This window comes from Cohnella faecalis, from assembly GCF_003570905.1.
Taxonomy (GTDB): domain Bacteria; phylum Bacillota; class Bacilli; order Paenibacillales; family Paenibacillaceae; genus Cohnella; species Cohnella faecalis.
Genome location: NZ_QXJM01000032.1, coordinates 57,672 through 114,635 on the forward strand (window position 1 = coordinate 57,672; position 56,964 = coordinate 114,635).

At 54.2% G+C, this 56,964-nt stretch carries 54 protein-coding genes and 2 pseudogenes (1 of these 56 cut by a window edge); 14 read left to right on the forward strand and 42 right to left on the reverse strand.

The window, feature by feature from the left end; translation table 11 throughout:
• The 4 genes from D3H35_RS10260 to ilvB form a co-directional block, all read right to left on the reverse strand.
• Nucleotides 1–744, reverse strand: partial view of a 2-isopropylmalate synthase gene (locus D3H35_RS10260; RefSeq protein ID WP_119149017.1) — the start only. Its footprint begins 810 nt before the window's first position; 744 of the gene's 1,554 nt are visible here — the first part of the coding sequence; the start codon lies at nt 742–744; its stop codon lies off the left edge, out of view.
• 149 nt (nt 745–893) lie between these two features.
• Nucleotides 894–1,886: a ketol-acid reductoisomerase gene (gene ilvC, locus D3H35_RS10265; RefSeq protein WP_119149019.1), complete on the reverse strand. Its 993-nt coding sequence runs from the start codon at nt 1,884–1,886 to the stop codon at nt 894–896.
• 157 nt (nt 1,887–2,043) lie between these two features.
• Nucleotides 2,044–2,529: an acetolactate synthase small subunit gene (gene ilvN, locus D3H35_RS10270; RefSeq protein ID WP_119149021.1), complete on the reverse strand. Its 486-nt coding sequence runs from the start codon at nt 2,527–2,529 to the stop codon at nt 2,044–2,046.
• Nucleotides 2,526–4,271: a biosynthetic-type acetolactate synthase large subunit gene (gene ilvB / locus D3H35_RS10275; RefSeq protein WP_119149023.1), complete on the reverse strand. Its 1,746-nt coding sequence runs from the start codon at nt 4,269–4,271 to the stop codon at nt 2,526–2,528. The genes ilvN and ilvB overlap by 4 nt, the downstream gene beginning before the upstream one ends.
• Nucleotides 4,272–4,901: 630 nt before the next feature.
• Between ilvB and D3H35_RS10280 the strand changes: the two genes are divergently transcribed.
• Entirely contained in the window at nt 4,902–5,345 is a 444-nt protein-coding gene (locus tag D3H35_RS10280; protein ID WP_158594055.1) for a GNAT family N-acetyltransferase, read from the forward strand.
• Nucleotides 5,346–5,483: 138 nt separating this feature from the next.
• Here D3H35_RS10280 and D3H35_RS10285 read toward each other — a convergent pair whose 3' ends face one another.
• The 7 genes from D3H35_RS10285 to D3H35_RS10325 form a co-directional block, all read right to left on the reverse strand.
• On the reverse strand, nt 5,484–5,744 hold the full coding sequence (locus D3H35_RS10285; protein ID WP_119149026.1) for a 50S ribosomal protein L33: 261 nt from the start codon (nt 5,742–5,744) through the stop codon (nt 5,484–5,486).
• A gap of 307 nt (nt 5,745–6,051) precedes the next feature.
• The gene (gene rplT / locus D3H35_RS10290; RefSeq protein WP_119149028.1) at nt 6,052–6,411 is read right to left on the reverse strand and encodes a 50S ribosomal protein L20; all 360 of its coding nucleotides are present in this window, start codon (nt 6,409–6,411) and stop codon (nt 6,052–6,054) included.
• A gap of 35 nt (nt 6,412–6,446) precedes the next feature.
• A complete protein-coding gene (rpmI, locus tag D3H35_RS10295) occupies nt 6,447–6,647 on the reverse strand; it encodes a 50S ribosomal protein L35 (protein ID WP_119149030.1) in 201 nt (66 codons plus the stop codon).
• Nucleotides 6,648–6,663: 16 nt separating this feature from the next.
• Complete coding sequence (gene infC, locus D3H35_RS10300; RefSeq protein ID WP_119149032.1) at nt 6,664–7,158, reverse strand: translation initiation factor IF-3; 495 nt, start codon at nt 7,156–7,158, stop codon at nt 6,664–6,666.
• 1,707 nt (nt 7,159–8,865) lie between these two features.
• Nucleotides 8,866–10,104 carry a glycosyltransferase family 2 protein gene (locus D3H35_RS10315; RefSeq protein ID WP_119149038.1) on the reverse strand — a complete coding sequence of 413 codons (1,239 nt, stop codon included), beginning with the start codon at nt 10,102–10,104 and terminating at the stop codon, nt 8,866–8,868.
• Nucleotides 10,097–10,318: a hypothetical protein gene (locus D3H35_RS10320; protein ID WP_119149040.1), complete on the reverse strand. Its 222-nt coding sequence runs from the start codon at nt 10,316–10,318 to the stop codon at nt 10,097–10,099. Before D3H35_RS10320 ends, D3H35_RS10315 begins: the two co-directional genes overlap by 8 nt.
• Before the next feature lie 110 nt (nt 10,319–10,428).
• Nucleotides 10,429–11,604 (reverse strand): glycosyltransferase family 4 protein, encoded by a 1,176-nt coding sequence (locus D3H35_RS10325; protein WP_119149042.1) that lies wholly within the window; start codon nt 11,602–11,604, stop codon nt 10,429–10,431.
• 182 nt (nt 11,605–11,786) lie between these two features.
• Between D3H35_RS10325 and D3H35_RS10330 the strand changes: the two genes are divergently transcribed.
• Complete coding sequence (locus D3H35_RS10330) at nt 11,787–12,311, forward strand: phosphatase PAP2 family protein (RefSeq protein ID WP_119149044.1); 525 nt, start codon at nt 11,787–11,789, stop codon at nt 12,309–12,311.
• A gap of 69 nt (nt 12,312–12,380) precedes the next feature.
• On the opposite strand, the gene trmB is transcribed toward D3H35_RS10330, so the two are convergent.
• The 4 genes from trmB to D3H35_RS10350 all read right to left on the reverse strand — a co-directional run bounded on the left by trmB (nt 12,381) and on the right by D3H35_RS10350 (nt 16,861).
• Entirely contained in the window at nt 12,381–13,145 is a 765-nt protein-coding gene (trmB, locus tag D3H35_RS10335; protein ID WP_119149046.1) for a tRNA (guanosine(46)-N7)-methyltransferase TrmB, read from the reverse strand.
• Nucleotides 13,146–13,168: 23 nt separating this feature from the next.
• Entirely contained in the window at nt 13,169–13,801 is a 633-nt protein-coding gene (locus D3H35_RS10340; protein WP_119149141.1) for a phosphatase PAP2 family protein, read from the reverse strand.
• 160 nt (nt 13,802–13,961) lie between these two features.
• Nucleotides 13,962–15,065 carry a carboxypeptidase-like regulatory domain-containing protein gene (locus D3H35_RS10345; protein WP_119149048.1) on the reverse strand — a complete coding sequence of 368 codons (1,104 nt, stop codon included), beginning with the start codon at nt 15,063–15,065 and terminating at the stop codon, nt 13,962–13,964.
• A gap of 68 nt (nt 15,066–15,133) precedes the next feature.
• Complete coding sequence (locus D3H35_RS10350) at nt 15,134–16,861, reverse strand: pyrroloquinoline quinone-dependent dehydrogenase (RefSeq protein ID WP_119149050.1); 1,728 nt, start codon at nt 16,859–16,861, stop codon at nt 15,134–15,136.
• Between the two features lie 232 nt (nt 16,862–17,093).
• On the opposite strand from D3H35_RS10350, the gene D3H35_RS10355 reads away from it, so the two are divergent.
• Nucleotides 17,094–17,519: a cupredoxin domain-containing protein gene (locus D3H35_RS10355; RefSeq protein ID WP_119149052.1), complete on the forward strand. Its 426-nt coding sequence runs from the start codon at nt 17,094–17,096 to the stop codon at nt 17,517–17,519.
• 72 nt (nt 17,520–17,591) lie between these two features.
• Here the strand turns inward: D3H35_RS10355 and D3H35_RS10360 are convergent, their stop codons facing one another.
• On the reverse strand, nt 17,592–18,020 hold the full coding sequence (locus D3H35_RS10360) for a MarR family winged helix-turn-helix transcriptional regulator (protein WP_119149054.1): 429 nt from the start codon (nt 18,018–18,020) through the stop codon (nt 17,592–17,594).
• Nucleotides 18,021–18,229: 209 nt separating this feature from the next.
• Nucleotides 18,230–18,415, reverse strand: a complete 186-nt coding sequence (locus tag D3H35_RS10365) for a hypothetical protein (protein WP_119149056.1) — start codon at nt 18,413–18,415, stop codon at nt 18,230–18,232.
• Nucleotides 18,416–18,731: 316 nt separating this feature from the next.
• Between D3H35_RS10365 and D3H35_RS10370 the strand changes: the two genes are divergently transcribed.
• Nucleotides 18,732–20,474: a sensor histidine kinase gene (locus D3H35_RS10370; protein ID WP_119149058.1), complete on the forward strand. Its 1,743-nt coding sequence runs from the start codon at nt 18,732–18,734 to the stop codon at nt 20,472–20,474.
• Nucleotides 20,467–22,092 (forward strand): response regulator transcription factor, encoded by a 1,626-nt coding sequence (locus D3H35_RS10375; RefSeq protein WP_119149060.1) that lies wholly within the window; start codon nt 20,467–20,469, stop codon nt 22,090–22,092. The genes D3H35_RS10370 and D3H35_RS10375 overlap by 8 nt, the downstream gene beginning before the upstream one ends.
• Here D3H35_RS10375 and D3H35_RS10380 read toward each other — a convergent pair.
• From D3H35_RS10380 to D3H35_RS10395, 4 genes are all read right to left on the reverse strand, one after another.
• Nucleotides 22,079–26,857 (reverse strand): galactose-binding domain-containing protein, encoded by a 4,779-nt coding sequence (locus tag D3H35_RS10380; RefSeq protein ID WP_119149062.1) that lies wholly within the window; start codon nt 26,855–26,857, stop codon nt 22,079–22,081. The genes D3H35_RS10375 and D3H35_RS10380 overlap by 14 nt on opposite strands.
• Before the next feature lie 56 nt (nt 26,858–26,913).
• A complete protein-coding gene (locus D3H35_RS10385) occupies nt 26,914–27,801 on the reverse strand; it encodes a carbohydrate ABC transporter permease (RefSeq protein WP_158594056.1) in 888 nt (295 codons plus the stop codon).
• 16 nt (nt 27,802–27,817) lie between these two features.
• Nucleotides 27,818–28,753, reverse strand: a complete 936-nt coding sequence (locus D3H35_RS10390; RefSeq protein ID WP_119149066.1) for an ABC transporter permease — start codon at nt 28,751–28,753, stop codon at nt 27,818–27,820.
• 96 nt (nt 28,754–28,849) lie between these two features.
• Nucleotides 28,850–30,640, reverse strand: coding sequence for an extracellular solute-binding protein (locus tag D3H35_RS10395; RefSeq protein WP_158594057.1), 1,791 nt, complete (start codon nt 30,638–30,640; stop codon nt 28,850–28,852).
• Nucleotides 30,641–30,900: 260 nt separating this feature from the next.
• On the opposite strand from D3H35_RS10395, the gene D3H35_RS10400 reads away from it, so the two are divergent.
• From D3H35_RS10400 to D3H35_RS10425, 6 genes are all read left to right on the forward strand, one after another.
• Nucleotides 30,901–31,860, forward strand: a complete 960-nt coding sequence (locus D3H35_RS10400; RefSeq protein ID WP_119149070.1) for a TIGR01212 family radical SAM protein — start codon at nt 30,901–30,903, stop codon at nt 31,858–31,860.
• A gap of 2 nt (nt 31,861–31,862) precedes the next feature.
• On the forward strand, nt 31,863–32,441 hold the full coding sequence (locus D3H35_RS10405; RefSeq protein WP_119149072.1) for a tRNA (mnm(5)s(2)U34)-methyltransferase: 579 nt from the start codon (nt 31,863–31,865) through the stop codon (nt 32,439–32,441).
• Nucleotides 32,442–32,456: 15 nt separating this feature from the next.
• Entirely contained in the window at nt 32,457–32,852 is a 396-nt protein-coding gene (locus D3H35_RS10410) for a VOC family protein (RefSeq protein ID WP_119149074.1), read from the forward strand.
• Between the two features lie 7 nt (nt 32,853–32,859).
• Nucleotides 32,860–33,834, forward strand: a complete 975-nt coding sequence (locus D3H35_RS10415) for a type I phosphomannose isomerase catalytic subunit (RefSeq protein ID WP_119149076.1) — start codon at nt 32,860–32,862, stop codon at nt 33,832–33,834.
• Between the two features lie 109 nt (nt 33,835–33,943).
• Complete coding sequence (locus tag D3H35_RS10420; RefSeq protein ID WP_119149078.1) at nt 33,944–34,435, forward strand: hypothetical protein; 492 nt, start codon at nt 33,944–33,946, stop codon at nt 34,433–34,435.
• Nucleotides 34,436–34,456: 21 nt separating this feature from the next.
• Nucleotides 34,457–34,981 (forward strand): MogA/MoaB family molybdenum cofactor biosynthesis protein, encoded by a 525-nt coding sequence (locus D3H35_RS10425; protein WP_119149143.1) that lies wholly within the window; start codon nt 34,457–34,459, stop codon nt 34,979–34,981.
• Between the two features lie 361 nt (nt 34,982–35,342).
• On the opposite strand, the gene D3H35_RS10430 is transcribed toward D3H35_RS10425, so the two are convergent.
• From D3H35_RS10430 to D3H35_RS10460, 7 genes and pseudogenes are all read right to left on the reverse strand, one after another.
• Nucleotides 35,343–36,308, reverse strand: a complete 966-nt coding sequence (locus tag D3H35_RS10430; RefSeq protein WP_119149080.1) for an acetylxylan esterase — start codon at nt 36,306–36,308, stop codon at nt 35,343–35,345.
• Between the two features lie 173 nt (nt 36,309–36,481).
• Nucleotides 36,482–38,257, reverse strand: coding sequence for a B12-binding domain-containing radical SAM protein (locus D3H35_RS10435; protein WP_119149082.1), 1,776 nt, complete (start codon nt 38,255–38,257; stop codon nt 36,482–36,484).
• Nucleotides 38,258–38,454: 197 nt separating this feature from the next.
• On the reverse strand, nt 38,455–39,141 hold the full coding sequence (locus D3H35_RS10440) for a response regulator (RefSeq protein ID WP_119149084.1): 687 nt from the start codon (nt 39,139–39,141) through the stop codon (nt 38,455–38,457).
• Nucleotides 39,128–39,403, reverse strand: coding sequence for a sensor histidine kinase (locus D3H35_RS30700; protein WP_158594058.1), 276 nt, complete (start codon nt 39,401–39,403; stop codon nt 39,128–39,130). The genes D3H35_RS10440 and D3H35_RS30700 overlap by 14 nt, the downstream gene beginning before the upstream one ends.
• Nucleotides 39,388–41,184 (reverse strand): sensor histidine kinase, encoded by a 1,797-nt coding sequence (locus D3H35_RS10450; protein ID WP_119149088.1) that lies wholly within the window; start codon nt 41,182–41,184, stop codon nt 39,388–39,390. Before D3H35_RS10450 ends, D3H35_RS30700 begins: the two co-directional genes overlap by 16 nt.
• Nucleotides 41,185–41,244: 60 nt before the next feature.
• The gene (locus D3H35_RS10455; protein ID WP_119149090.1) at nt 41,245–41,796 is read right to left on the reverse strand and encodes a hypothetical protein; all 552 of its coding nucleotides are present in this window, start codon (nt 41,794–41,796) and stop codon (nt 41,245–41,247) included.
• A 126-nt stretch (nt 41,797–41,922) separates the two neighbouring features.
• A pseudogene (locus D3H35_RS10460) lies at nt 41,923–43,268 on the reverse strand (GH1 family beta-glucosidase).
• A 309-nt stretch (nt 43,269–43,577) separates the two neighbouring features.
• Between D3H35_RS10460 and D3H35_RS10465 the strand changes: the two are divergent.
• Complete coding sequence (locus D3H35_RS10465; protein WP_119149091.1) at nt 43,578–44,450, forward strand: hypothetical protein; 873 nt, start codon at nt 43,578–43,580, stop codon at nt 44,448–44,450.
• A 735-nt stretch (nt 44,451–45,185) separates the two neighbouring features.
• Here D3H35_RS10465 and D3H35_RS10475 read toward each other — a convergent pair.
• Entirely contained in the window at nt 45,186–46,202 is a 1,017-nt protein-coding gene (locus D3H35_RS10475; RefSeq protein WP_119149095.1) for a hypothetical protein, read from the reverse strand.
• Between the two features lie 217 nt (nt 46,203–46,419).
• Between D3H35_RS10475 and D3H35_RS10480 the strand changes: the two genes are divergently transcribed.
• The gene (locus D3H35_RS10480; RefSeq protein WP_119149097.1) at nt 46,420–47,226 is read left to right on the forward strand and encodes a Cof-type HAD-IIB family hydrolase; all 807 of its coding nucleotides are present in this window, start codon (nt 46,420–46,422) and stop codon (nt 47,224–47,226) included.
• Between the two features lie 494 nt (nt 47,227–47,720).
• Here D3H35_RS10480 and D3H35_RS10485 read toward each other — a convergent pair whose 3' ends face one another.
• The 3 genes from D3H35_RS10485 to D3H35_RS10495 all read right to left on the reverse strand — a co-directional run bounded on the left by D3H35_RS10485 (nt 47,721) and on the right by D3H35_RS10495 (nt 49,035).
• Nucleotides 47,721–48,113 carry a rhodanese-like domain-containing protein gene (locus D3H35_RS10485; protein WP_119149099.1) on the reverse strand — a complete coding sequence of 131 codons (393 nt, stop codon included), beginning with the start codon at nt 48,111–48,113 and terminating at the stop codon, nt 47,721–47,723.
• Nucleotides 48,114–48,176: 63 nt separating this feature from the next.
• Nucleotides 48,177–48,542: a helix-turn-helix domain-containing protein gene (locus D3H35_RS10490; protein ID WP_119149101.1), complete on the reverse strand. Its 366-nt coding sequence runs from the start codon at nt 48,540–48,542 to the stop codon at nt 48,177–48,179.
• 127 nt (nt 48,543–48,669) lie between these two features.
• Complete coding sequence (locus D3H35_RS10495; RefSeq protein WP_119149103.1) at nt 48,670–49,035, reverse strand: helix-turn-helix domain-containing protein; 366 nt, start codon at nt 49,033–49,035, stop codon at nt 48,670–48,672.
• Nucleotides 49,036–49,304: 269 nt separating this feature from the next.
• Between D3H35_RS10495 and D3H35_RS10500 the strand changes: the two genes are divergently transcribed.
• A complete protein-coding gene (locus D3H35_RS10500) occupies nt 49,305–49,502 on the forward strand; it encodes a hypothetical protein (protein WP_119149105.1) in 198 nt (65 codons plus the stop codon).
• Here the strand turns inward: D3H35_RS10500 and D3H35_RS10505 are convergent.
• The 10 genes and pseudogenes from D3H35_RS10505 to D3H35_RS10545 all read right to left on the reverse strand — a co-directional run bounded on the left by D3H35_RS10505 (nt 49,486) and on the right by D3H35_RS10545 (nt 56,960).
• Nucleotides 49,486–49,998 (reverse strand): YcxB family protein, encoded by a 513-nt coding sequence (locus tag D3H35_RS10505; RefSeq protein ID WP_158594059.1) that lies wholly within the window; start codon nt 49,996–49,998, stop codon nt 49,486–49,488. The genes D3H35_RS10500 and D3H35_RS10505 overlap by 17 nt on opposite strands.
• 36 nt (nt 49,999–50,034) lie before the next feature.
• Nucleotides 50,035–50,994: a GNAT family N-acetyltransferase gene (locus tag D3H35_RS10510; protein ID WP_147355807.1), complete on the reverse strand. Its 960-nt coding sequence runs from the start codon at nt 50,992–50,994 to the stop codon at nt 50,035–50,037.
• An 87-nt stretch (nt 50,995–51,081) separates the two neighbouring features.
• Nucleotides 51,082–51,465 (reverse strand): DUF2500 domain-containing protein, encoded by a 384-nt coding sequence (locus D3H35_RS10515; RefSeq protein ID WP_119149111.1) that lies wholly within the window; start codon nt 51,463–51,465, stop codon nt 51,082–51,084.
• 1 nt (nt 51,466) lies between these two features.
• Nucleotides 51,467–52,120 (reverse strand): HAD hydrolase-like protein, encoded by a 654-nt coding sequence (locus D3H35_RS10520; RefSeq protein WP_119149112.1) that lies wholly within the window; start codon nt 52,118–52,120, stop codon nt 51,467–51,469.
• A 40-nt stretch (nt 52,121–52,160) separates the two neighbouring features.
• Nucleotides 52,161–52,505, reverse strand: a complete 345-nt coding sequence (locus D3H35_RS32240; protein WP_233567857.1) for a hypothetical protein — start codon at nt 52,503–52,505, stop codon at nt 52,161–52,163.
• A complete protein-coding gene (locus tag D3H35_RS32245; RefSeq protein WP_233567858.1) occupies nt 52,502–52,870 on the reverse strand; it encodes a class I SAM-dependent methyltransferase in 369 nt (122 codons plus the stop codon). Before D3H35_RS32245 ends, D3H35_RS32240 begins: the two co-directional genes overlap by 4 nt.
• A gap of 96 nt (nt 52,871–52,966) precedes the next feature.
• Nucleotides 52,967–53,671 (reverse strand): signal peptidase I, encoded by a 705-nt coding sequence (gene lepB, locus D3H35_RS10530; RefSeq protein WP_119149114.1) that lies wholly within the window; start codon nt 53,669–53,671, stop codon nt 52,967–52,969.
• 31 nt (nt 53,672–53,702) lie between these two features.
• Nucleotides 53,703–54,458 carry a class I SAM-dependent DNA methyltransferase gene (locus D3H35_RS10535; protein ID WP_119149116.1) on the reverse strand — a complete coding sequence of 252 codons (756 nt, stop codon included), beginning with the start codon at nt 54,456–54,458 and terminating at the stop codon, nt 53,703–53,705.
• Between the two features lie 298 nt (nt 54,459–54,756).
• Nucleotides 54,757–55,848: a sulfate ABC transporter substrate-binding protein gene (locus tag D3H35_RS10540; RefSeq protein ID WP_119149118.1), complete on the reverse strand. Its 1,092-nt coding sequence runs from the start codon at nt 55,846–55,848 to the stop codon at nt 54,757–54,759.
• Nucleotides 55,849–55,896: 48 nt separating this feature from the next.
• A pseudogene (locus tag D3H35_RS10545) lies at nt 55,897–56,960 on the reverse strand (sulfate/molybdate ABC transporter ATP-binding protein).
• Nucleotides 56,961–56,964: the final 4 nt, after the last annotated feature.

The window sequence follows — 56,964 nt, forward strand, 5'->3', positions numbered from 1 at the left end:
CTCAAGCGCTAGAGCAACTTCCTCCAAAGCGGTATTGCCCGCTCGTTCGCCGATGCCGTTGATCGTTCCTTCGATCTGATCGGCGCCGTTCAGAATAGCCGCGAGGGCGTTCGCCGTCGCCATGCCGAGATCGTCGTGGCAGTGGGCGGAAAGCTGAATCGTCTCGATGCCCGGCACGTTTTCTTTTAACGTCTTGAAAATGTTGCCGTATTCATAAGGAGTCAAATAACCTACCGTATCCGGAATGTTGACGACCGTCGCTCCCGCTTTGATCGCGAGCTCCGTTACCTGGCATAGGAAATCGAGCTCGGTTCGGCCCGCATCCTCCGGTGAAAATTCGACTTTGTCGAAATATTGCTTCGCGTAACGGATCATCCGGTCAGCCGTCTCGAGCACCTGCTCCTTCTCCATGCGCAGCTTGTGCTTGCGATGGATCGGGGAGGTCGCGAGAAACAGATGGATACCCGGATCCTGAGCGCCTTTCACGGCTTCGCGTACGGCATCGATATCTTGCTCCCGCGAACGGGCGAGGCCGATGACGGTCGCGTTCTTAACCGCGCGGGCAACCGCGTTGACGGCGGCCAGATCGCCCGGAGAAGCTGCCGGGAAACCGGCTTCGATGCGGTCTACGCCGAGCTTTTCGAGCTGCAGGGCGATTTCCACTTTTTCTTGCGTGTTCAGATTGACGCCCGGCGATTGCTCGCCGTCGCGAAGTGTCGTGTCGAAAATATAAATTTTACGCATGGCTGGGCTTAACCCGCACCTCCTGAGACGAACGATGGCTTTCAAAATGGCTAACTTTGATTATAACATATTGCAGCGTCGATCCGAACGATAAATTAAACAAAACCCCGGCCTAGGCCGGGGTTCGTTGGACGCTGCGAGCAGCCGAATTACTTCTTGATCCAGTGCATCATGCTGCGAAGCTGAGCGCCGACGACTTCGATCGGATGCTCGGCTTCGTTGCGGCGGGTAGCCGTCAGGAACGCGCGGCCGGATTGGTTTTCGAGGATGAAGTCGCGAGCGAAACGTCCGGTTTGGATGTCTGTCAGCACCGCTTTCATCGCTTTTTTCGTTTCTTCCGTCACGATGCGAGGTCCGGTGACGTAGTCGCCGTACTCAGCCGTGTTGGAGATGGAAGAACGCATGGAAGCGAGGCCGCCTTCGTACATCATGTCGACGATCAGCTTCAGCTCGTGCAAGCACTCGAAGTAAGCCATCTCCGGAGCGTAGCCCGCTTCAACCAGCGTTTCGAAGCCGGCTTGTACGAGGGCGCTCGCGCCGCCGCACAATACGGCTTGCTCGCCGAACAGGTCGGTTTCGGTTTCTTCGCGGAACGAAGTTTCGATAACGCCCGCGCGCGTACAGCCGATGCCTTTGGCATAAGCCATACCGATTTCGAACGCTTTGCCAGTACCGTTCTGGTGAATGGCGATCAGTCCCGGTACGCCGAAGCCTTCAACGTACGTACGGCGAACCATGTGGCCCGGCGATTTAGGAGCGACGAGCAGAACGTCCGCGTCTTGAGGAGCGACGATTTGTCCGAAGTGGACGTTGAAGCCGTGGGAGAACATGAGAGCCGCGCCTTTTTTGAGGTTTGGCTCGATTTCGTTCTTATAGACGGACGCTTGCGTCTCGTCCGGCATCAGAATTTGAACGACGTCCGCTTTGCGGGTAGCGTCGGCGACGGACAATACTTCAAAGCCGTCGTTGCGCGCGGCGTCGGCGGATTTGCCGTTGCGAAGACCGATGATGACGGACAGGCCGCTGTCGCGCAGGTTTTGCGCTTGGGCGTGGCCTTGGCTGCCGTAACCGATAACGGCGATAGTTTTGCCTTTCAGGATGCCGAGGTCGGCGTCTTTCTCATGGAACAATTTGACTGCCATTGGAATGTGTTCCTCCTTAAAATAAATGCTTTCTCTTCTTATGGCGACCCTCGAAGCGGGCGTTCCAAAAGGGGAGAGGGGCAAGAGACGCTCCGCTTCCTCTTCTCGAACACCCGCTTCGACGAGAAGCTGATGCGGGTTAGATGCCAGGCGGCGCTTAGCGGCTGCCTCTGTTCATGGCCGTAACGCCGGTCCGCGAAAGCTCGCGAATGCCGTAAGGCTTAAGCAGCTCGACCATAGCGTCGATTTTGTCGGTGTCGCCGACGGCTTGTACGACAAGCGTCGTCGGACCGATATCGACGACTGCGGCGCGAAACGTCTCGACGATTCCCAGAATTTCCGGGCGCGAGGAAGGCTCGGCGTTTACTTTGATAAGCCCCAGCTCGCGGGCTACCATCGGACTGCCGCTGATATCGATTACTTTGATAACGTCGATCAGCTTATACAGCTGCTTCTGGACTTGCTCCAGCGTGTTGCCGTCTCCGGTGGTGACGATGACCATACGGGAGAGCCCCGGCTCCTCGGAAGCTCCTACCGTTATGCTCTCGATATTGAAGCCGCGGCGGCCGAACAGGCCGGACACCCGTTGCAGCACGCCTGGCTGGTCGTTGACAAGAATAGCTATCGTATGTTTGCGGCTCATTCGGCATCCCCCATAATCATCTGATCGATCGTGCTTCCTTGGGTAACCATCGGATACACGTTCTCATGTTTACGGACGACGAACTCGACGACGGCCGGACCCGGATGCGCGAGCGCCTGCTCCCAGGCGGAACGGGCTTCTTCCTTGTTCGAGGCGCGGAACGCCTTGACGCCGTAGGCTTCGGCAAGCTTCACGAAATCGGGGCTTCCCGACAGATCGATATGGCTGTAACGGTTGTCGTAAATAAGCTCTTGCCATTGGCGAACCATTCCGAGCACTTGGTTGTTCAGAATGGCTACTTTGACCGGAATGTTGTTGATCGCGCAAATCGCGAGCTCCTGGGCGCACATCTGCATGCCGCCGTCGCCGTTGATCGATACGACCGTCCGGCCGGGATTGCCCATTTGCGCGCCGATGGCGGAAGGGAACCCGAAGCCCATCGTGCCGAGACCGCCCGAAGTTACCCACGAACGCGGCTTGTTGAACGGATAATACTGGGCCGCCCACATTTGATGCTGGCCGACGTCCGTCGTCACGATCGCTTCGCCCTTCGTCGTCTCGTGAATCATCGATACGACCCATTGCGGCTTCAGCTCGGCGTCCGAGTCCAAGTACTTGAACGGCTTCTCAGCCTTCCATTCCTGGATCTGCGCCCGCCAGGCGTCCGCTTTACCCGCGTATTTCGCGACAGCGTTCGCTTGTTGAAGCACCGCTTTAACATCGCCGACGATCGGGATGTCCGTCGGCACGTTTTTGCCGATTTCGGCCGGGTCGATGTCGATGTGGACGATTTTCGCTTTCGGCGCGAAGCCGGCGAGCTTGCCCGTCACCCGGTCGTCGAATCGGGCTCCGATGTTGATGAGCAGATCGGCATTCTGAATGGTCGTATTCGCCGTCCAAGTACCGTGCATGCCCGGCATTCCCATATGCAGCTCGTGGCCGCTCGGGAATCCGCCGAGACCGAGAAGCGTCGTCGTCGTCGGAATGCCCGTTTTTGTAATGAACTCGTACAATTCCTCATGAGCTCCCGAGTAAACGACTCCGCCGCCTGCGAGAATAATCGGACGCTCGGCTTCCTCGATCGCCCGAACCATTTTATCCACTTGATGCTTGTTCGGGTTGACCGTCGGATTGTAGCCGCGAAGGCTAACGTCATTGCTCGGCTGGAACAAGCCTTTGAGAGCCGAAATATCCTTCGGAACGTCGATGAGAACCGGTCCTTTGCGGCCCGTATTCGCGATGTGGAACGCCTCGTGAATAATGCGAGGCAAATCCTCAACGTCGCGAATCAAATAGCTATGCTTCGTAATCGGCATCGTGATGCCGACAATGTCCGCTTCCTGGAAGGCGTCCGTACCGATAAGGCTCGTCGCCACGTTGCCCGTAATAACGACGAGCGGAACCGAATCCATATAAGCCGTCGCGATTCCCGTTACAAGGTTCGTTGCACCCGGGCCCGAAGTCGCGATGCAGACGCCGACTTTGCCGGTCGAACGGGCGTAGCCGTCGGCCGCGTGAATCGCGCCTTGCTCATGACGGGTCAGCAGATGGTTGAAGTCGTCAAATCCGTACATAGCGTCATAAATGTAAAGTACAGCGCCGCCCGGGTAGCCGAAGACGCAGTCGACACCTTCCAGCAGCAGGCTTCTAAGCAGCATCTCGGAGCCCGTAATGACTTCCGGCTTGCCCCATTTTTCAATCAGTTCTTCCTTGGATTTCAGCGTGGCACTGTTTGCGCTCATCCGACATCCTCCTTCCTTCGATTCAGACCCATGTAAAAGTAATCCCTGCAATCAAAAAAGCCTCTCGTCTCGAACATCGCATTGATGTTCGGGACGAAAGGCTATGCCTTCCGCGGTACCACCCGGATTTGTCGCGCACTTCGCAGTGACGACCTCATAAAGTACGGCCGGCGTCATCGAGCGCTCGATGCGGCGGACTTCATACCTTAGGCGCGATAACGTGCGCCACTCCGTTTCCCCCTACAGCGCCAATGAAAGGCGGTTCAGGCGAACAGCTCCGAGGAGACCTAGCGTACAGGGAATAAGGTATCGGTCTCAGCAATTCCGATACTCTCTGAGCTCAAGAGCCCTCTCGCTTCTTCCTCTTCACGGCTGTTGGATGTTCAGTCGATATAGTCAATATTATATGCTCCGGTCTGGCGATAGTCAATACGCGAACTTTGTGAACTTTTGCAAAATTCCATCGCGCTATAGCATCCCCCGCCGTCGCCCTTGCATACACCGAGTTCCTTCCGATTCACCCGTCAATTGCTACAATCCGGCAGCCGCTTCCCCGAATAAGATGAAGCATCATCCGAGCTGCCTCGTGCGGCAGCGTATGGTAGTCGGTTATAACGGGAGGAGCTGCCTTTGATTCGTTGGAAACAGCCCGGCGACGTAAAAGCCATCGTCCGTCTTGTCCGCACGCAGCTCGTCCCTTTGTCGCCTTGGCAGCACCCTCGCGACGGCAGGCTTCACGGCGAAATCGTCAAGCGGCTCCGGCAGGGCTCCACCTTGGTTGCAGCTCGAAGCCCGCGGAGTGTTCCGTTCGGCTTTTTGCACCTAATCGTCCAAGACCGCGTTCTATTCATCGACATGCTGGCCGTCGACGCTTCGCAGCAAGGGAGACACTGGGGCACGTATTTGCTGGCCAGAGCCGAAGAGCACGGAAGAAAAAAAGGCTGCGCAGACGCGCGCTTATTCGTCGACGACACTAACCAATCCGGACTTCGTTTTTATGAGCGGCGCGGCTACCGGGTCCTTAATCATCTCAAAGCCCTTTTGTGCTTCGAGCTGACGAAGCCGCTAATTTGACGATAACGGTTTATCGCGGCAGCTCGGCGCGTTCTTCGGGCTGTCGCGATAATTTTTTGTCGCTGCCGCCTCTCGCCGAAATTCAAAAAAATGTCCTGCGATCGCGACGCGCGCGGCCCGCAGGACATCTTCCTTACATTACCACCAACCGAATCCGTCGAAGCCGAAGCCTCCGCCGAAACCGAAGCCGAACGGCGTCGTACCGATTGCTAGCAAATCAAACAATACGAGCGGGATGATCGCTTTCGTTTGCACATTTTTACCTTTTGGCTGCTCCAGTACGAGCCGATTGCTCTGAACGCGCACAAGCTTGCCCGTTACGACCGAGCCGTCTTTTCGAACCGCATAAATTTGCCGACCAATAAGCTTGCGCGCCTCCGATGCGCTAACACGGGACATAGCGCCCCCTCCTCTCCAACTGCCGCCACTTTAAGCACGCTTATCAGGCAACAGGGCCTCAGGCCGATGCGATCGGACAGAGTCATCTTAGAGCGCTGTACGATCGGCATCCCTGTCGTTCACCATATGATGGAGATGAGCCCTTGGCTTGTACCTCCGTCCACTTGTCAAAAAATGGGGCCTCGGGCAGGCAGCGGGCTAACGACGCGCGACGCTTCTTGTCTCCAAAGGTCACTTAGGTAATGGATTCGTTTAAATAAAAAATGCCCCCGCAGTCAAATAGACTGCAGAGGCGCTTTAACGCGAACTACGCGTTGATTTTTTCTTTGGCTACGCCAGCAAGGGAGTTGAACGCGCTGATGTCGTTCACAGCCAGGTCGGCAAGCATTTTGCGGTTTACTTCGACGCCGGCCAATTTCAGGCCGTGCATCAGCTTGCTGTAGGACAAGCCGTTTTGGCGAGCTGCCGCGTTGATCCGCACGATCCAAAGCTTGCGGAAGTTCCGCTTCGTCTGACGACGGTCGCGGTACGCGTACATAAGGGATTTCATTACTTGCTCTTTTGCTTTCTTAAACAGGCGATGCTTCGCGCCCCAGTAACCTTTTGCGAGCTTCAACATTCTATTGCGACGGCGGCGCGTGACGAATCCGCCCTTGACTCTTGCCATGATTCATTACCTCCCGGAAAATGTCTGTATGTCGATTATTTCAAATTAGCGAGTTGTTGCTGCAGACGGCGAACGTCGCCTTTTGCCAGCAAGGCTGGAGCGCCCAGAACGCGCTTTTGGCGTCCGGATTTGTGGGACAAAAGATGGTTTTTGTACGCTTTGTTGCGTTTTACTTTGCCGGTACCGGTAACTTTGAAGCGGTCTTTCAAGCTGCTGTGCGTTTTCATCTTAGGCATCGAATGTTTCCTCCTGTCAGTGGCTCTTCGGAGCCAAGATCATAATCATGCTGCGGCCTTCCAATTTCGGCATGCGTTCGACGACGCAAATGTCGGCCACTTCTTTGGCGACGCGCTCCAAAATCTTCAAGCCGATATTGGAATGGGCGATCTCACGACCACGGAAGCGCACGGAACATTTGACCTTGTCGCCCTCACCCAGAAACTTCACGACGTTGCGAAATTTCGTCTGGTAGTCGTGTTCCTCGATATTCGAACGGAACCAAACTTCTTTCAGATCGACGATTTTCTGATTTTTCCGGGCTTCCTTCTCTTTCTTCTGCTGCTCGTAACGGAATTTGCCGTAATCCATAATGCGGCACACCGGCGGTTTCGCCTGTGGAGCCACATTGACTAGGTCAAGGTTCGCGTCGATTGCCATCTGCATCGCTTCGCGAAAAGGCTTAATTCCGATTTGTTCGCCGGCAGCTCCGACGAGACGTACTTCCTTCGCCCGGATTTCCTCATTGATTTGATGATCCTTGCTGATAATGTTCCACCTCCGTAATGGGATGTCGCTTCATTCGAGAGACAATAAAAAAATGCGTTCCCGTCGAAGGGCCCGCATCATGTCCTAACGTTCATCCGGCAAGCAGTCTGACTGCCTCTACCGTCTTAGGTCGGTCTACGCAAACCCGTCAGCGTAAGCCGATCAGGTGAGAAGCGGGCGCTTCTGCTTGTGCGTGCTATAAATCACACGTAATCATTCACTTGGACACTATATCATAGGGCATATCTAAAGTCAACGGCCATTTGCTTGGAGCTTTGGCACGCGGGTATTGGGCGGTTACTTGAGCTCGCAGTTGCGATGGAGCAGCGAACAGTGGTACGAGGTGCCGTACATTCGCTGAAAGTTTCGACGGAGCGACGAACAGTGGTACGAGGTACCGTAGATTTGCTGAAAGTCTCGATGGAGCGGCGAACAGTGGTACGAGGTACCGTACATTCGCTGAAAGTCTCTGTGGAGCGACGAATAGTGGTATGAGGTACCGTACATTCGCTGAAAGTCTCGACGGAGCGACGAATAGTGGTATGAGGTACCGTACATTCGCTGAAAGTCTCGGCGGAGCGACGAATAGTTGTACGAGGTACCATACATTCGCTAAAAGTCTCGGTGGAGCGACGAATAGTTGTATGAGGTACCGTACATTCGCTGAAAGTCTCGGCGGAGCGGCGAACAGTGGTATGAGGTACCGTAGATTTGCTGAAAGTCTCGACGGAGCGACGAATAGTGGTATGAGGTACCGTACATTCGCTGAAAGTCTCGAAGGAGCGGCGAACAGCGGTACGAGGTACCGTACATTCGCTAAAAGTCTCGGTGGTGCGGCGAACAGTGGTATGAGGTACCATACGTTCGCTGAAAGTCTCGGTGGAGCGACGAATAGTGGTATGAGGTACCGTACATTCGCTGAAAGTCTCGACGGAGCGACGAATAGTGGTATGAGGTACCGTACATTCGCTGAAAGTCTCGATGGAGCGGCGAACAGTGGTATGAGGTACCGTAGATTTGCTGAAAGTCTCGACGGAGCGACGAATAGTGGTATGAGGTAACATACATTCGCTAAAAGTCTCGGTGGAGCGACGAATAGTGGTTTGAGGTACCGTACATTCGCTGAAAGTCTCGACGGAGCGACGAATAGTGGTATGAGGTACCGTACATTCGCTAAAAGTCTCGGTGGAGCGGCGAATAGTGGTATGAGGTACCGTACATTCGCTGAAAGTCTCGAAGGAGCGGCGAACAGTGGTATGAGGTACCGTAGATTTGCTGAAAGTCTCGACGGAGCGACGAATAGTGGTATGAGGTACCGTACATTCGCTAAAAGTCTCGGTGGAGCGACGAATAGTGGTATGAGGTACCGTAGATTTGCTGAAAGCCTCGACGGAGCGACGAATAGTGGTATGAGGTACCGTACATTCGCTGAAAGTCTCGAAGGAGCGGAGAACAGCGGTACGAGGTACCGTACATTCGCTGAAAGTCTCGACGGAGCGACGAATAGACCAACTACGGTTGGCTATTTGACTCGCAGCTACGGCGAGACAGCATTTAGCCCAACCGCAGATGGTTACTCGGCTCGCAGCTGCGACGAGACAGCGTTAGCCCAACCGCAGCCGGTTAATTGGCGCGCAGTTGCGGCATCCGAAATAAAGAAATCCCCGGAGACCGGCTCCGGGGATCACCTTACATTTGTTTGCCTTGCACTTCTTCAAGCCGAATAACGCGGGTGTGCTGCGTATGGCTCCAAGTCTTGTTGTTCTGCGTGAAAAACGCGTGGAACGTGATCGGCCACCAAGAGAAGAAAAACACGGGAAACGTAACGAGACGCAGGTAAATTTTCCAGTTGACCTTCTCCAGCAGCATGGACAACGGAACCTGAGCGTAAATGTACAACGCTATCGGCACCGCGACCCAGTTCGGAGCGAGCGAATAAATCGAATCGAAGTGCGGCTGACCCGGCAGCAGCAAATCGAACCAGAGCGTCGCAGTGATCAGAAAACCGAGCAAGAAGTTGTATGCGTTGAAAATGTAGAAGGCGGCATCGATCTTAATCCAGCTGCGCTCCTTGATTCCTTGCCAGAGCGTTGGCAGCATATAGCGGCGAGTAATATCGAAGTGGCCTTGCATCCAGCGAAGGCGCTGGCGGGCGGAAGCGCGGAAAGTAATCGGCTTCTCGTCGTACACTCGCGCGTCGAAATTGAATTTCGGGTAAATATTCCGTTGGATGCAGCGGATCGTGAATTCCAGATCCTCGACCAGACTCGTTGCGCCCCAGCCCATTTCCTTGAGCAGCTTCGTCTCGAAGCACATGCCCGTGCCGCCGAGGAAGTTGGAAAGCCCCAGGTTGTAACGCGGAAGCTGCCACAGACGGTTGCAGAACCAGTAGTTCATGCCGTTGGAGGCGCTGACCCAGCTGTCGTGCGGGTTCTTCGTATCCAGGTAGCCTTGAACGACGCGGTATCCGTTGCACAGGTCTTCGTTCATGTAAGTCAGGAAGTCCGTCGCGACCAGATTGTCGGCGTCGAACATAACGATGCCGTCATATTGCTTCGGATGCTTCCAGAGCTCCTTGAGCATCCATTCGATCGCAAAGCCTTTGCCGCGCTGATTGGGATTGACCCGCTCGCAAGCGTAAACGCCGGGATAGCTGCGAACGATATCGGCCGTCCCGTCCGTGCAATTGTCGCAAATGACGAAAATATCGAACAGCTCGCGAGGATATTTCATTTTGAGCAGGTTTTCCACGAGCGCGCCGACGACCGCTTCTTCGTTATGCGCGGCGACTAGCACCGCGAACGATTTGGTCGGTTCGTGAGTGATGCGCTCCTTTTTGCGGTACCATCCGAAAAAAGACAAAATAATCTGGTAAGCGCCAATCAGAAAAAAGAACACCTGAATGACCAAAAGGAACTGGTTAAACATATTCGGTTGTACCCCTAGACCCCTGTTTTTCTTTTGTTTGTTTTTCTCTCTCTAGTTTTGTGTTTGTTGGCACGCCGGTGCATCCAAAAGCCCTGTCAAAGACACATCCTTGATTTTCATCGGTTTTCATTGTTTTGTCAAAACGGGTTTCTCGCCAAAAGAAGGACGGATGCCCGACATCCGGGGGTTTTGACCGTCCAATGGCACCGAGCACCCGGATTGCTCCTTCACAGGACGATTTTTCACCCGATACCAATCTTTTGGGGGCTGAAGGCCTATCCCGTCGACATAAACAACGCTTCCCGATGTTTCCCTGCCCTTTACTTACGATTTAACCGCGTCCAAGGTTGCGGAAACAGTCGCGCACGTCTCCTCCATACTTGCAAGCAACCCCGCAAATACTTCGTCCCAGGAGCGGCTTTTCGCTTCGTACATGCCCGCCGCCGATAATCTAGCCCTTAGGGAAGCGTCCTCGTACAACCGGACGAGAGCGTCCGCGAACGCCGCTGCATTGCCGGATTCGCAGAGCAAGCCGTTCTCGCCGTCCCTGATCGTATCGGGCACCGCTCCTCCGTCCGCGCCGATCACGGGCACGCCGCAAGCCATGGCCTCCAGCACCACATTGCCGAACGTCTCGGTCGGCGAAGGGAAGAGCAGCACGTCGGAGGCCGCCATCCACTTCTGCAGCCGCGATTGCGGCAGCGCTCCGAGAAAGCGAACCTCTAATCCAAGCTTGGCGGCCAACGCCTTCAAACCGTCCGACGACGGTCCGTCGCCCGCCATGACCAGCTGCGCGCTCGCGCCTGTCGAAGCGTTAAAGCGGGCCACCGCTTCCACGGCAATCTCCGGCTGCTTCTCGGGGGCCAGGCGTCCCGCATACAACACGAGAAATCGGTCGGCCGGCATCCACTCGTCTTTCAGCAGCCTTTCCCGGTCGACATCGGGCCCGAACAGCGTCGTGTCGATGCCTCGGCTCCAAATTTCGAGTCCATGCCACCCGTCGTTGCTGCATTCTTCCAGAACGGAACGCGAAGGCACGTAAATTTTGCGGCTAGGCCGATGAAACCAATTCAAATATCTCCAAGTCAGTCTTCCCATCCACTGTAAATTGTAAAACGGCAAATACCTGACGAAATGCGTATGATGCGACGCCACTAGCGGAATTCCCCTTTTTAACGCCAAATGCCGACCCGCTACGCCCGCGCCGAAAGGAGTCGCGACGTGGATGACGGTCGGCCGGAAATCGTTGAGCTTCTTCTCGATGCCCGTCGTCTGGGGGACGGCAATCCGAATCTCGGGATATAGGAACAAAGGCATACTGACGAGTCTCTCCGCCACGTCCGCCTCCTTCTCTTCCCTCCACGGCCGCGAAGGGGCGAACACCATGCAGGGCACGCCTTGCTTTCGCAAATACGCTACCCATCTTTCAAGCGTTTTGGCCACCCCGTTGACCTCCGGAAAATACGTATCCGTGAACAGCGCTACCCGGATTTCCGTCATGCTCATCGCCTCCCGCTAGTTTCCCTTCATCTTACAGGGGGGAGGTTATCGGCATGTCAAAGGGATGTCAATTCTAACGATTAACATCTGCTGCGATATCCGTTAATGCTGGCATGACAAAACCTCATTATGCTTGAATCAAAGAGATAAAGCGCCGTTCGCGGCCAAAAAGGAGATGGACCATGAGCCGAATCTATCGCATGCTCCTCGAAGTGGAACGCCCTTTTTTTCTGCACGTTAACTTGCGGTACCGCCATTATCTGCTTAACCGGCTTTTTCATATATTTTCCTTGCTCGGAGGAGCGACGTTCACCCTTGTCTTCTCGCTGGCCGTCGGCTGGTTCGCAGCCGAGCCATGGAGTACGGCGGGCTGGCAAGCGCTCGCTGCCGTCGCGCTCAGCCACATTCCGGTCGCTGTCGCCAAGCGCAGCGCGCCGCGTCTGCGGCCCTACCAAGAGTTCCCGCAAGCGAATACGAATCGCAAGCCGCTGAAGGATCCCTCGTTCCCTTCGGGGCACACGACGGCCGCATTCGCCATGCTCACGCCCTGGATGCTCGCCGAGCCGATGCTTATTCCCATACTGCTTCCGGTCGGAATCGGCGTTGCTCTCTCCCGCGTCTACTTCGGGCTCCATTACCCGAGCGACACGATCGCAGGAGCTCTCCTCGGCAGCGCTACAGCGCTTCTCGTATCCATATGGATTTAATCGGCCGAATAGAATGAAAAAAGCATCCCGTCGCTCGAAAGCCGAGCCGTTCGCGATGCTTTTTTCTTTTCAATTATTTTCTATATCCAACGTTTGTTCCCGCGCTTCGGCCCGGCGAGCTTGCTCGGCGAATTCCTCGGCGATACGCGCGCGGTGCTCGGCGACAATCCGATCGCCGATAGCGGCTTCGAGCCGATAAATAGGCATTCCTTGCCCGGAAAATTTCGTTTCGTACTCCGTCAGCACGAGATCGTGGCGAATGCCGTCGCGGTGCAGGTCGAGCGAAATATTTTTCATCTGAAGCCCGGTGTCGGAAAAGCTGTTGAGCGAAAACTCGAACAGGCTCAGCGAGTCCGTCTTGAAATGAATTTCTCCGTACTCGTCCAACGCTTCCTTATATTTAAGAAGAAACCTCGGGTGAGTAAGCCTGCGCTTCGCATGCTTCGACTTCGGCCAAGGATCGCTGAAATTCAAGTAGATGCGCGCAAGCTCTCCCGGCTCGAACATAAGCTCCAGCTGCTCCACGTTGCCTCTGACAAGCGCGAGATTCGGAACCTCCTCGCTCCCTTTTTCCCGCCACACCTTCCTGGCCTTCTCGCTTCCCCGGCGGATCAGTTCGTCGAATATGTCCATTCCTATGTAATTGATTTGCTCGTTAGTGCCGCTCATCGTGCTGATGAACTGGCCTTTGCCCATGCCAAGCTCGATGTGAATCGGATGGTCGTTCCCGAAATACTCGTGCCAGCGTCCCTTCAGCTTCTGCGGCTCCAGCACAACCAGATCCGGCTGGCGCTCCAGACTTTCCCGAATGTTCTTTCGTCCTCTAAGGCGCATTTTCCAATCTCCCCCTTATAATTTCAACGGCGCAAGTACCGTTTGAATGAAGCGATGCAAGCGAGCAGCAGCGTCCCGCTGGCCAAATATCCCCCGACGATATCGCTCGGATAGTGGACTCCCACGTAGATCCGGCTAATGCCGATGCACAAGATCAGCGCTGCGCCGAATATTAGCCACGTTACGCGAGCCGCCGCATTGGGCAAATGAACCCAAATCAAGTACGTCAACGCTCCGTACATCGCGAACGAAGCCATCGAATGACCGCTCGGAAACGAATAGCCGGCTTCTTCGATCAGCCGATGAAGATTCGGTCTTTCTCTCTCGAACGTATGCTTCAATACCGAATTGAGCAGAGGCGCGCCGCCGGTCACGACAATAAAAAACAGCAGTTCCTTTCGATGACGAAGCACGACGAACAAGAAAACAATGACGATAAGCGCGATGACCATCGCCGGCTTCGTCGAGCCGATCCAGCTGAAAGCTTTCATGAACCGGGTCAAGCCCGGAGATTCCCAGCCTTGTACGACCTGAATGATATTGGAATCGAAGCTGTGCACTCGATCCCGTCCTACGAGCCAAGCCAGCGCTCCGAAGCCGACAGCCGCCAGCAGACTAAGCCCCCAGGCGCCAAGCAGCCTAGATAACCATTTCATAAATACGCCAATCCTTTCGTTAATCGTAGCAAAAACGACAACAAGAAGTTTACCACGAAACGAGCGAATGAAGAAATAAAAGACCGCGCGTCCTCTGCCGGACATCGCGGTCAATGGTGTACTGCGGCTTTAACGAACCGTTGTCAGGCTTTGTCTGCGACTATGCTCTGCGGTTCGTTCGCCTGAGGAGAAGGATATCCGCCGATGAGACAGTATCCCCTGCGGCGATCGGTTTCAACAAAAACCGGCTTACTCGCGTCTCGAAAAAGGAAGGAGCTTGCTCCCATGCTTTTTTGGAAATCGTCAAAACGAAAGAACCGTCTTTGTCGGGCAGAGTGACGGTATAGGGCGAATCGGCGTTTACGCCGATCATAACGGACCAGTATACGGCCCCTTCTGCCGCTTGGCTGACGAGCGTCGGCGGTTTGTCGGTGATGATATTGCCTTCCGCCGGAAGCGTTATGTCCGTCTGCACGCTCGTATCCTCCGGGAATCGATACACGCGATTTTCCGGCAGCGAATATTTCGTTTCCCCTACGTGGACATTCAAAGACAAATCCTCGTCTTCTTCCGGGGAGTAGTACAGCACATACTCGCCTTTGTCATTCGACGGCTCGGATCGCGACCAGCCTTCCCCGTTGTCTCGCACGAAGCTGACGATTGCGTCTTTGACCGGCGATCCGTCGGCAGCTTTTACCGTGCCTCTGATCGCATAGTTGTACAGGGCCGTGACCGGAAAATCCTGCCCTTCCTCGACGACGGCGCGAGCGTGAACCTCCACCGCCTCCGGATCGTTCGCGGACGCTTTTACGTCGACGACCTGGACTGGATAATAAATGTCAACGGAGCTCTTCGCAGCTAACAAAGCGGTCTTAGCCGATTGCCCGACCGATTTGCCCGCTATCGCCGCTTGCTCCGCAGATGTTACGCTGACGGAAAGCGTCTGCGGGATGCTCCGGTCGACCATGAACTCGAACGAGCCGTCCTCGGATGTCGTGACGTTCCGTTTGCCGGCCAGATTCACTTCGACTCCCGAAACCGGCTGGCCGTCCGACAGCACTTTGCCCGCGACGGGAACGACATGCGAATTGTCCATTTTCCAGGACTGAACGGCCAACGCGCTTTGATCGATAGCTATGGAAACCGCCGAGCTGCCTTCGTCCGTCGCCTTGCTCTCTTCGTTCTTCGAATTGTCGGAGCAGCCGGACAACAATCCTAAAGCCAATGCCAATACGGCGGTACCCGCCAAGTAACGTTTGTGCATCTTATATCCTCCTTCGTAAGAAAGAGGCGGGTCCGCAGACCTGCCTCTTTTCTTTTGTTACTGACGGCTTACTTTTTCGAGTGATCCACTCCGCCTTCGACGTTACCGTCTGCGGAAGCGCCTTGCGTTTTGTCGCCGCCGAGCGCGAACACAAACATCTTCGGCTTGGTGCCGCCGGAAGTGAACGCTACGTACTGCTTGCCGTTCTGCGTGAAGATCGACGGCGCGGACATGACATTATCGCCGTCGAGCTGGAATTCCCAGACGATCTTGCCGGATTTGATGTCAAGCGCGCGCACTTTGCCGTTCAGCTCGCCGTAGAAAGCAAGACCGGCCGCCGTGCTGGTGAAGCCGCCGCGCATCTCGTGATCCGTGTCGTATTGGTAAGCGACTTTGCCGGTATTCATGTCGATCGCCGTGACGGTTCCGTAAGGAACGATATCCGCTGGAGTTTCGCCGAGTGTCGTGCCGAACGGCGTCACTTCCTCTTTTTTGCCTTCGTAGCCTTTGACTACGTTCGGCGATTCGACGCCTGGAATAAGAACGTAGTTCGTTTCCGGATCGTACGTCTCAGGCGCGTAGTTCTGTCCGCCGTATACGCCCGGATAGATCAGGACGCCTTCCGGAGTCGGATCAGGGTGAGAGATTTTTTTGGCGAATTGGACGTTCTTGTAGACGACTTCGCCCGTTGCTGCGTCCCATGCGAACCATTCGCCGGATTTGCCGCCGTGAACGACGACTTTGCGCTCGGCTCCGTTGATTTTCGCTTTGATAAGCATCGGAGTGGCCGCCGCGTCGTAATCCCACAAGTCGTGGCTTACTTCTTGCTGAGCCCATACGAGCTTGCCCGTTTTGCTGTCGAGAGCTACGATCGAATCGGTGTACGGGTTCGCGCCGGGACGGTCGACGCCGTACATATCGGGAGCCGGGTTCCCGGTGCCGAAATACATCAGACCCGTTTCTTCGTCGAACGTGGACGGATTCCATACCGCGCCGCCGCCGTTGTATTTATTGTTTTTCAGCCAATCCTGGCCTTTCGGCGGAACCGTCCAGAACGGAGCGTCCCAGGCCGGGGTCAAATCGCTCGCTTTGTACGCCATGACGAAGCCCCGAACGCCGTTGTCGCCGCCGCTGCTGCCGATATAGACGTTGCCGTTGAAGTAAACCGGAGCCGTCGTCTCGTAATAACCGTTCGCGACCGTTACGTTCTCGACCGCGTCGGAGATGTTGACCGCTTTGACCGTTTGGCCTGTTTTCGCATCGAGCGCGATCAGACGGTTATCCAGCGTCAGCATGAACACTTTGCCTTCGGCTACAGCTACGCCGCGATTGGCGACGATATACAGATTTTTCGAATTTTCGAGCAGCGTGGCATCGGGAGCCCAGTGCCAGATTTGCGTGCCCTTCACCGCATCGAAAGCAAATACGTGGTTTTTCGAAGTCGTGACATACAGAACGCCGTCAACGACGACGGTGAAGGACTGGTTCCCGTTCGGAATCGTGGAATCGAGCTTTTTGAAATCCGTCGACCAAACGATGCCCAGCTCGCCGACATTGTCTTTCGTCACTTCCGTATAAGGAACATGGCGAGTGCTTGCCAAGTCAAAATGCACGCTAGGGAAATTTTCGTTCTGCGCGGTCGCGGCAGTCGGTGAAGCGGAAGCGCTCGCGGAAGGCGAAGCCGAGCTCGATGCGGATGCGGACGGCGATGAATTGGAATTGTTGTTATCGCTGCAAGCCGCAAGAGAGACGCTTACTGCCAATACTGCGCTTATGACGCCAAGTGTTTTTTTCAAGTTTGACCCTCCTAGTAGCAGTGCAATATAAGTCGTGGACCGATCATATACCTTACTAATAAGATTGTTTTCAATGAGGAATATTACTCTGGTTGTTTGTAATCGTCAACATAAAATTCACAATTTTTTAATTGATTTTTAATGTATCTAGGCGTAACATGATGTACCGGACCGATAATAATCTTATTAGTAAGATACTTTGCACCATTTTATATTTAAGGGGGAAATCATCATGAAAACCAAGCATACCGTCTTCTCTCTGCTGTCGATCGCCGCTCTGGCTATGGCGCTTAGCGCTTGCGGGGGCAACAATGACGACAACGCCGCTTCTTCCGCTCCTGCGAGCCCGTCGGCTTCTTCTTCCGCTTCGGCTTCCGCTCCTGCAGCCGGCGGCGAAACGAAAGAGATTACGATTACCGCAAGCAACTGGAAATTCGACCAAACGGATATTAAAGTGCACAAAGGCGACACTATCAAATTAACGCTGAAAAACGAGTCCGGCATGCACGCCATCGCCATCGACGACTTGAACGTCGAAGTCAAATCCGGCGAAACGAAAGAATTCACGGTCACCGATGCCGGAACGTTCGAATTCCACTGCAGCATTACATGCGGCCAAGGCCACGACAACATGAGCGGCAACATCGTCGTTGAATAAGTTCAAGCGTTCACGCGCAAAAAAGGACCGTATGCTGCAAGCAGCTAACGGTCCTTTTTTGATTCGAATTCGTTAAGTCCTCGGGTCGACCAGCTTCGAATAAATCTGATGCAGCATGGCGATCTCCGCATCGGTAAGCACGGAAAAGATGACGTTCAACACCTGCTCCCATACGGCATCCGTTCTGATCACCATCGCACGGCCTTCTTCGGTCGTTTCCAAAAAAACAGCTCTGCGATCCTCTCCATCGCTACGCAGTCTGCGAATGAGCCCCCTGCTCAACAGTTTATCGCATACGGTCGTTATTCCGCCGGAGGAAAGCGATAATTGCAATCCAAGCTCCTTGGCCTGCAAAGGCCCTTTTTTGGCTATGATGGAAAGCGCCGCCGTTTGGGTGGAAGAAAGATCCATCGTATTATGCCGATACCATTCCGTCTCGAAGATCCGCTTATGCATCAACGATTTCTCTACATAAGACAACAACAGCTCGTTCCTGTTCAAAAGAATCCATTCTTCCTTCCGGGTCTTTCTGCCTATGCCTATAAGATACCAGAAATTTCAATGCGGGTGAAGCGAGATGTCCGCCGTCGAACGGTATTCCTTTCCATATCAGAATTTCCGTTTATTGCGCTATTGTAGTAAAAAATCCGATACAATAGAAAAATAAAACCGGAATGCCTCCGCGGCATTCCGGTTAGAGATTCGTTTCATCAGTTCAGCGGACGGTTTTCTTCGATCTGATACTGGTCGTCAATTGCGTTATGCAGCTTCTTCTTGGCGGATACTTCCACCTTGTGGTTGCCGTGAAATTTGATACCTGCGAGCGCCATCAATTCCTTGATCGTCAGCTCGACCTTAACCGTGTCGTCCCCTTGAGGGATTCTTAATCCGTTCATGAAACTCACCTCTCCGTTCTAATCATAGTAATGGGTTTATGTTGCCCGAGTGACGGATGCGATATGAGAATGATTCGACGATTAAACTGCGATGTTAGGTTTTTTCGTTGATTTGTCGCACTTTTAATATAACACTTCATGTTAGCTTTTTCAAGAGCAAACCACGCCTCCATCGCCCTATTTCCGATATTGTTTCAGCATCGGATGCCCCGTCTTTCATCCGAATCGGCGATTGATCCCTTTCTTCTTTGCAAGCATATAGATCTTGAAGCTTTGGTTTTGCGCGTTTCGAGTTCCGATTGGAGGCCTGCATGCAATGGGATGGATCGGATGGATCCGAAATTCAAGCATCGCCAAAAGCATCATGGGCGGATTTTTGGCATTCATGATCCCGGTGCTTTTGTTCAGCTTTATTCTGAACAGCAAGAGCATCGATACCGCTCAATCCGAAGTAACCAAATCTTATCAAAACTCGGTCGTTCTGCTCGCCCGCCAGATGGACGACCGCGTCAGCGCCATGTCCAAGCTCGTCAACAGCCTGTTCACCGACACGAACATCCTCTATATGAACTACAAGGACGAGACGGACGCCGCTCAATTGCTCGCCTACGCCAATTTGATGGACCGACTGAAATTTTATGCGAACGCCAGCCTGCTCAACGGGGAAATCCGGGTATACCTCCGCAATAAAGGAAAAAGCTTCTCGTCTCTAACCGGATACGGAGATATTAACGAATTGGACAAGCGCGAAGCGCTCGATCTGGGAGCGGATAAGACGGGGCATTGGAGGATGGACGGGGACGGCTTGAGCTTCGTGCAAAATCCTCTATACAGCCGGGAAAACAAAGGCATCGTCGTGATGGCTCGCATCGAGCAAAGCGAATTGATGAGGTTTCTGGACAACTTGAACGCCACCGAGCCGGAAGGCGTGCCTTTTCTCGCCGATATAAACGGCAATTGGGTTTTCTCGCAGAAGGGCGGCCGCATCGATAAAGCTTCCTTGTTCCGAAAGCTGAACGATCGAAACAGCGATGCCGACCAATTCGTTTTTACGGACGACAAACGCGACTACCGAGTCATCTACGGAAAATCCGCTTCGTCCGGCCTTGTCGTCGGAATGTACTTCTCCGAGCGTTACGCCATGCGGATCGTTACCGGCCATGTATGGCTGATGGCGGCATTCTCGGCTATGGCCGCGCTGTTGTCGCTTCTTTTTACATGGATTCTGTTCAGCAGGCTGCTTAGGCCGTTCCGCGATCTGGTCGAAGGGATGCGCAAGGTCGGAAGAGGCGATTTTCGAACCCGCCTGGAACGAATACCGGAGAAGGACTTTGCCATCGTCTTCCGGCATTTCAACAAGATGGTCTCGGATACGGAGAGGCTGATCAACGAAGTGTACGTGGAGCGCTTGAACAGCCAAAGCTTTCAGCTCAAACTGCTGCAATCCCGGATCAACCCGCATTTTCTCAACAATTGCTTGAACTTCGTCTATCAGGCTTCAATGGGAGAAAATCACGAGGGCGCGGCCCGAATGGCTTCCCACCTGGCCAAATATTTCAGGGACATGGCCAAGGGGTACCGCGATATGATCACTCTCCGGGAAGAATGCGACAACGTCACCACTCTCGTCGAGATACAGAACATGCGATTCAACGGGCGAATCGACTTTCGCCCGCGTTTCGAAGACGATCTCGGCAAGCACCCGGTCCCAAGCCTCATCGTCCAGCCCCTCGTGGAGAACGCTATTCTGCATGGCCTGATTCCGGGCAAAGAACGGCTCCATATCCGGGTCGTTGCGAGAAAGGAGCCGGAAGGGATTACGATCGCGGTAGAGGACGACGGCCCCGGCATACCTCCGGAGAAGCTCGACGAAATCCGCCGGCAGACGAAATCGTCCGAGCTGGATCGTCTAAGCATAGGGCTTAACAACATTTATTGGCGGTTAAAGCTTAATTACGGCGATCGCGCGGATTTGAAGCTCGACAACGTCGATTCGGGCGGCCTTCGGGTAACGCTCGTATTCGGAGACGGCACCCCGGAGGAGAAGCGAAATGTATAATTTGTTGCTCGTCGACGACGAGGAAGCCGTCGTCAAAGGATTGGCCTACGATATTGAATGGAGCGATCTGACGATAACCGGCGTCTACAAAGCCTATAGCGTATCTCAAGCGCTGGCTCTCATGGAGCAGACTCGGATCGATATCGTCGTATCCGACATTTCGATGCCCGAAGCCGACGGAATCGAGCTCGCCGCCGAAATTCGCAAGCGCAGACCGGCGGTCTCCATCGTCTTTCTGTCGGGTCACGACGACTTTGTTTACGCCCAGAAAGCGATCGAGCTCGGCGTCGCCCATTATTTGACCAAGCCGGTCGACTACGAAGAGCTGAAGGACAAAATACGGAGCACGGTCAGGCAGCTCGAAAGAGAGCTGTTCCGAGAGGACGCCCTGCGCTCTGCGAAGGAAAGCCTCGAACGGATGCACCCGCTCTTGCAGGAAAGAGCGCTGCACGCCTGGGTTGTCAAGGGTACCGAAAGTCCTCTGACCCATGCCGATAAATTCTCGTCTGCCGGGCTGGTCTTCGAGACCGGAGACGTCTTCATTCCCGTCGTCCTTCGCGCCGAAGACGAAGAGGCCGGCGGGCCGGCGGGCGCGGAAGCAGGCGTAAGGGAAATTGCGCTGAAGGAGCTGGCGGAGGAATGGCTGCTTCATGGCAAGGAAAGCTTCTTTTTTCCAAGCGAGCCGGGACAATGGGTGCTTCTCTATCGGGAACCAAATCTTGAGGAAGCCGCCAAAGCCGCCAAGTACATGGAAGAGATGGCCGAACCGTTCAAGGAATCGGCCAAACGAACTCTCGGCTGCGGCATCTCCGTCTTCTTCGGCGGCATGTCGGAGGCCGACGGTGTCAGCGGCGCTTACCGCAAGCTGGACTCGACGGTCCGCCGGACGAATGCCGACGCCGCGGGCGTCATTCTGTTCGCCGATCGGCCGTCTGCAGGCGCCGTCGCTTATGAAAGGCTGGAATCGTTGTACGAAACCCCTGAGCTGTCGTTGCTGCTCGACAAGCTGGACATGAACAAGGCGATGGAGAGAATCGATCTGATCTTTCAGGAGATCGATCGGCGGGAGCCTGTCGACATGACGGCGTTGCTGGAAATTTACCACGTCGTCTCCGGCGTGGTTATCCACGCTTCCCTTCGCAACGGGATGTCGCTCGCGGGATGGGCCGGAGACAACGAACGGATGCTATACCCGTTCTTGTCGGACGGAAAATCCGCCGATTTGAAGAAGTGGTGCCAATCCGTCATTCAAGCTTTCATCCTCCACCTGCGTGGGATGGAAAACAAGCGCTTCAATCGCCTTGCCGAGCAAGCAAAGCGAATCGTGGACGAACAGTATGCCAGAGACGTTTCCGTTGCCGAAATCGCCTCGTACTTGTACGTGCACCCCAACTACTTGACGCGCGTCTTCAAGTCCGAGACCGGGCTGTCGCTTATGGATTACATCTCGAAGCGCAGAATCGAGCAAGCAAAAGGGCTGCTTGCGCAGCCCGGATTCAAAGTGTATGAAGTCGCCGAACGGGTCGGATACGAGAGTATCGCCCATTTCAATCGAATGTTCAAGCGGGAGACGGGAATGAGTCCGAAGGATTATCAGAAGACGATCAGTAAACCGTAATGTCGTCGAATATCGTTTCCGCCGAGCTTCTCAGCCCGATCCTTCCGCTCGTCAATTCGCCGTCCGAGACAGTGATCAGCGTATTGCCGTCGACGGAGCCGGTCAAGGTCGAGCCGGACATTCCAAGCTGCATCGAATACCATTGGCCGCGATTAACGGTGAACGGCACCGATTTCAGCAGAGTGACCGAGCTCGCTACTTTTTTGTACAGCTTGAGCCGGTTTCCTACTCCGTCCAGCTGCAGGAAGTAGAAATGGTTGCCGTCCGTATACCGTCCGATCACATCGGAGGTCATAGCCGCGTTGCCTGTCTGTTTGACGTTCGCTTTGATCGTGTAATTGGTCCAAACCGTGCTTCCCGACGTGGAGGAGCCGTTGCCTGCGGAACGGTACACCTTCGTCGCCCCGTCGTTCGCGATATTCCACGTTCCGGCGGTGACGGTCCATCCGTCCGCCTCGCCGTCCTCGAACGTATCGGAGAACAGCGGCTGCACCGCTGCGATCTCATACGTTTTGACGCCTTCGTTCTGCGCGATGCTGACGTTAAACGTCATTTTATTGCCGGATTTCGACGACGGAACGACGACGCCGTTGATCGTAACCGACGCTGCCGCCGCGGTGAAAGAATTCGGCAGCGTAACGGTGACGGTCCCTCCGCTCCGCCCGACGATCCGGCCTTGCACCGAGTCCGCGCCGGCTGCCGAGACGCTGGCCCCGAATTCGCCTCCGGACCGCTCCAGCACCAAATCCTTGTAACCGATCTTCGTACCGTCGATCAGAACAAGCTGCTGAGGAGAAGCGTACCCGACCTTGCCTTGGAACACCGCAGACCCTTCCGTTACATTCTGGGTCGTATCGCTGGTGAATACATATTCGTTGTTGCGAACGAGCGCGCCATAGGATTTGTTCGTAACGGGGATAGCGTCCGGCGCAACCAGATGAAACTCGTCGCCCGGTCCGGCTTTTACTTCGTAAATGTTCGGATACTGGTCAAGCTCGTTGGAAAGATAACCTATTCCTTCAACGTTGGACGGCGATTGGGACGGGCTGCTCCACTTCCACTGCATGGAGGCCGGGCCTGTATTGTGCACGTACTCGATGCGGATATCGTAAAGCTGGTTGGCAACGAGCGGCACCGGAGTCGTCGTTCCGGCCGCGGTATCCGCCGCGAGCACTCCGTTCACGTACACTTTGGCCGTGTCACCCGTGCCGACGGCTGCGGTGAACGTGTAAGGCTCGGAAAATCGGGTGAAAATTTTCCCGGTCCACGCAATGGAATACGTGTCCGGATCGATGGCCGGAATCGGAGCTCCCGCTCCCCACCAGCTAGTGCCGGGGAAACGCTTGTTATCGATCTGAACTCCCTTCAAATCGGTAAAGTCCATGTTGTTGTAATATTGCGCTTTTAATCCCGTATCGCGGTTTGTCCATAGGAAGCTTCCGTCCGACGTCGTGTTACCCACGTCGTCGTACAGGCCGATGAATTCATCCCTGACCATCATGACGCTTCGCGACAAATACGGAGCGCTCGTCGTGTTGGCCAGCGCCTTGTAATATTGAACGTCCCCAAAATCGTACAGGACTCCGTCCGTCGGACTTTCGCCGAGAGCGTTGCCGTTAAGCGTGAAGATCGGCAGCTTGTTGATGTCGATAAGATCGCCGCTTTCTTCGCCGCCGTTCCAGCTATAGCGCTTGCCCTTCGTTGCGTAGTAGATCGCTCCGTTCGCCGCCGTAAACCAACGGTAGCCCGGGCCTCTCAGCTGCTGAAGGTAGAGGAACGTTTCGCGGCTCCCGCCGAAATCGTATCTCATGATCGGTCCGTAGTCCTGATAGACGGCCGACTTCAGCGCCGGACTCGTACCTTGGGCTCCGTTCGTCGCCGACCAGAGGAGCTGGCCTCCAAGCACGCTGTCGCCCATAATTACCCGGTCTGCGAGAAGCTTATAAATGCCGTCGAACTCTCCGCCCGGATCCCCTCCGCTCGCATGGGCTCCGATCGGCACCGGCGTACGGTAAGTCGCTCGTTCGTTAGGCGACATCGCGTTCAAGAGCCACCGGGCGAACGTCTTGAAGTTGTCGTTAGCGAAAATATCCGTGCCGTCGTATTGCAGCAAAGACGCCTGCGCCGCTATCATCGCCGTTAACGAAGCATTGGCGTACGTCGGCAAATTCTCGTACCACCGGCCGCCTGTCGTGCCGTACGTCCCGCTTCCTTTTCTCATAAACGCGCTCAACGACTCGTTGAAGTCTTGCAAATAAGCCGACTTCCAAGCGGCGGCGTGCGGATGCCCCGGGAAAGCTCCCGCCGCCAAAGCAAGCACTTGCTTGACGTCCAGGTTAAAGTTCGGATGGCCTCCCAGCATGCTCGTGTGAGGCAAATTGTTGTCGTCCTCGGCCGTATACGCGATGAAGACGAACAGCGATCTCGTGCGCTTCCTTTCATCGTAGCCCCAGTTCGCCCTATTGAAGGCGTAGTCGGAGAAGAAATACCGCTCCGCCCTGCCGAAGTTGCCCGTCGGACCGAGGTCGCTGCTAATGTCCCAATATTTGTCCGTCAAATTGTAATACTTCTTGAAGCAGGCGAAGCAATACTTATCCGTCCAATAATCGTTCGGATCTGCGATGGTTACGTTGCCGTATCCCGGAATGGGAAGCTTCATGCTCGCGTCCTCCGGAAAATCGAACACCATGTCCTTGTAGCCGTCCAAGCTAAAATCGGCCAGCTTCTGCCACAGTTTCACGTCCGGCGCCGTTCCCGGCTGCAAGCCCGTTGAAGTCGGTATATTCGTCCATTCCGAATCGATCAGAATGTCGGCGGGCTTCGTCATGTCGCTCAGCCTTCTGCCGGACAAAACCTCTTCGCTGCGAGGAATGACCGACAGCGCCCAATGCCTCTCCGTTCCTTCAATAGACGCTTCCATATATTTGTCCGACGGCTTGTTGTAGAAGCGCAAGTTCTGCTTAATATAAGCATTGTACGTCTGCCTCGATTCCGTCTTCCAATCCTTCAGCCGATTGGCGGCGAACAAAATCGCGTTGTCTCCGGCATCGTTCCAGAACGAAGTCGAACGAATAAGACTGTTCGAGTTGACCGCGTAAATTCCAAGCTCGTACGGAAGCTTGCCATTCGTATCCGCACCGTCCCCGTAACCCCCGCTTCTTCCTCCGGAGGACGTCTTGGAATACCCGCCGTTCTGCATCGCCATCCGCCCGTTCGGGTCGACGCCGTTCTTGTAGCTGAACCGAAGGTAAGCGTTCTGGCTCGAGAGAAAGCCGGAATACTTCTCGTCAACCGTCACGTATTTTTCGTTATGCCTGATCGTCAACAGGGCATCGTAAACCCGGCCGTCGGCTAACGTGTACGTGACCTGATATTCGATGAACAAAGGTCCCTGCTCAACCGCGCGTCCGTACCAATGGCTTACGGCCGTTCCGGCAGGAGCGGCGAACGATCCGGCACCGATCCAGGCGCCGGGCTGACGGGATACCGCCAATATCGGCGCGGGAACTTGGGAAAGCTCCGCTCCGTTCGCGTTCACGTTTCCGTAAGGCACCTTGAGCTGCTGCTGATTGCCGGAGATCGTAGCCGTTCCGTCTCCGTTGTCGGTCAGGCTTACTTCATTGGCGAAGCTCGGCGTATACGAGTTGTCCTCATCCACAACGAACCTTTTCATGCCGCCTATATTCAAACCGGTGCGAAAATGAAGCGTCGCGCTGGTCAAATAGCCCGATCCGTTAACGACCACGTCCGATAGCTGGTATATCAGAGGCGTGCTTTGCCCGTACTGGCGGAGACGGATATGAGCGGGCGTTACGTTCTGCCCGGCAAAATCGAGCGGATAGCCGATCAATTGCTCGGGAAAATCGTAAATTCCGATCGCATCCTTGATGTTGAAATTGTTCTGCCACCCTGCGCCTCTCACCGTGATTTCCTCGGAGTAGTCGTCGTTGTTGACGGCATTCGTTTCTCCAATGGCGCCGTTCGCGTTCGCGACGGCTTGAATATCGAACTTGTACCGTTCCCCGGACCAGGTGCCGCTTGCGGTCAACGTCGCCGACCCGCCCGGAGCGATCGGTTCGGCGTAAGGGCTCGTAACAGCGATCGTCGTCCCGTCGATCTTGAACGCGACCGTGTGGCCGACGCCGGAAGCGGTTGCCGACTGTCCGATATTTTTGACGACGGCGCTGAACGTAACGGGCTGGCCTTCAACGGGATTCGCCGGCGACGACGAAATGTCGGTGACCACGAGGTCGGCCGCGGAATTATCCGCGTAAAGCTCCAGCTCCGCCAATTGCGCCGAAGTGCGGGAGGTGTTGCCGGTAAAGGTTAGCCGGACGTATCGGGCCGCGCCTGTCGGGAACGTTACGGTAACGGAATTCCCGGCGCCAGCCTGGAAGGAATAAGAGGAGGAAGCGACCAAATCGGTGTACGTGACGTTGTCCGCGCTGCCTTGGATAGCCAGCGTAATCGTACGGTCCGGAAAAGTGGGCGGCAGCTTTAGAATCGCTTTATTGATCGCATAGCCGCTGCCTAAATCCACGGTCAATGCTTGGGGCAATGTGTATACGCTTTCAAAATAGGTTTGAGCTTTGCCGTCGTTCGCTTCCGCAGCCGAATGAAGGAAACTCGTCGCCGAAATCGGCTTGTTCAAAGCCAAATTCACCGGCTCCGCGGACACCGCTTTTTCCTTCGGCAGCACGAACAAGGCTGCTCCGAGCATAATCGTTGACATGAATAAAGAGAACGTTCTCTTAGCTGTATTCATCTTCTTCCCTCTTCTCTTTTCACTTTTCTTCTAGATGTCGATTGTGACGCTTTATCTTATTCCTTAACGGCTCCGATGGTTAGTCCCGCAATAAAAAATCGTTGAATGAACGGGTATATGAGGATGACGGGCACAATCGTAACCATAATTTGCGCCGCACGCAGCGAACGGTTGGAAATGCTTCCGATCGTCTTCGCCTCTTCGGGGCTGAGCTTGGAGAAGTCGACGCCTACGTACAGCTGCGAGTACAAGTACGTTTGCAGAGGCCATTTGTCGTTGCTCGACAGCAAGAACAAGCCGGTAAACCAATCGTTCCAATGGTACACGATCGAGAACAGCGTTAACGTCGCCAAGGCCGGCAGCGACAGCGGCGCGAAGATCCGGAACAGAATGGTCCAATGGCCCGCTCCGTCGATCATGGCCGATTCCGACAAAGCGGCAGGCAGCGTCCGAAAAAAACTCATCATAATGATGACATTGAAGGCGGTCACCCCGTAAGGAAGAATAAGCGCCCAGAAGCTGTCGACCAAGTGCAGCTTGTTCACGACGATGAACAACGGAACCAAGCCTCCGCTGAACAGCATGGTGAAAACGAAATACCAGACGAAAAAAGTTCGCCCCTTGAGCTGTTTGGAGCCGAGGGACAGCGGATAGGCGGACAGCACAATAAGTATCATGTTGACCGCGATTCCGGCCGCAACCCGCTTCACGGCAATCCAGGTCGAGTGCAAAAAGGCATCGTTATTCAAAATAAGACCGTATGCTTTCCAATTGAAGCCGATGGGCCAAAACGTTACCTCGTTCGCGGTCGTCGACGCCTTGTCGCTGAATGAAATGGCGAGCAGGTTCAAGATCGGAAGAAGGCAAAGAAGAGCGGCCCCAAGCAGAAACATTCCGATCAAGAGCCTGAACGCTTTCGCGCTTGTCGTATTCGTACCCGTCATTACCGCTCCGTCCTCCTTAGAAAATTCTTCTAGACGCGTATTTAATGGAAAGTCGATTAGCCGAAACGATAAGGACAAGGCCAACCACGGACTTGAACAGCCCAACCGCCGTCGCGAACGAATATTGCACATCGATGATGCCCGTGCGGTAAGCGAAGGTGTCGAGAATATCTCCCGTCTCGTAGACCGATGGATTGTAGAGCACAAGGATTTGATCCTGTCCGCCGTTCATGGCGTTCATGATCTGTCCGAGATTCAAGGTTGTCAGCATGATGAGCGTAGGCATAATTCCCGGAAGGGTAACGTGCCGCATTTGCTGGAATCGTCCGCCGCCGTCGACGACGCACGCTTCATACAGATCTCTGTTGATGCTCGCAATCGCAGCGATATAGAGAACGGCTCCGAAACCGAAGTTTTTCCAGACGTCTGTTGCGACGATAACCGATCGGAACCAATGGTTGCTTCCCAGAAAGAAGACACCGGGAGAGCCAAACGCGTGAAGAATCCGATTAATGATGCCGTCTTGGGACAAAATGTCGATGAACATGCCTCCAACGACTACCCACGACAGAAAGTTGGGCAAGTACGTAATCGTCTGCACAGCGCTTTTGAACCACTTGACGACCGCTTCGTTCAGAAGAAGGGCGAACACGAGAGAAGCCGCCGTGCCGAAAGCGATCTTCAGCAGCGAGATGACGATCGTATTCGTCAACACCTGAGAGAAATCCGGCGAGCTGTTGAACAAGTAATCGAACCACTTTAACCCCACGTAAGGAGAGCCGAAAAAGCCAAGCCGCGGCTTAAAGTCCGTGAACGCCATCACCAAGCCGAACATAGGCATGTAGCTGAATAGAAACAACAAGAGCATTCCGGGCAGTAGCATCATATAGAGGGGCGATTGGCTAAGCCAAAAGCGGGAGACGCCTCTTCCGATCTTAGCGAGCGGCTTCATCTGGAATTCCTCCGTTGAATCGGTCCTGCAGCCGGCAAATGAAGCGACCGCGGCGGGAAGCTCCGTTCCCCGCAGCGGTCGACAGGGACCGTATCGTTATTTGGATTTCTCGTACCAGTCGTTAACTTCCTTGGTGATCTGTGCTCCTCCGGCTTTATTCCATTCGGCTACGAACTTGTCGAAGTCGTCCAGCGGCGCGGTGCCGATGATGATTTTGGAGAACGTCTCGTTCTCAAGCTTAAGCAAGTAGGCGTTCTTCTCGATCATGGTCGGCGTAGGCGCGCCCATGAAGGCGTCGATCGTCAGATCGGAACGGATGGATTTGGCCAGCTTCATCTCCGATACGAGGGCGCTCAACACTTTGTTGTTGGACAAATCGGTGTACGATTGCAGTTGAGCGGCGGTTAAGCCATCCTTGTTTCCTGTCTCAGCGGCATTGGCTACCGCGACCAGATCGGAGTAGCCGGTGTCTACTTCACCGAAGAAGGAGAAGCCGGGATAATACTTCGGATGCACGCTCGTTCGGAAAAATTTGGGGCCTGGCTTCGCGACGTCGAAGTCTTGCAGCTCTTGCGGCGCTTCCGGATTTTTGGCAACTAACGCGCTCGGGCTTTCCGCCGGATACTTGAAGATGTAGCCGGATTCGCCGAGAAGCCGGTCGCGAAGAGCGGTATCCTGTCTCAAAGCCGAATCCATAAGCTCGTTAAGCTGATAGATGAATGCTTCCGGATGCTCGCTCTCGGCGGAAATGCCGATCGCAAAGTTAAACGGATTTCCCGTTACCAGCTTCGCCTTCCCGTCGGGGCCGAGCAGACTCGTAGCGGAGAAGGTCGCTTGCGGCACGTTTTTCACGACGTCCGGGAACGGATAATAGACGAACCACCAATCGCCGGTCATCGACAGCGTCTTGCCCGTCGCTACCTGCTCAACGGCTTTCGAGAAGTCTTTGACGATGAATTCTTTGTCGATCCAGCCGTTAGAGTACCATTTGCGCAACGTTTCCAGCCCCTTTTTCGTCTCGGGCTGAACGCTGCCGTAGGCGAGCTTGCCGTCCGCTCCGACTATCCAACGGCCGGGATAAGCACCGTACGGCTGCATGGCCGGCGACATTTGATTGACGCCGTTCGGCACCAGGTCCTTGTGCAGGAACACGCCTACCCCGTCCGGAACTTGCGCCTTGTACGCTGCTAGCACGTCTTCGAACTGATCCAGCGTCTGCGGCACCGGCTTCCCGAGCGTGTCGAGAATGTCTTGGCGAATGAAAGTATTGTAGTAAGTCCGCCCCCATATTTCGGCATCGATCGGAAGCGCGTAATATTTCCCGTCAATCGTGTACGGCGACAGGAACTTGCCGCCCGATGCGTCCATTGCCGCTTCCAACCGGTCCTTGACGAGCGGAGAAGCGTATTTGTCGATTAGATCGTTAAGCGGAAGCAAGTAGCCTTGACTGGCCAGCGTGCTTAGCTGCGGAGTTTCTCCGAAGATAGCGTCAGGCAAATCGCCGCTTGCCATGCCGAGATTTATTTTGGTTTTGCCGTCTTCGTTGGTTGGCGTTACGAACTTTGTCTTCCATTCGATGCCAAGCTCGTCTTTCGCCCATTGCGTAAACGCGTTATTGTCGACGGATTCCCCGTCCCGCCATTTCGTGTCCGCAGAGACGGCCGTATGGAAAGTAAGCTTGATCGGCGGATCGTATTTGTGAAAAGCAAAGCCTTGGCTGCCGTCAGACGATGGCGAGGATTCCGCCGACGCGGTCGGTTGAGCGGTTTGGGATGGCGACTGCTTCGGATCGTTCTTCCCCTCGTTATCCTTGCTGCATGCGGCTACTACTAATGTAAGGCAAAGCGCAACGGAGACCAGTACGGCCAATCTTTTTCTGCTTTTCAATGGCACTTCCCCTTCCCATATTCAAGCTAATCGCACCGCAATCCCTAGGTGATCGCGTAGGAAAATAGTCCGTTTGTAAGGGTTTTCATTTTCCTGTGATCATTATACGGAGGAGCTTGAGCGGTATGCCACATACGATTCTGACATTTCTTATCGTTATCCAACCTCTTGTTAAGGGTTGGCCAATCGGGATCGCTTCTCGCAATTCGATCGTTTTTTCGCTACAATATAGAGCGAATTAGATAAAGGACGGATGAAACATGAACCTATGGACCGAAGCTTCGACGCAGCCCCTGCTGTGGGGAGACAAGCGGTTTCACACCTGGAATTACGAGATGCGGGAAGCCTTCGGAACGAAAGTATTCAAAGTCATGCTCGATGCCGGCTTCACCTGTCCGAATAGAGACGGGACGATAGCGGCCGGCGGATGCACGTTCTGCAGCACGCGGGGCTCCGGCGATTTCGCCGGCAGCCGAAGGGACGACCTGATTACCCAGTTCGAAACCGTGCGGGACCGCCAGCATCTGAAGTGGCCGGAAGCGAAATACATCGGCTACTTTCAGGCGTACACGAATACGTATGCGCCGCTGGAAACGCTCCGGGAATATTACGAAGCGATATTGCGCCAGCCCGGCGTCGTCGGCTTGTCTATCGCCACCAGGCCGGACTGTTTGCCGGATGACGTGGTCGATTATTTGGCCGAGCTTAACGAACGGACCTACTTGTGGCTTGAAATGGGACTGCAAACGGTCCACGAGTCCACCTCTACTCTCATTAACCGCGCGCACGACACCGAATGCTACAGGGACGCGGTCGAGCGTCTTCGCAAGAGGGGAATTCGGGTGTGCACGCATATTATTTACGGCTTGCCCGGCGAAGATCGCGACATGATGCTGGAAACCGGACGGCAAGTGGCGGCGATGGATGTGCAAGGGATCAAGATTCATCTTCTCCACTTGATGAGGAAGACGCCTATGGTCCGCCAGTGGCGGGAAGGGCTGCTTCGTTTTCTGGAAAAGGACGAATACGTCGAGCTGATCGCCGATACGCTGGAGCTGCTTCCGCCGGAAATGATCGTCCACCGGTTGACCGGCGACGCTCCCCGCGACCTGTTGATCGGCCCTATGTGGAGCTTGCGCAAATGGGAAGTTCTCAATGCGATCGACGCCGCTCTCGTTCGCCGCGACACCTGGCAAGGGAAAGCCTGGAGGGGAAGCTGACCATGGGATTCCTCTCCGTGCTTAGCATGGCTCAACGGTTCGTGACGGAGCGGGCCGTTGCCGGCGATACGTTAGTGGACGCGACCGCCGGCAACGGCGTAGACACGCTGTTTCTGGCGAGGCTTGCAGGAGAACGAGGCCGCGTCTTCGCCTTTGACGTGCAAGAAGCAGCGCTGGCGAACACTCGCGACCGGCTCGATCGGGAGCCGTCGCCGTGCCGACTGGCGGAAGTAACGCTGTGCCAAGCGGGCCACGAGACAATGGCGGAGCGAGTGCCCCGTTCTCTGCATGGGGGAGTTCGTGCCGTCATGTTCAATCTCGGTTATTTGCCCGGAGCCGATCCGGCCGTCATTACAAGGACGGAGACGACTTTAGCGGCTTTAGAGGCCGCTGTCGGACTGCTTGCGGTCGGCGGAGCGCTGACTGCCGTACTGTATCCCGGCCACGAGGGCGGCGGGGACGAGGCGAAGGCGGTCGAAGAATGGTTCGGCCGAATTCCGGGCGAGCGTGCTCAAACGGTCGTTTATCGATTCCCGCAAAAACCGGCGGCGCCATACCTGGTTGCATTGGAAAAACGTTAGGAGGTTGAATTGGAAATGGCAGTACGTAAAATCGAGCATGTCGGAGTGATGGTCCATTCGCTGGATACGTCGATTCCTTTCTACGAGAACGTCGTCGGCCTTACTCATCTGGAGACGATTTTGCATACGAACGGCGTTATTCGGCTTGCTTTTCTGGCGTTTCCGGAATCCCGGGACACCGAAATCGAACTAATCGAAGGCTATGACGGGCAATTGACCGCAGAAGGACAAGTTCACCACGTCGCATTCGCGGTCGACGATCTCGATGCCGAGTACGCGCGTATACAATCGCTGGACGTTAACGGCGTGGACGATGCGATCACGACGCTGCCGAACGGAAGCCGCTACTTCTTTTTCCGCGGTCCCGACGGGGAGTTTCTCGAATTTTTTCAATCGACTAGAGGGAGATGATTCATTTATGAGCGTACAACCTTATCCGCTTCATTTTAAACCCGAATTCAAGGAAAGAGTATGGGGAGGCCGCGCGCTGGAGCAATTCGGCTTCGAGGTTCCTGCCGGTCATATCGGCGAAGGCTGGATGATCGCCGATCATCCGAACGGCGTTTCCCATGTGACGAACGGCGAGCTGGCCGGGCTTGGATTGGATCAAATCCGAGAGCGGCTCGGAGCTTCCTGGTTCGGCTCCAAGGGCGGCGAATCCGGCAATGGACGTTTCCCTCTTCTTATCAAGCTCCTGGACTGCAACGACGATCTGTCGATACAGGTTCATCCGAACGACGATTATGACGGCTTGCCGAAGGGCGAGCTGGGCAAGACGGAAATGTGGTACGTCCTCGCCGCCAAACCGGATGCCAAAATCATCTACGGCTTGAAGCCGGGCGTCGATCGCGAATCGTTGGCTTCCGCTATCGCGGAAGGCCGAATTATGGATTCTCTCCAAGAGGTGCCCGTCGTGGCGGGAGATACGTTCTACATACCTGCCGGAACGGTGCATGCCTTGTGCGCAGGCGTCGTCGTGGCGGAAATCCAGCAAAATTCGGACACGACCTACCGTCTCTACGATTACGATCGTCCGGGCTTGGACGGCAAGCCGCGCGAGCTTCATATCGAGGACTCGTTGAACGTCATCGCCTACGAGGGCTCTGGCGCTACCCGCATGAAAACAGACGGCGCCAAATCGGGCGAATGGCTTACTTTGGCGGAATCGCCTTATTTCGTTACCGACAAGGGCATCGTGAACGGAGCTTGGGAGCTAAGCACGTCCCCGGCTAGCTTCGACGTGCTGATCATCGGCGATGGCGAAGGCTCGATCGGCTACGCGAACGGTTCGGTTCACGCCCGGGCGGGCGACTGCTTCCTTATTCCGGCTAACCTCGGCTCGTATTCGCTTGAAGGCTCGATGACGGTGCTTCGGAGCCGTGTGCCTGCTTAATTCGCTTTCGAAGGAAGAGGATATGAGGCGGAATCTGTCGAAGTACTAGGCAGAACGGACTCTATTGCCGCAGCGACCAGCTAGGCGGGCGAAAGGAAGGAACCTGCATATGAGACAAGGATTCATATTAACGGGATTGGCGCTTGCGGTTTGGATCGTATCGACCCTCTTTTTCTCGCTGTTCGGGGATTGGGTGCTCGGGGAGGTCGGCGAGGCGAATTTCGGCTCCTCCCTATTCTTGCTGGAGATTCTTACATTCCTTGTTCTGATCGGCCTCTCTCTAGTGGTGAGGCTGCGTCTGTTTCCGGAAAAGGGCTCGGCTACCCGCTTCGGCTTTACGGCAGCGGCAGTCGGACTCCTTCTCGATACGTTTACCGTGATGAAGCGGGAGCAGGTGTTTCCCGACTTCTCCGAGCAGCAGCACCACGCTTGGTCGGTCTGGATGACTCTCGCTTATGCCATGTTCCTGCTCGTTCCGGCCGTGGTCGACCGTCTCGTTCCCGAGAAGAAATCCGACATACGCGCTGAGGAGCCCGAGGAGCTCGGTTTGCCGGAGGATGAAACGAAAGCTTCCTCTTATTCCGCGCATGCCGAAGAGTAAGCGAAGAAGGGCGTGATTCTCATATCCGCGTCGACCGAACAGCATAGACGGGAAGCTCCCGACAACGTAGCTTGTCTGATCCTGACGGTGTCCGATACCCGTACGCCGGATACGGACAAAAGCGGCCAGCTCATCGAGCAGCTGCTCGGAGAGCGCGGCTACCGCGTCGTCGATCGGCGAATCGTTGCCGACGAATATGCGTTAATTGCGCAGCTTCTGGACGAAGCCGCCGCAGATCCAGCCGTTGAAGCGGTACTGCTTAACGGCGGTACGGGCATAGCCGCTCGCGATACGACTTACGAAGCGGTACGGGACCGTCTTGATAAAGAAATGCCAGGCTTCGGCGAAATATTCCGGTATTTGAGCTTTACCGAGGACATCGGATCGGCCGCCATTTTATCCCGGGCAATTGCAGGGACGATCGGCAGCACAGCCGTCTTCTCGATGCCCGGCTCGACCGGCGCAGTGAAGCTCGCCATGACGCGAATCATCGTGCCCGAGCTCGGACACGTGATGAGGGAAATATACAAGGATCGCCGCGCGTAATCCATCTGCTGCGCACGGTCGCGACTCGGCTCATCTTCGGCGATTTCGACCGGAGTTGTGACGCGAATGGTCTCATTTCGGCTCTAGGTCGGCGCTTTCGTCGCTGTTGTGCTGCAAATCGTCACTACTCCTCTTTGCTCTGGCGATTTCGCCGGGAGTTGTGACGCGAAGGGTCACTACTTCTCTTTGCTTCAGCGACTTCGCCAGTGTTTGTGTCGCGAATGGTCACAATTCAGCTCTGCGTTGGCAATTTTTTCGCTGTGGCGCAATTCCTCGCAATCAGATACCCGCAATCAATCATTCAAAGGCCTTCATACCTCATCCTCCGACAAGGAGCGCGGCATGAAGGCCTTTTGGCGTTTCAAAGCAAATGGTTGTTCAAAAATTCCATCGCAAGCCGATTAAGATGACCGGTTACCGCATGTCCGGTGAATGGAGATACCTCTATCCGTTTGGGAGCGGCGATCCGGTTGTATGCGGCGAATATCGTCTCCGGCATCGTAATCGTATCCTTAAGCCCGCACGTTACGAGAACCGGAACCCTTATTCGGCAGGCCATATTCAAGTTATCGAAGTAACTTAACGTTTCGAGAACCTTCCCCAGCAATTCAGGGCGCTTGGCCGCAAACTCCGCCGCTTCCGACAACGAGCTGTTCGAGTTGAGAATGCCGTAATCCATCTGGCACATATTCGGAATATGGGCGATAGCGACAGCCGGAATGTCGGACAGAGCGGCGGCAAGCAGCACCAGCCCCCCTCCCTGGCTAATGCCATGAATGGCAATACGGGATGGATCAATCTCATCTTGCCGGGCCGCGAACTCGATCGCTTTCAACGCGTCGATCGTAATCGCTTTATAGTAGCAGGTGTCCCGATCCAATATTCCCTGCGTAATCCATCCCTTCGTCATACCGTATTCCTGCGGAAGGCGGTTGCCGGTTTCTCCGCCCTGCCCGCGAACGTCGACGGCCAATACCGCCATGCCCATAAGCAGGTAGGAGCCGTAATCCTCCGGCATCCCCTTTCCTCCCATGTAGCCATGAAAAAGCACGACACACGGCCGCTTGCGATCGGAACCGACATCCTCTTGAAAGCGAGGGAGCATATACCATCCGCTTATTCGAGTATCGTCGAAGCCTTCGAACTCAACCCGGAAAACTTCCGCGAATTTCATCGGAGTATCGACTCTTGTTCTCGAGCCATGCAGCGGCTTTGTTTCGAAATGCTTCAACGTTCGCGTCCAGTAGTCCTCCAAATCCGGCATCGCCGTCAAAGGAGGAGACATCTTTTCCAACTCTTCTATTCGTCTTGCGATAGCGTTGCTCATCCTGCAGCTATCCTCCTTATTCAAGTGGGCTTTCCCTTCATCATAAGCGGGGATGCCTAATATTCCAATCGTTCTATGAAAACTACGCCTGCGAACACACTTCCCGCCGAATGCGCCGACTAAAACAAAAAGCGACATTCCTCGGATTCACCGGAAATGCCGCTCGTTCACTTTCAGAAAGATTTCGATGGGGAGGAAGCGTCCGGCTCCGTCACCCAGCTATCCGGAATCGGCATAGCCGTCAACTGCGGCGGAGCGTCCTCTCCGGAATATAACACAAGCAGAGCCGAGCCTCCGCCTGTACGATCTGGCCTTCCATCCGCCAAAAATGCGCCGTAATCGAAGGGCAACCGGTCAAGCACCGCTTTTTTGTTCAGCTCGCGCTCGTCCATGCCGAGACGTTCCGCCGCCCACTTGAGTCCCGTCGTCCATTCTTTCTTGTCCAGACGGTCTTCCCACCACGTCTTGCGCGGCTTGTATTTGTGCTGCAAATAGTAATCGATCTTCAGCAGCCCGAACGCCACATCCATATCGAGACCTTCCGCCGCATCTTCTTGCAGGAACGACCATAGCCGAGTGAACAAATCCTCAAGCTGATGGCCGATCCGGCTCCACCCCTTCGACTCCCAATAATCGCCGAACTTCTGGAAAAAATCGAACGGGGACGGATACGCGCTCCCGATCAAATATTCCATTGTCCTGTCCATTCGGTGGGAATTCCAATATTTCTCCAGCACATCCTCCAGCCGCTTGATCCGAACGATATCCGAAAATGGCATGAGATCGTTGCCCAGCATTTCGTAAGGAGCTCGATCCATATAGATGTAGCCGTATTTGTCCGCATCGCGCCGCAGTCCCGTTCCCCGCAGCATTTTCAAAAAGCCGAGCTGCAGCTCTTCCGGTCTGAGCGCGAACACCTCGTTGAACGTTCGCCGGAACGTATCGTAATCCTCATGCGGCAAGCCGGCGATCAAATCGAGATGCTGGTCGATCTTGAGACTGCTTTTTACTTTATTTACCGTACGGGAAAGCTTGGCGAAATTCTGGCGGCGCTGCACCGCGAGATTCGTCGGATCGTTCGTCGACTGAACGCCGATCTCGAAGCGGAACACTCCCGGAGGCGCATGCTCGGACAGAAAATCGAGAACCTCGGGACGCATAATGTCCGCCGTGATCTCGAATTGGAATACGCAGCCCCGGTGATTGTCGATGAGGAACTGGAACACTTCCATCGCATATTCCCGCTTGATATTGAACGTCCGGTCAACGAATTTGATCAGCTTCGCACCGTTATCGATCAAGTAAGTAAGCTCGGCCTTCACCCACTCGATGTCAAAATAGCGCACGCCTACCTCGATGCTCGACAGACAAAATTGGCAACTGAACGGACAGCCTCGGCTCGTCTCGAAATAGACGACGCGATTCGGCAGACTCGGTATGTCCTCGGCAAAACGGTACGGCGACGGAATATCGTTCAAATCGAGCTTCGGACGGCCGGGATTGATGACCGCTTGTCCGTTCTTCCGGTAAGCGAGGCCGAAGACGAAATGGTACTTGTTGTCCCCTGACGCGATCTGTCTCAACAAATCCCGGAACGTCTCTTCCCCTTCGCCCATAATAATGAAATCGACATCCTTCAGTCGATCCATCCAATGATCCGTATCGTAGGACACTTCCGGTCCTCCGAGCACGATCTTCACGTCCGGCAGCACCTTGCGCAGCATATCGATGACGGTAATCGTCTCTTCGATGTTCCAAATGTAGCAGGAAAACCCGATCACGTCGGGCTTGCGCGAGTAGAGATCGGAGACGATGTTCATCGCGGGGTCTTTTATCGTGAATTCGGCGAGCTCGATAGGAAACTCGTCTTTGCAAAATGCTTTCAAATAGTGGATCGCAAGCGACGTATGAATATATTTGGCGTTCAGCGTCGCGAGTACGACGTTCATGGCGTACTTCCTTTCCTTGAGCAAATCTTCTGTATCTATTGTAACGGAAAAAAATCGGAGAGGAAACAGCCGTGCATGCCGGCAAAATGCAAAGAAGCCGGCCGGACGATTCCGTCCTTGGCCCGCTTGCCGCATCCTTCGTTTGCCAAAAGGTCCCGCTTCCGTCCAGTTACCGGCTTTATGCTCCCCTTTCCGCCCTATTTCACCCTTCCCTCATCCAGCTTCAGCTTCTCCCTGGCCAGCACGATCGCATGGGCGCGGTCGGATACTTGCAGCTTGTTCAAAATATTGGATACATGGTTCCGTACCGTCTTCGTCCGGAGACCAAGCTTCGCGGCAATATCCGCGTTATTGAGCCCTTGCGCGATCAGATCCAGCGCCTCGCGTTCCCGTTCGGTAAGCTCGGGGAACGCCTCCTCTGCCGCCGAACGGCTCTGCGAGTCGAAATAATAGATCATTCGCTTCGCGATGACCGGACTGAATATCGCTTCCCCATCGGCAGCGGCGAATACGGCCCGGATAATTTCCCTGCGCCGGGAGCCTTTGAGCAAATAGCCTCTCGCCCCCGCTCTCATGGCGGAGAACACCGAGGCATCGTCGTCGAGCATGCTCAGCATCAGAATGCCGATATGCGGACTCGCGCGCGTAATCGCTCTTGCAGAATCGATGCCGTTCATCTCCGGCATATGCACGTCCATGAGAACGACGTCGGGCTGAAGACGTTCCGCCAACGCCACCGCTTCCAAGCCTGTCTCCGCCTCGCCCACAACTTCGAATTCCGGTACGGAGCGAAGAATGGACGTCAATCCGTCCCTGTATACCGGGTGATCGTCGGCGAGCAATATGCGTATTCGTTCCAAATCGGTACTGCTAGGCAATTCCATCGTCCATCTCCTCTCTCCCGCAAGGAATGGTCACCTGAACGGACGTTCCTTGGCCCGGAATCGTTCGCAGCCGAAAGCTTCCGCCCAATTCCTCCGCCCGCTCCTTCATCGACCTGATGCCGATACCCGGAACGTAAGGCTCCGGCACTCCCCTTCCGTCATCGTCGATTTCTATTCGCGCGACGCCCTTATCCTCAAATAAACGAACGATGCATCCGTTTGCTTCTCCGTGACGGATCGCATTCGTCAGCGCCTCCTGCACGATTCGGTATACCGCCGTCTCTGCGGCTGCGTGCAGCCGGGGAAGCCGGCTGTCCTTTCGACGGCAACGCGAACGCCGCCTTCCTGAAAGCGGATCGCCATCTCGCACAGCGCGCTGACGAGACCAAGCTCGTCCAGCGCCGGCGGGCGAAGCGCGTGCACCAGCCGGCGAATGTCGGCTATCGCTTCCTCGATTCCGGACTGAATGTCCGTCAATTGCCGATGAAGTCTCGCGTCTCCTTCATAGCTGTCGGCCACCGTATCCGCTTTGAGCAGGACGGTAGCAAGCCCCGCTCCGAGCCCGTCGTGAAGATCTCTTCTCAAGCGCCTTCGTTCTTCCTCTCTCGCCGTGACGAGACGCTCCCTCGATTGCTGGAGCTCATCGGCCAGTCGCGCCGAATGAATGGCGACGCTTAATTGATGAGTGAGGTGCTTCAGCAGCTCCGCCGTATCGGCCGCCGTTTCTCCCTGCTGGGGCAGACCGCCCAACACCAGCGCCCCCAACGATTCCTCTAGCCTGTTCAGAGCGATTTCCGTTACCGGCAGCCTTATCGTCCCGTAGGAAGCAAGCTCCGTTCTTCCTTTTTCCGAATGCAGTACTAGCGCCGCATAGGGAGCCTGCAGCGCTAGAGCGATGCCCGCGACCGCCTCCGGCCAAATCGCGTGCTGTCCCGACATATCGTCCAATCTGGCCGCAAGCTTCGTCAAGGTTTTGTAGGGATTTTCCGATTCGCCGTAAACGAGCCGGTTCATTCCTCTTTGCAGCCGGACATACAGCGGGTGCGCCAACATCGCCGCCAGCCCGCACGCCGCCATGGAGACGAGCAAGCTCATGTCGCGAACGAACAAGCTGAAGCCTCCGACGACCGAAGCATACAACAGCGCGATTAGAACGCTCAACGTCGACATGACGATCGCGCGTTGCAGGACGACGGCGCCCGCACCCATACGCCGGTTCATCATGCCGACTCCGATCGAGAACGGCCAGAACAGCAGACCGGCGAAGAACGCGACCTGTACGACGAGAAGCGCCAAACCGCTGCCCATTACATAAGGCAGCGCCAGACACAAACCGGTCCCCAAATAGGCTAGAACGCTGAAGCAGAACCATTTCAACTGCCGTTTCTCTTGCGCCGAAGCTGCACTCGAATACCGCCGGCGAATAGTTACAAGCAGCGGACCGTGTGTCAAAATGACCAGAGCCGTCATAAACAGCGGGCTCCAATTCAACTCCTCCCACGTGCCGGGAATAAAATGCCGGATCGTTTGGGTTCCCGCCCATATCACAGACGGCGCGACGGTCCATTTCGGGACGAACCGTCCGTCCGGGAACAGAAACAGGAAGGGCAAATAATAGGAGCCTATTCCGTTCAAAACGATAAACCACCCGTACACGGTTGGAAAAGAACCTTCCAACGACTGCTCGACCGTCGTAAAAATCGTACCCGTAATAATTAGAAACAACGAGGCTGTCATGCAATAGACGTCTTTGCGTCCGTAACGGAACAGAAGCGCCCCTACGGCAAGCGATGCAAGTCCGGCTATCGTCATGAACGCAGTCACGAGCCCCCCGTAAAATTCGGTCGACAGTCCGTAACCGCTCAGTTCATCGGCAAAGCGCGCCGTCATTTGCAAGGAAGAAGCGCAATGCTCGACATATCCGCAGTCCGTTCGGAGCAGCGAATATCCTTTCCATTTGGACAGAATGAACACGGAGGCGGCCATCGCAAAAATGACCGCCCATCCGAGTTGAAGCATCGTTTTCCCCACTGAGAGCTTCATGAGTGCTCCTCGGCTTCGTTCGGCGAGTCCGCTCGCCTTTTATAACCCATTATACCAATCCTAAGAAGATACGGAACTATAAACAGACTTGTTCTTGACGGTCTTGTCAGCCACGATATACAAGCCGAAGCCGATGTATGCGAGTCCCCACAGTGTAGTCGCCCATTCCGTCACAAGCGGAATGAAGGAGGCGACCGGGAACAGCAGGAACAGCGCGACAGGCCAGACAGGGTATATTCGCGCTCTTACGGTCTGAATCGCGAACATGATCATTCCGAGAAGGGCGGCTCCCGAATTAATGGACAATACCGTTTCTTTCAAGGTTCCGGTGTTCGAGCCCATGATTTGAGACCATACCAGGCAAGTTGTCAGCGTATTGCTTAGCGTAATGAGCACGTAGGAAATAAACCCTGTCACTCCGGTTTTGTGCGATTGATAATAGTGAATGCCGAACCATCCGATCGTCATCAGACAGCAAGCGATCATTGCGAACGTCAGCTCTTGGTCGCTATCCGTTCCCCAAATAACCGCGCTCGGCGACATTCCGATTCTGGCGATGCCTCCCAGTATGGCAATCCAGGCCAGCGCTTTCGTCATGCTCTCGACTTTCATCCCGTGCATTCCTCCGATAATGGATATTCCGGACACTCGAATGTTCCGGTCTCATTATCGAAGGTAACAGTCCCTGCGTCCCGTCGTCATGGGGACGGTGTCCCGGCCGTCCGGGAATTGCCGTCATTAAGCGTCGAATCCACGATCCGCGATTACTTTTTGAATGAAAAAATAGCTGTCCTTCGGATGGCGCTCCAGCGTCGCGTAGTTCGTGTAGACGATGCCGAAACGTTTGCGGTAGCCTTCCGCCCATTCGAAGTTGTCGAGCAGCGACCAAGCAAAATAGCCTTTCAGCGGAACGCCGGACTCGATCAGACGGTGAAGCTGAATGAAATGCTTCTTGAAATATTCCGTTCGCTTAGCATCGTGAACCCGTTTGTCCGAAGTCAGCTCGTCCTCGTAGCAGGCGCCGTTCTCGGTAATGTATATCGGCGTATCGCCGTATTCCTCGCGAACCCAGGTCAGAACCTTGTGCAGCCCGTCCGGATACACATTCCAATCCATGTTGGTACGCTCAAAGCCGACCTGCACTTCCTCGCAATCGAAATCTCCTTCGTCCTTCTGGTAGCGGCCGAAGCCTCCGCTATAGTAGTTGATGCCGATGAAATCGATCGTTTGCGAAATGGTCTCCATGTCGCCCGGCAGGATCGGAACCTCTGCCCCTTCGACTTGAACCAATCGACCAGAAAATCCGGGTAGCTGCCCTTAAACGTCGGCTGCATGAACCATTCGTTGAACACGCCGCGGTTCCGGCGAGCCGCCTCCGCATCCTCCTGCGAAGTCGTGTATGGCTCCCACCAGTAAAGGTTGTGAGTCGTGCCGATCTCGCCTTGGATGCCGAGCTTGCGGAACAGCTTGACCGCTTCGCCGTGTGCCACCATGCAATGGTGGGCAACGGTCAGCGCGGTTTGCAAATCTTTGTTGCCCGGCGCATGAGCGCCGATCCAGTTCGACAGAAAAGAGACGCACCACGTCTCGTTGAACGTGATCCATTGTTTGATTTTGCCATCGAAGGCGCGGAAAACGGTTTCTGCGTAACGTGTAAAAGCTTCGATCGTCTCGCGGTTTTCCCAGCCGCCTTTGTCCTGCAACGCTTGCGGCAAATCCCAGTGATACAGCGTGACGCATGGCTCGATGCCCGCCGCAAGCAGCGCGTCGACGACACGGCGGTAATAGTCCAGACCTTGGGCGTTCAGCTCTCCGGTTCCGTTCGGATATAGACGAGGCCATGCGATAGAGAAGCGGTACGCCTTGACTCCAAGCTTCTTCAGAAGCGCTATATCCTCCTCATAGCGGTGATAGCTGTCGCAAGCGGCGTCGCCGTTATCGCCGTTCGCTACTTTGCCGGGAGTCTTCGAGAACGTGTCCCAGATCGACGGACCGCGCCCGTCTTCGTTATAGGCGCCTTCGATCTGGTAAGAAGCGGTCGCCGTCCCCCAGACAAAATCTTCAGGAAAATACAATCGTGCCAATGTCGATCCCTCCGAGCAAAAACGTCTTACGCGTCCTCCGGACGTCGAAGAAGCTTTGCCAAAATGAAGTTACTGAACTCGCCAAAATGAGCTTTAATTAAATTCGGCGGTCTTCCTCATTGTACATGGAAAACGTTTTACATACTGCATGCGATATTGGCATTTCGTTATCGATATTGGTGTTATGCGACGGTTTTCCCGTGTCGAAGCCGACGCGATTTTCATGAAACTTTCAGCTCGTTTTCATGTTTCCTAGCGGTAAAATAAGTAAACTTAGGAAGAATAATTTGATCCCATGGAGGTCCGATCGTGTCGAAAATCCAAATGCCGCTCTTGACGGCGGCGCTTATGCTCCTCGCTATATGGCTTGCCGGCTGCTCCGATCAAAATTTGGCAGGCGCTCCAGCCGAAGCGACAAGCGGATCCGAAGAAAGCTCCTCGGCCGGCAGCGAACCTTCGGCTAGCCCGGAAGCTTTTGGCGATGCATCGGAGAGCGTCGTTCCGGAAGAAGATTCGCAGGATGCTTCTAGAAGCCCCGAGTCTCCTCTTGCGTCTGAGCCTGAGAACGCTCCCATCGAGTCTTCGGCTCCTGCCGAAGAGAAACCGGCAGCGTCTCCGAAGCTTGAGCCGAAGAATGAGGGCGAGAAAAAGACCGGCAATGGAGAAAAAGCCGACGCAGCCAAGGATAACAAAGCATCGGTCGCTACTCCGCCGAAGGGAACCCCATCGCCTTCCGCGAAGCCGACGCCGTCGGCCCAGAGCGCGCAGAATGGCGAGCCCAAGCCGGACAACGCCGGCTCCGGCATCATGGGAAAGATCAAAAGCATCAGCGGCAACTCGATAACGGTATACATAGCCTCCGCTCCCGGACACCCCGGCGAAGCTCCGCCCAAGGACGGAAAGGAGAGCGCGGAGCCGAAGGAGCCGTTTTCCGCAGAGACGCAAGCCGTCATCGTCACGGACGGAACGAAAATCGTGTCCGTTACGTTCGAAAACGAGAAACGGACGGAAACCGCGATTAAGCTTGCCGGTCTTAAAGCTGGCGCTTTTGTGATGATTGAACTGGACGGAAGCACGCAAAATGCGAAGTCGATTGCTCTGCAAGCCGAAGGCCAGCGCGGTCCGGGACCCGAAGGTCGGGGACCTGCGCCCTCCGGCGCTCCGCAAGGAACGAAAGAGTAGCGGGTTGCGCGCGAATGGCTGAATACAGCGAATCCCGCCAGTTCGGATTGCGTCGCAGCATGCAAATAGCCATGTTGGGTTGGGCTACAGAGTCGGATGTGAGTCGCAGCTTACAAATAGCCATGTGGGGTTGGGTTGCAGACTCGGATGTGCGTCGCAGCGTGCAAATAACCATGTTGGGTTGGGCTACAGAGTCGGATGTGCGTCGCAACGTGCAAATAACCATGTTGGGTTGGGTTGCAGACTCGGATGTGCGTCGCAGTGTGTAAATAGCCATGTTGGGTTGGGCTACAGAGTCGGATGTGCGTCGCAACGTGCAAATAACCATGTTGGGTTGGGCTACAGAGTCGAATGTGCGCCGCAGCGTGCAAATAACCATGTTGGGTTGGGCTACAGACTCGGATGTGAGTCGCAGCTTGCAAATAGCCATGTGGGGGTGGGCTGCAGACTCGGATGTGCGTCGCAGCTTGCAAATAGCCATGTGGGGTTGGGCTGCAGACTCGGATGTGCGTCGCAGCTTGCAAATAGCCATGTGGGGTTGGGCTGCAGACTCGGATGTGCGTCGCAGCTTGCAAATAGCCATGTGGGGTTGGGCTACAGACTCGGATGTGCGTCGCAGCTTGCAAATAGCCGGACAATGTTGGGTTATCTGCTCCGATGTCGACATGCCAGGAAGGGCTGTTCCCCGGTCTATTAAGACCTTAAGGAACAGCCCTTCCTGTTCTTCTGTGCTGTTTAAGCTTTTGGCAGCGCGTTGCGGGCTTCCGTCTCAAGGCCGTCGCGGAACGCCTTCACTTCCGGAACATCCTGCTGCGAGCCGTCCTTGGATTTGTCGAACACCTTATCGTTCGTCTTGGCGAGAACGTCCAGCAGCTCTTTCGCAAGCTTGCCCGTTACCGTATCGGGATGCGCCTCTGCGGTTTTCTTATACTGAGCCTTCACCTCCGGCAACGCTTTGAACGTTTCGTAATCAAAGATCGGCGTGTTGTTAAGCCCCGTCAAATACATGTTCAAGTAATTCGCGAACCGATCCTCGACTTTGACTCGTTCCGGCGAATCCGGGTATTGACGGATGAATGCTTCGGCCGCCAGCGCCCGATCGGCCAACTGTTCCCATGTAATTACAAGGCCTGCATCCTTGGCCGTCGCCTCGTTCGACTCCGTCGCTTGAAGCGCCAGATAAGCTTGCATGGACGGACTCGCTCCATCGTCAATTTCCTGAAGCTTAGCGTAATCGACGATCGGAAAGACGAACCCTTCCGCCGTTTCCAGCTTATATCCTCCGTCTATCGCGTCTTCCGCCAGCTTTTTAACGCTTTCGTCCGGGATTGCTTTTATCTGCTCTTCCGTTACGGGGAATTGCAATTCCGCCAGCGACTTCTGGATGTTCTCTTCCTCGAACTTTTTGGACGTTGTCTCCAGGTTAGCGTCGTAATATGTTTCCATGGCGCGGATCAGCTCATCGGCCGTGGAAGTGTCCGATTTTCCGAGCGCGTCCTTCAACTCCCCGAACAATTCGTCCGGCGCGGCTTGTCCGGCTTGAGCTTTCTCCTTGAACGCTTCCAATATCGTCTGTCCGGCAGGCTCGCTGCTTGAAGGTGATGCGGAGGACGTTTCGGTCGGCGCTCCTGCGGGAGATTCGGCTGACGAGGTATTTGCAGGGCTCTCCTCCTTGCGAGCTCCGCAGCCTCCAAGAACGAGCGCCGCAGCTATGACGAAGAGTAAAGCTTTTGTTTTTTTACTTGTTTTCATGTTCGCAACCTCCTCTTTTCTAATTTCTTTGACGAAAAACGGCCGACGAAGGTTACCGCGAACTCCGAAAGTTTACGAAATGTTTACAACCCGGCAAACCGATAGCCGGAATTCGCGAACCTTCCGTCTATTACCCGAATTGCTTGGCATTCCTTCCCTACTCTTCGCATTTACGCTACAATAGAACGGATTGCAAGCCCCGGAGAGGATGACGACAATGACTTACCGCCTCGTAGCTATGGATTTGGACGACACTTTGCTGAACGACGAATTGAAGGTAACGGATACGACCCGCCAAGCGATGGCCGATGCGATCGCTCGCGGCGTGCATCTGACGATTGCCACGGGACGGATGTACGATTCGGCTCGCCAAACCGCCAGTCAAGTCGGTCTGAACGTTCCCATTATTACTTATCAAGGCTCCTTGATCAAAAACCTGTTGGACGGGGAAGTGCTGTACGAACGCTCCGTTCCGCCGGCTGCCGCAGAAAAGCTCTATCAATATTGTCTGGCTCACGGACTTCATTTGCAGACCTACATTGACGACAAGCTCTACACTCCGGAGGAAAACGACAAGCTGTTCTCCTATGTGAAGCAGTCCAATATTCCTTATACGGTCGAGTCGGACTTCGGCAAGCTCGTCTCGAATCCGAAGCAGACGAAGCTGCTTATTATCGACGAACCCGCAAAGCTCGATGCCATGATCCCGGAGCTTAGAGAGCTGCTCGGTCCCGAAGTGCATGTCACCAAATCGAAACCGAACTATCTCGAATTCATGCATCACGAAGGAACGAAAGGTCATGCTCTTCGTTTCCTTGCCAAGCATTTTGACATTCCGATTGAAGAGACGATTGCGATGGGCGATGCGATGAACGACCACGAGATGGTGGAAGCGGCTGGGCTCGGAGTCGCAATGGCCAACGCCGTTCCGGCACTCAAGGAGATTGCCGACTACGTTACGCTCAGCAACAACGACGACGGCGTTCGTCACGTTCTGGAGAAATTTATTTTGAACGCGGAATAAAGAGGCTCCGATATGCAAAAAACGAACAAGCACCGACTTTCGCGGACTGCGAAGGCTGGTGCTTGTTCATTTGGTTGCGCCTTCGAGCGCAACACTCATCCGCATGGCGACGGGTTTACAGATGCCTGCATTTGATACATCTAATTTTTCAAAAATCGCCATTTCAATTGCGGTTAGCTGCAAAAAGTACATCTAGTTAGTCAATAACAGCAGAAAATGGAGCTATGGTGCGAAAATAGCGGTATGTCATACAGTTAGCCGCATCCACTCTTGAAATCGCAGGTCAACTAAATGTTCCTTTTACAGTTATTTTCACCGAAATGCCGCTATTGCTCGATTGTTACCGACGCTCTATTCCACTTTAGTCAGGTATTTTCCCTAAACCGCGCCGTCTGGCATTCCTAGCTCCGATCCGGTCTCGACCGGTAATCCTTATTCCAAATCTGTGCTCGACCGGTAATCCTTATTCCAAATCTGCGCTCGACCTGCAATCCTTATTCCGATCCGGTCTCGACCTGCAATTCCGCAATCGATCCGGACTCGACCTGCAAGCCCGCCTCCAGCCAGCCGTTGATCCCTTCCGGCATATAGGCCGCGTTCTCATAGCCCATTTCCATGGCCCGTCTAGCCGCGGTCAGCGATGCGCTGCAACGAACCTCAAGGCAATAGAACAACACAAAGGCATTCTTGTCCGCAGGCAGCTCGCTCTCCGTATAACGACCCGGATCGAGGCGAGCCGATCCCGGAATACGATGCTTCTCAAATCGCCGCAACGGATTGCAGTCATAAATATAACAACGAACGCTCCCGCTCAGCGCTAATCGAACCTCCTCCACCGACATCGCGGACGGTTGGAAGGAAGAACGATTTTTAGCTCCCAAGTCCATCTCCCTAACTCCCCTATCGCCTATCAAAAAACCGGACGCTTCTACGCCCGGCTCTCAATCCCGCTATTCACCAGCTTCTTCTTTTTTGCGACGATCCTTTTCGCGCTTGGCCTTGAGCAGCCTGTACATCTCCAGGTTGTCGAGAAGAAACAAACCTTCTTCATTCGAGAGCAGCTCCGTCGCGCCGTTCACCGTAATCCGATTTGGGTCGGTGTCTTCGTGTCCGGACGTCGATCCGGTAATGAGCCAACCGACAGACACCTCATACAGGCTGGCAAGCTCCCGAAGAATTTCGTTATCAGGCTCCGATTTATTGTTCTCGTATTTGGATATCGTCGTAAAATCGATTCCGAGCTTATTTGCGACGTCGGTCTGCGTCAGCTTCTTGCCGTTTCGAGCATACTTCAATCGATTGCCAAACGTCGTCATCCGACTCAATCCCCTTTTCTAACCTCAGTATAAGGGATTAAATGTATTCTCTAAATAAACTTGACGAATATTCAAATTTGAGGTTATGATTTGGGTGATTGGAAAGAACGACATCTTCCTCTTTCCGCTATTCGCCAGCTTCTTCTTTATTGCGCCGCTCCTTCTCGCGCTTCGCCTTGAGCAGCCTGTACATCTCCAGATTGTCGAGAAGAAACAACCCTTCCTCGTCCGATAGCAGCTCCGTCGCGCCGTTCACCATAAGGTGGTCAGGAGCGGAACCTTCGTCTTCAGACGTAGATCCGGTAATGAGCCAGCCGACGGATACCTCATAGAGATTGGCAAGCTCCCGAAGAATTTCGTTGTCGGGCTCCGATTTATTGTTCTCGTATTTGGATATCGTCGTAAAATCGAGTCCGAGCCTAGCAGCCACATCGGTCTGCGTCAGCTTCTTGCCGTTTCGAGCATTCCTCAATCGATTGCCAAACGTCGTCATCCGATTCAATCCCCTTTTCTAACCACAGTATAAGGGATTAAATGTATTCTCTAAATAAACTTGACGAATATTCAAATTAACACTTGTTATTTGAAAATAATTCAAGTTAAAATATGGATAACCCTATTCTCTACTTAAGGAGGACTTACCGCCTATGCACTCGTCAATATGGCTGTTCATTGTTGGAATTCCCTGCCTCGCTCTTTGCTGCTATATGGAGTACAAGCATCGTCGCGATAACGGCAGTACGTCCCGAGAGAGTCGTCCAAATGAACGTATTCTGGATGCTGCCCGACACAACCGTCCATAAGCAGGAAGTGGCCGATATCGAACAGCTCATGTTCCTAATGCGGATGGTGACCACGACTTCCATCAAAGGCCGAGCCTACCGAATCTCCGATACCGAGTTGCTGGTCGACAGCGACAGAATATCGATTGTCGTGACGCTCGTTAACGCCGAAGCTTAAGCCTTGGAGCGGGTACATGCCGCTTCAACAAGTCCAAGACGACTTCCAGATCGGCCAAATCTCTCTTTGGCAGAACGAACGCCTTATTTTTCGCCATGTAAATCAGGATCGACGGACCGGAATCAGCGACTTTATAGATTTCATCCCACTTGGCATCCAGACTGGACGCCCCCGTCTCGTGATGGATGCCTTCTTCGGTTAACCGGATTTTTTGCTTCAGCTGCAGTACCCGGTCGCCATTGAATATTTTGCGGACACGCTGCCCGATGCGCCATACTTGGTACCAGACTAGCCCGCCAGCTACAAGCACGGCGACCGGAATCGCGAAGAGCACGTTCATCTTGTCTTCGGAGCCAAAATGAACGGCGATTACGATTAAGCAAACGTAGAACGCAAAGAGACCAACCAATTGCGCTTTGCTTTGGTAAAGAGTGTACTTGCGAAAATCTTCGGCCGTCAAATTAACGGTTGCCTCGTACGGCTGTCTGTCGTCCATTCCGTCGCTCCCCATCCTGGTTGCCATTTTTAGCGGTTATACCGGTCCTAGCTTTTTCTCCATTTTCAACGCTTTTACGGAGCCTTCCGGACGTACGACCAGTTCCTGATCGATGATCTCATAACCGCGATCCTGATACAGTACCATGTTGTTCTGAACGCTCTGTCTTACTTTGCACCGACTGTAAAGCTTCCCTTGGCCGACGCCGCGCTGTTCGATCCATTGTATGAGCTTCTTGGCGTAGCCTCTTCTTCTGCGGGCCGGCAGCACCGACAGACGGAAGAAATAGATGGAGTCCTCCTCCATGCGGAATCGAACCATTGCGGCTGCCTTGTCGTCTTCGTACAGGATCGCCGCAGATTCGCTTCCATTGCGAATCGCCTCACGAATAGATTCGACTGTCTCCGATAACGCGCTGGATGGTGGCACCGCTGCCCGGTATTCTTCGAATGCGCCCATCATAAGCGCATGAATCGTCCCGGCCTCTTCCTCTCCCGCTTCGCGAATTTCGACGATTGGGTCGTGTCGCGGACGGGAGACCGGAGCGGTCTGATCCGACGATGGCAAAGCTTTCACTTGTTCCTCCGCCGACTCCCCTTCGCTTTCTCCCTCGTCTCCCGATTCTCCAGTCTCGATGCGTTGCTCTGCCTTTTCGGCTCGGATCTCGCCTTTGAAATAGGCGCGAGTCGACAGCACGAAAAACATCAGAAGGATAATCAATCCCACGACCATCTGAATCATGTTCGTCAGCGTAAAGAAAATGAGCAGCATGGAGAACAACAGTGACGGAACGAATTGCTTCCGATTAATCGACCGTTGTGCCAAGTACAAAGATGCGATAGGCAAAAACAGGTTCACCGCGATGACGCCGATCGAACGCCCGGTGACGTCGCCGGCCTTCATTGTGGAAATAGCCGATACGTAGGCGAGCAATAGCATAGCCATATTCGTGTAAAGCAAAATCTGGATCATTCGTACGCTTTTTGGTTTTTGCAACGTGGAATCCTCCCAGTTCAAGCTGTCAACATGCACTTACGATGAGTGTACCATACCAAACACGGACGGTTCCACGATGCTATCGCTTCAAATCCGATCGAACCCTTTGAATCTTGTACCTTGATGAGTCAAGGTGCCTTGGTCTCCCGCTGCGATGAGACCGTAATGCTTCGTCGCTACAGGCAATTCCACGCGCGTCCCATCCTCGAACTCGAACGTCACGTAATAATTCGTATTCGCGCTGGAGTCGCCGGAGCCTCCCCATACTTCCGTTCTTTTATCGACGACCTTCGCTTTTCGAACCTGAATGGACGCTGCGTTATTCGAGCTCCAGATGGAGAGCCCTTTAACGATAACGTATAAAAAAGTTCCTGCAACCAACGCAACAACGATACCGCCGAATATTTTGAAAAACAAAGGCAGTTCGCTCATAAAACCAAAAAAACCATCCGGTTCCGCATAAGGATTCATCCTATATCTCCTCGCCCGTCTCAGAAAAAAGCACATTCGCGATTTCTTGAGGACGGTCAATTAAGTAATCGGGATTTGCCGCCGCAAGAAGCGCTCTGTCTTCCACTCCCCAAGTAACCGCAATAATCGGCACGCGGGACTTCCTGCAAGCTTGTATATCTCTTGTTTCATCCCCGACGTAGATCAGTTCCTCCCGGGATAACCGATGCTGCTTTCGGTATTGATTGATTGTCCGATGTTTACCGAATAACCCATTCGCGGAATACACATGATCGAAAATAGAAATTTCGCGATTCCGAAGATACTCTCTGACGTTAGCTTCCGAGTTCGAAGTCAGAATCGACAGCACATACCCTTGCTCCTTCAATCGCTCCGCGGCCTCCAGCACCCCATCTATCATACGAATCAAATGCAATTGCGTTTGATATTTTTGCTTAAACTGACGAGCAACGTTCCGAATGAAAAAGATTCGGTGCATCGGAACGCCCAACGCTTTGATCCGCTCCCGTAACGGAACGTTCATAAGGGCTCGATATCGATCCTGATCCAGCTTTGTAAAGCGGTACTGCCCGGCAATTTCGTTATAAATATCGACGACCGCTCCGAGAGAATCAACGATCGTACCGTCAAAGTCGAACACAACATGCTTGATCATGCCGGATCACCTCCAGAAAATCCCTTGGTTCTTACAACCTTCAATCTTGATTCTCCTGGACAAGTTTACACTTAATAATAAATGTCGACGGATACCTTTCAGCCTTTGATTTTGAATACCAGGAGTGCGGGGTGCTTGTATCTTCGTTTGGGAATTCGACGTCTTCGACTAATTTCTCGATTTGAAATCCGGCAGCAATCAATTCATTAATGAAGGTGCTCATCCTTCTAAAATTAAAAACGGCAGGGGTCGGCTTCCAAGCTTCATGCAGCTTAGGCGCTTCTTCATGATAAGAATGGGCAAACTGCAATTGATCCTGATCATAAATAACCCTGCTATGGATCGGATGCTCCCAGCTAAAAATAAATGTTCCGCCCGGCTTCAAATAGCTTTTAAATCAAAATATCCTTCGGGAATTCCGGGATTCTCCTCCATCGGGGACTCGAAAATAAAAGGACTGTCCTCCCAGCCTAGTACCTTGTTGGCGGCAACGACTTGATTCCTCGAAAGATCCAGCCCCCATGCTTCCTTCACTCCGCGCGAAATCATATACTTCATGGAATGGCCGCTGCCGCAGCCAATCTCTAACACATTTAAGCCGGATAAATCGTCGCCAAAAAGGTTCAGCTTCTTTTCCGTAGGCGCATAGGGACCAAACTCAGGCAATGCCGTTCTTCCAAAAAAACGCTCCGACGCCGCGTCCCAGCTTTGTTTATTGATTTGAAGATTCTCGGCTATTGTTTCATTCATTGGTATTCACCGCTCTCTTTTCAAACCTCTTTATAATCGCTTGCCAACTCTCGACCAAATCTTCGAAAAATAAACGTATTTCACTTTGCCGATAATCTAATTCGAAGGGATAGCGCCTATAAACCGGCTATCATAGCTGTTGCCCCTGTTATCTCCAAGGATATAGTAGCTGTCTTCCGGTATCTGCACCTCTTCGATTGCCTCGTAATAGTCGCTTTCCGATATGTAAGTCTCCGTTACTCGTTTTCCGTTCAAAAGTAATCCGCTATCATCGAATCGGACCGTATCTCCCTCGATTGCAATGATACGATGAATTCTCATTTGATTCTCGGAACGGTAGACTACGACATCTCCCTCCTTATAACGATGCGACTTCGTATCCACGATGACTCTCTCGTTATTTTCGATAGTCGGCGTCATGGAAGGTCCTGCGATAATATAACCTTTCAAGCCTACAATCGACTTCGTATCAATGATCTGTGACATAGTCATAATCGAGACAACAATGGCTAGATAGACGTACCATCGATCGTAGAATCTATTCGCAACCGTTTTCACTCGATAAGAGTAAACGATGGATTGAATGATAGCGTAGCCGTACACAGCAAAACCGGCAGCTATTACCGCCAACAGCGCCCCAAATGAAAATTTAATCAAGAACAATAGTGGGGGATATAAAATATAGGTCGTTAGCAACAATACTCCGGCTTTACGGATCTGTCCGTTATAAAATTGGCCAAGCCCCGGGGTAAACAGCGACAAGAATCCCGCGACTAATGGCCGCCTCTTGCGTTCTAACATGGAATCGTGCTCCTCTTCATTCTCTATCTTACTATAATCTCTTATTGGTAGAGACCGGCTTCGTCCCCTTAAAAAACAGAAACAACGGTATTCTCATTCTTCGTTCATAAGTTTCGGCATTATGAAACTGCTCTGCGCGGGGCTTGGATTCCCTTAGACTTTCAATGGCAAAGCCCGCTTTCCGCAGCGCATGAAAATAATCTTCTATCGTCCGGTGATATTTGATCGCTTTGCCGCCAAGCCATTCCTGTTCGCGGATACCCGAGTGGAAGTAGTTGTCGACGACCCAATCCTGCTTCATGCCCTCCGGTCGGGCTATTCCAAAGGAAGAAGTCATAACCGGATGCTCTACCGAAAAAATAAAGGAGCCTCCATGAGCCAATGACCGATGCACTTTGCTAAAAACCTCATCGATTTCCGGCAAATAATGAATCGCCAGTCTGGAAATGATTAATTGATAGGAAGCTTCGGGAGAGTTCCAGTCTTCCATCGAAGTATGAACGACTTTTCCATTCGTGCGATTCATTATTTTCTTCGACTCTTCCACCATGTTGGCCGATCCTTCGACACCGGTGTACGAATAGGCTCCCAAATCCAGCAAATCCAGTCCAAAAGCTGCCGTGCCGCAGCCTAAATCCAGAATGGAATGCCCTTTGACGTCGCTCAACAGCTCCAGAAAAATAGGCTTCTCAATCGTATCGTTCGCATTTTCCGCCCAGTTTCTACGTTCGAGGTATTTTTGGAAATTTTGGTCGTCATCGTAGAATTGATAACCTTTGTAGCTCATTGGACCCTCCGATCTAATTAAACGCTGCGGCTGGAGTATTTTTACTTAAATCCGCCCTTTTTCCACGCCAAGCAGTACAATATCATAGTTGACACCCACTGACTAGAGTGCGGAAAAAATCCAATTTCGCCTGAGCAGCCTGCAAATCGCGATTCGATGCACTAGTAAATGGAAAAAGCCTCGTTTCCCTTTCCCGGGTACGAGGCTTTTTCTGCAATTCGGTTTTGACTTGTTTATCTTTCTACACGGTGCCCGTTTCCGATCTCCAGAGCCACTTCGCACAATGGCGTAACTCCTGTTACTTCCCGGCCAGAACTTGATACCAGACGCCGCGCTTGGCGTACAAGGTCTCGCGGACTTCCTTCCAGCCGCCCAAGTAATGGATGTCGAATAGCTCCTCGGGCTGCGGATAATCCGCCTTGAGCTTCTCCGCCAGCGCGGGAAGAACGGGACGAAAGCCGTGCTTGGCGAATAACTGCTGAGCCTTCTCCCCATGCAAAAAGGCAACGAACGCATCGGCGGCTTCCCTTACTCCGTGACGATCGGCATTGCGCTCGACGACCGAGGCCGGGTTCTGGATCAGGATCGTGCTGCTCGGTACGACAATGTCGTAATTCACGCCTTTGGCGATGCGCGCAAGCAGCTCGTTCTCGTAGGTGACAATGACGTCGCCGACTCCGTATTCGAAAGCAGCCATGGATGCGCGGCCGCTCTTATCCATCGACTCGATATTGCGGTGAACGGCGGCAAGGAACGCTTTCGCGGCGACCGGATCCTTCGCTCCCGTCTCTTTCTCCGAACGTTTAAGACCTGCGCCGTAAATGGCGTTAATGTCCCATTGCGCTCCGCCGGATGTTTGCGGATTCGGATAGAGCACCTTGACTCCGTCGCGCGTGAGATCGTCGAAATCTTTGATGCCGAGCGGATTTCCTTCCCGCGTACCCAGAACGACGATGGAATTCGTCACCATGCCGCCGTCGGCGCCTTTTTTCCAAGCGTCGCTTGTGAGGCCGGCTTTCGTAATTTTGTCCATATCGCCTTCCATTGCCAGAAGCGCCACGTCGGCTTGAAAGCCTCCGACGATCGCGCGCGCCTGAGTTCCGGAAGCTTCATACGATTCCTGGAACGTGATATCCTGTCCTGTCTTCGCTTTCCATTCCTCTTTGAAGGCGGGCAAAATATCCTGGAGAGCGTCCTTGGCTACGGAATAGGCTCCGATTACGAGCGTCGTTCCACCCTTGGAACCGCCGACTCCTTCGTCGTTCGAGCCGCTCGCTTGCTCGCCGTTGTCCGCACATCCCGCAAGCAGCAGGATAATCAGCAAAAAAACGGCGTAACGGGCGAACCCGGTATTTTGGCGTAAAGTTGGGGGTCTAACTCCCGGATGCATTTCAAATCCTCCTCACGGTGCCCTCGTGGGCTTCCGTTCCGACGACCGTTAAATATGAACGGGCATCGGGTCTTCCTTCAGCTTGTTCTCCATAATCCAGCTGTCGCTGTCGTTGAACAAATACGCCCGGTGAATGAGCACTTGAATTTCTTCTCCCGGTGCAGCACTTCCTTCTCAAGCGAACGGTACGTCACCAGCTTCGATTCGCCGACTTCGACCTCCACGAGCCATTCGCTGCCGCGGAAATGAACATGGCGCACCTTGCCAGCAGCCGTAGCGGACAAAATCGGGAATTCGTTCGGTTGCCCGAGCTCGACGTACTCCGGACGGATCAATGCCTTCGTGCCCGGCCAAGCGGACGCGCTCTCGAACCCGCGCAGCGATGCGACGTTTTCCACGATCGTCGACTCTCCTATGAAACCTGCGACGAACGGGGTTTCCGGGTTCTTGTATATTTCCCAAGGGGTGCCTTTCTGTTCGACGCGCCCCTTGTTGATGATCATAATTTCGTCGGCCACTTCGATAGCTTCGTCTTGGTCATGAGTAACGAAAATCGACGTAATGCCCAATCGGTCGATCATATCGCGCAGCCATGAACGAAGCTCCTGACGGATTTTTGCGTCGATTGCCGCAAACGGCTCGTCGAGCAGCAGCAGCTGCGGCTCAGGCGCGAGGGCGCGGGCAAAAGCGACACGCTGCCGCTGTCCGCCGGACAGCTGGTGCGGATAACGCTTCTCGAACCCTTTGAGCCCGGTCAGCTCCACAAGCTCGGCGACTCTCGCCTTAATCTTTTCCTTGCTCCACTTCTTCACTTCCAGACCGAATGCGATGTTGCCTTCGACCGTCATATGCTTGAACAAAGCGTAGTTCTGGAAAACGAAGCCGATGCCCCGCTCTTGCGGCGGCAAATCGTTGACGCGCTTGCCATGGAATACGATGTCTCCGGAATCCGGAGATTCGAGGCCGGCCAGCATGCGAAGAATGGACGTTTTGCCGCCGCCGCTCGGTCCGAGAAGACCGATGAGCTGCCCTTTGACAATAGAAAATTCCACATCGCGAACCGCTTGAAATTCACCGAACTTCTTGTTTAATCCGCGCACTTCAACATGCATAACC

What these genes read in the sequence shown, in the direction of transcription:
- ilvC (WP_119149019.1), bottom strand. Translation starts at nt 1,886, where the DNA reads ATGGCAGTCAAATTGTTCCATGAGAAAGACGCCGACCTCGGCATCCTG.
- ilvN (WP_119149021.1), bottom strand. Translation starts at nt 2,529, where the DNA reads ATGAGCCGCAAACATACGATAGCTATTCTTGTCAACGACCAGCCAGGC.
- ilvB (WP_119149023.1), bottom strand. Translation starts at nt 4,271, where the DNA reads ATGAGCGCAAACAGTGCCACGCTGAAATCCAAGGAAGAACTGATTGAA.
- D3H35_RS10285 (WP_119149026.1), bottom strand. Translation starts at nt 5,744, where the DNA reads ATGTCCCGTGTTAGCGCATCGGAGGCGCGCAAGCTTATTGGTCGGCAA.
- rplT (WP_119149028.1), bottom strand. Translation starts at nt 6,411, where the DNA reads ATGGCAAGAGTCAAGGGCGGATTCGTCACGCGCCGCCGTCGCAATAGA.
- rpmI (WP_119149030.1), bottom strand. Translation starts at nt 6,647, where the DNA reads ATGCCTAAGATGAAAACGCACAGCAGCTTGAAAGACCGCTTCAAAGTT.
- D3H35_RS10315 (WP_119149038.1), bottom strand. Translation starts at nt 10,104, where the DNA reads ATGTTTAACCAGTTCCTTTTGGTCATTCAGGTGTTCTTTTTTCTGATT.
- D3H35_RS10325 (WP_119149042.1), bottom strand. Translation starts at nt 11,604, where the DNA reads ATGACGGAAATCCGGGTAGCGCTGTTCACGGATACGTATTTTCCGGAG.
- D3H35_RS10330 (WP_119149044.1), top strand. Translation starts at nt 11,787, where the DNA reads ATGAGCCGAATCTATCGCATGCTCCTCGAAGTGGAACGCCCTTTTTTT.
- trmB (WP_119149046.1), bottom strand. Translation starts at nt 13,145, where the DNA reads ATGCGCCTTAGAGGACGAAAGAACATTCGGGAAAGTCTGGAGCGCCAG.
- D3H35_RS10340 (WP_119149141.1), bottom strand. Translation starts at nt 13,801, where the DNA reads ATGAAATGGTTATCTAGGCTGCTTGGCGCCTGGGGGCTTAGTCTGCTG.
- D3H35_RS10345 (WP_119149048.1), bottom strand. Translation starts at nt 15,065, where the DNA reads ATGCACAAACGTTACTTGGCGGGTACCGCCGTATTGGCATTGGCTTTA.
- D3H35_RS10355 (WP_119149052.1), top strand. Translation starts at nt 17,094, where the DNA reads ATGAAAACCAAGCATACCGTCTTCTCTCTGCTGTCGATCGCCGCTCTG.
- D3H35_RS10365 (WP_119149056.1), bottom strand. Translation starts at nt 18,415, where the DNA reads ATGAACGGATTAAGAATCCCTCAAGGGGACGACACGGTTAAGGTCGAG.
- D3H35_RS10370 (WP_119149058.1), top strand. Translation starts at nt 18,732, where the DNA reads ATGGGATGGATCGGATGGATCCGAAATTCAAGCATCGCCAAAAGCATC.
- D3H35_RS10375 (WP_119149060.1), top strand. Translation starts at nt 20,467, where the DNA reads ATGTATAATTTGTTGCTCGTCGACGACGAGGAAGCCGTCGTCAAAGGA.
- D3H35_RS10380 (WP_119149062.1), bottom strand. Translation starts at nt 26,857, where the DNA reads ATGAATACAGCTAAGAGAACGTTCTCTTTATTCATGTCAACGATTATG.
- D3H35_RS10385 (WP_158594056.1), bottom strand. Translation starts at nt 27,801, where the DNA reads ATGACGGGTACGAATACGACAAGCGCGAAAGCGTTCAGGCTCTTGATC.
- D3H35_RS10390 (WP_119149066.1), bottom strand. Translation starts at nt 28,753, where the DNA reads ATGAAGCCGCTCGCTAAGATCGGAAGAGGCGTCTCCCGCTTTTGGCTT.
- D3H35_RS10400 (WP_119149070.1), top strand. Translation starts at nt 30,901, where the DNA reads ATGAACCTATGGACCGAAGCTTCGACGCAGCCCCTGCTGTGGGGAGAC.
- D3H35_RS10405 (WP_119149072.1), top strand. Translation starts at nt 31,863, where the DNA reads ATGGGATTCCTCTCCGTGCTTAGCATGGCTCAACGGTTCGTGACGGAG.
- D3H35_RS10410 (WP_119149074.1), top strand. Translation starts at nt 32,457, where the DNA reads ATGGCAGTACGTAAAATCGAGCATGTCGGAGTGATGGTCCATTCGCTG.
- D3H35_RS10415 (WP_119149076.1), top strand. Translation starts at nt 32,860, where the DNA reads ATGAGCGTACAACCTTATCCGCTTCATTTTAAACCCGAATTCAAGGAA.
- D3H35_RS10420 (WP_119149078.1), top strand. Translation starts at nt 33,944, where the DNA reads ATGAGACAAGGATTCATATTAACGGGATTGGCGCTTGCGGTTTGGATC.
- D3H35_RS10430 (WP_119149080.1), bottom strand. Translation starts at nt 36,308, where the DNA reads ATGAGCAACGCTATCGCAAGACGAATAGAAGAGTTGGAAAAGATGTCT.
- D3H35_RS10435 (WP_119149082.1), bottom strand. Translation starts at nt 38,257, where the DNA reads ATGAACGTCGTACTCGCGACGCTGAACGCCAAATATATTCATACGTCG.
- D3H35_RS10440 (WP_119149084.1), bottom strand. Translation starts at nt 39,141, where the DNA reads ATGGAATTGCCTAGCAGTACCGATTTGGAACGAATACGCATATTGCTC.
- D3H35_RS10450 (WP_119149088.1), bottom strand. Translation starts at nt 41,184, where the DNA reads ATGAAGCTCTCAGTGGGGAAAACGATGCTTCAACTCGGATGGGCGGTC.
- D3H35_RS10455 (WP_119149090.1), bottom strand. Translation starts at nt 41,796, where the DNA reads ATGAAAGTCGAGAGCATGACGAAAGCGCTGGCCTGGATTGCCATACTG.
- D3H35_RS10475 (WP_119149095.1), bottom strand. Translation starts at nt 46,202, where the DNA reads ATGAAAACAAGTAAAAAAACAAAAGCTTTACTCTTCGTCATAGCTGCG.
- D3H35_RS10480 (WP_119149097.1), top strand. Translation starts at nt 46,420, where the DNA reads ATGACTTACCGCCTCGTAGCTATGGATTTGGACGACACTTTGCTGAAC.
- D3H35_RS10485 (WP_119149099.1), bottom strand. Translation starts at nt 48,113, where the DNA reads ATGGACTTGGGAGCTAAAAATCGTTCTTCCTTCCAACCGTCCGCGATG.
- D3H35_RS10490 (WP_119149101.1), bottom strand. Translation starts at nt 48,542, where the DNA reads ATGACGACGTTTGGCAATCGATTGAAGTATGCTCGAAACGGCAAGAAG.
- D3H35_RS10495 (WP_119149103.1), bottom strand. Translation starts at nt 49,035, where the DNA reads ATGACGACGTTTGGCAATCGATTGAGGAATGCTCGAAACGGCAAGAAG.
- D3H35_RS10500 (WP_119149105.1), top strand. Translation starts at nt 49,305, where the DNA reads ATGAACGTATTCTGGATGCTGCCCGACACAACCGTCCATAAGCAGGAA.
- D3H35_RS10505 (WP_158594059.1), bottom strand. Translation starts at nt 49,998, where the DNA reads ATGGACGACAGACAGCCGTACGAGGCAACCGTTAATTTGACGGCCGAA.
- D3H35_RS10515 (WP_119149111.1), bottom strand. Translation starts at nt 51,465, where the DNA reads ATGAATCCTTATGCGGAACCGGATGGTTTTTTTGGTTTTATGAGCGAA.
- D3H35_RS10520 (WP_119149112.1), bottom strand. Translation starts at nt 52,120, where the DNA reads ATGATCAAGCATGTTGTGTTCGACTTTGACGGTACGATCGTTGATTCT.
- D3H35_RS32245 (WP_233567858.1), bottom strand. Translation starts at nt 52,870, where the DNA reads ATGAATGAAACAATAGCCGAGAATCTTCAAATCAATAAACAAAGCTGG.
- lepB (WP_119149114.1), bottom strand. Translation starts at nt 53,671, where the DNA reads ATGTTAGAACGCAAGAGGCGGCCATTAGTCGCGGGATTCTTGTCGCTG.
- D3H35_RS10535 (WP_119149116.1), bottom strand. Translation starts at nt 54,458, where the DNA reads ATGAGCTACAAAGGTTATCAATTCTACGATGACGACCAAAATTTCCAA.
- D3H35_RS10540 (WP_119149118.1), bottom strand. Translation starts at nt 55,848, where the DNA reads ATGCATCCGGGAGTTAGACCCCCAACTTTACGCCAAAATACCGGGTTC.